The 57,671-nt window shown below is 37.5% G+C and carries 52 protein-coding genes (2 of these 52 cut by a window edge); 24 read left to right on the forward strand and 28 right to left on the reverse strand.

Going from position 1 to position 57,671, the window contains the following annotated elements:
- Positions 1–392 carry the 3' portion of a LytR/AlgR family response regulator transcription factor gene (locus QM524_RS16650; RefSeq protein WP_095160675.1) on the forward strand. It extends 346 nt beyond the left edge of the window, so only the last 392 of its 738 coding nucleotides appear in the window; its start codon lies beyond the left edge, outside the window; its stop codon occupies positions 390–392.
- A 79-nt stretch (positions 393–471) separates the two neighbouring features.
- Here QM524_RS16650 and QM524_RS16655 read toward each other — a convergent pair whose 3' ends face one another.
- Positions 472–1,557, reverse strand: coding sequence for an AI-2E family transporter (locus QM524_RS16655; protein ID WP_283345433.1), 1,086 nt, complete (start codon positions 1,555–1,557; stop codon positions 472–474).
- 128 nt (positions 1,558–1,685) lie between these two features.
- Between QM524_RS16655 and QM524_RS16660 the strand changes: the two genes are divergently transcribed.
- The 3 genes from QM524_RS16660 to QM524_RS16670 all read left to right on the forward strand — a co-directional run bounded on the left by QM524_RS16660 (position 1,686) and on the right by QM524_RS16670 (position 5,241).
- Positions 1,686–2,507 carry a hypothetical protein gene (locus tag QM524_RS16660; RefSeq protein ID WP_283345434.1) on the forward strand — a complete coding sequence of 274 codons (822 nt, stop codon included), beginning with the start codon at positions 1,686–1,688 and terminating at the stop codon, positions 2,505–2,507.
- Between the two features lie 182 nt (positions 2,508–2,689).
- Positions 2,690–3,385: a response regulator transcription factor gene (locus QM524_RS16665; protein WP_095160672.1), complete on the forward strand. Its 696-nt coding sequence runs from the start codon at positions 2,690–2,692 to the stop codon at positions 3,383–3,385.
- Positions 3,386–3,711: 326 nt separating this feature from the next.
- Positions 3,712–5,241: a glycoside hydrolase family 10 protein gene (locus tag QM524_RS16670; protein WP_283345435.1), complete on the forward strand. Its 1,530-nt coding sequence runs from the start codon at positions 3,712–3,714 to the stop codon at positions 5,239–5,241.
- A gap of 258 nt (positions 5,242–5,499) precedes the next feature.
- On the opposite strand, the gene QM524_RS16675 is transcribed toward QM524_RS16670, so the two are convergent.
- On the reverse strand, positions 5,500–7,242 hold the full coding sequence (locus QM524_RS16675; protein WP_283345436.1) for a hypothetical protein: 1,743 nt from the start codon (positions 7,240–7,242) through the stop codon (positions 5,500–5,502).
- Between the two features lie 93 nt (positions 7,243–7,335).
- Here QM524_RS16675 and QM524_RS16680 point away from each other — a divergent pair, with 93 nt between their 5' ends.
- Positions 7,336–7,785, forward strand: coding sequence for a hypothetical protein (locus tag QM524_RS16680; RefSeq protein WP_095160669.1), 450 nt, complete (start codon positions 7,336–7,338; stop codon positions 7,783–7,785).
- A 39-nt stretch (positions 7,786–7,824) separates the two neighbouring features.
- Here the strand turns inward: QM524_RS16680 and QM524_RS16685 are convergent, their stop codons facing one another.
- The 18 genes from QM524_RS16685 to QM524_RS16770 all read right to left on the reverse strand — a co-directional run bounded on the left by QM524_RS16685 (position 7,825) and on the right by QM524_RS16770 (position 28,251).
- Positions 7,825–8,562: a glycosyltransferase family 2 protein gene (locus QM524_RS16685; RefSeq protein WP_095160668.1), complete on the reverse strand. Its 738-nt coding sequence runs from the start codon at positions 8,560–8,562 to the stop codon at positions 7,825–7,827.
- A 39-nt stretch (positions 8,563–8,601) separates the two neighbouring features.
- On the reverse strand, positions 8,602–9,558 hold the full coding sequence (locus tag QM524_RS16690) for a glycosyltransferase (RefSeq protein ID WP_283345437.1): 957 nt from the start codon (positions 9,556–9,558) through the stop codon (positions 8,602–8,604).
- Between the two features lie 277 nt (positions 9,559–9,835).
- Positions 9,836–10,897, reverse strand: coding sequence for an NAD-dependent epimerase/dehydratase family protein (locus tag QM524_RS16695; RefSeq protein ID WP_095160666.1), 1,062 nt, complete (start codon positions 10,895–10,897; stop codon positions 9,836–9,838).
- A 131-nt stretch (positions 10,898–11,028) separates the two neighbouring features.
- A complete protein-coding gene (locus tag QM524_RS16700; protein WP_095160665.1) occupies positions 11,029–11,280 on the reverse strand; it encodes a hypothetical protein in 252 nt (83 codons plus the stop codon).
- 161 nt (positions 11,281–11,441) lie between these two features.
- Positions 11,442–13,751: a translocation and assembly module lipoprotein TamL gene (tamL, locus tag QM524_RS16705; RefSeq protein WP_283345438.1), complete on the reverse strand. Its 2,310-nt coding sequence runs from the start codon at positions 13,749–13,751 to the stop codon at positions 11,442–11,444.
- A 52-nt stretch (positions 13,752–13,803) separates the two neighbouring features.
- Positions 13,804–18,750 (reverse strand): translocation/assembly module TamB domain-containing protein, encoded by a 4,947-nt coding sequence (locus QM524_RS16710; RefSeq protein ID WP_283345439.1) that lies wholly within the window; start codon positions 18,748–18,750, stop codon positions 13,804–13,806.
- A gap of 108 nt (positions 18,751–18,858) precedes the next feature.
- Entirely contained in the window at positions 18,859–19,584 is a 726-nt protein-coding gene (locus QM524_RS16715) for a hypothetical protein (protein ID WP_283345440.1), read from the reverse strand.
- A 526-nt stretch (positions 19,585–20,110) separates the two neighbouring features.
- A complete protein-coding gene (locus QM524_RS16720) occupies positions 20,111–21,343 on the reverse strand; it encodes a DUF3570 domain-containing protein (RefSeq protein WP_283345441.1) in 1,233 nt (410 codons plus the stop codon).
- Between the two features lie 12 nt (positions 21,344–21,355).
- On the reverse strand, positions 21,356–21,823 hold the full coding sequence (locus tag QM524_RS16725; protein ID WP_283345442.1) for a protein-disulfide reductase DsbD domain-containing protein: 468 nt from the start codon (positions 21,821–21,823) through the stop codon (positions 21,356–21,358).
- 3 nt (positions 21,824–21,826) lie between these two features.
- On the reverse strand, positions 21,827–22,012 hold the full coding sequence (locus QM524_RS16730; RefSeq protein WP_304529114.1) for a DUF4266 domain-containing protein: 186 nt from the start codon (positions 22,010–22,012) through the stop codon (positions 21,827–21,829).
- 170 nt (positions 22,013–22,182) lie between these two features.
- Positions 22,183–23,115, reverse strand: coding sequence for an FAD:protein FMN transferase (locus QM524_RS16735; protein ID WP_283345443.1), 933 nt, complete (start codon positions 23,113–23,115; stop codon positions 22,183–22,185).
- 1 nt (position 23,116) lies between these two features.
- On the reverse strand, positions 23,117–23,554 hold the full coding sequence (locus QM524_RS16740) for a thioredoxin family protein (protein ID WP_283345444.1): 438 nt from the start codon (positions 23,552–23,554) through the stop codon (positions 23,117–23,119).
- Between the two features lie 66 nt (positions 23,555–23,620).
- A complete protein-coding gene (locus QM524_RS16745; RefSeq protein ID WP_283345445.1) occupies positions 23,621–24,034 on the reverse strand; it encodes a Rieske 2Fe-2S domain-containing protein in 414 nt (137 codons plus the stop codon).
- A gap of 305 nt (positions 24,035–24,339) precedes the next feature.
- On the reverse strand, positions 24,340–24,837 hold the full coding sequence (locus QM524_RS16750) for a Rieske (2Fe-2S) protein (protein ID WP_283345446.1): 498 nt from the start codon (positions 24,835–24,837) through the stop codon (positions 24,340–24,342).
- A gap of 138 nt (positions 24,838–24,975) precedes the next feature.
- Entirely contained in the window at positions 24,976–25,227 is a 252-nt protein-coding gene (locus QM524_RS16755) for a hypothetical protein (protein WP_283345447.1), read from the reverse strand.
- Positions 25,228–25,229: 2 nt separating this feature from the next.
- The gene (locus tag QM524_RS16760; protein ID WP_283345448.1) at positions 25,230–26,675 is read right to left on the reverse strand and encodes a S41 family peptidase; all 1,446 of its coding nucleotides are present in this window, start codon (positions 26,673–26,675) and stop codon (positions 25,230–25,232) included.
- 51 nt (positions 26,676–26,726) lie between these two features.
- Positions 26,727–27,527: an SGNH/GDSL hydrolase family protein gene (locus QM524_RS16765; RefSeq protein ID WP_283345449.1), complete on the reverse strand. Its 801-nt coding sequence runs from the start codon at positions 27,525–27,527 to the stop codon at positions 26,727–26,729.
- Between the two features lie 40 nt (positions 27,528–27,567).
- A complete protein-coding gene (locus tag QM524_RS16770; RefSeq protein ID WP_283345450.1) occupies positions 27,568–28,251 on the reverse strand; it encodes a hypothetical protein in 684 nt (227 codons plus the stop codon).
- Positions 28,252–28,552: 301 nt separating this feature from the next.
- Here QM524_RS16770 and QM524_RS16775 point away from each other — a divergent pair, with 301 nt between their 5' ends.
- Together QM524_RS16775 and QM524_RS16780 are read left to right on the forward strand one after the other, a co-directional pair.
- A complete protein-coding gene (locus QM524_RS16775; protein ID WP_166549796.1) occupies positions 28,553–29,158 on the forward strand; it encodes an RNA polymerase sigma factor in 606 nt (201 codons plus the stop codon).
- A complete protein-coding gene (locus QM524_RS16780) occupies positions 29,148–30,446 on the forward strand; it encodes a hypothetical protein (RefSeq protein WP_283345451.1) in 1,299 nt (432 codons plus the stop codon). Before QM524_RS16775 ends, QM524_RS16780 begins: the two co-directional genes overlap by 11 nt.
- A gap of 533 nt (positions 30,447–30,979) precedes the next feature.
- Here QM524_RS16780 and rho read toward each other — a convergent pair.
- From rho to QM524_RS16810, 6 genes are all read right to left on the reverse strand, one after another.
- Positions 30,980–32,734, reverse strand: a complete 1,755-nt coding sequence (gene rho / locus QM524_RS16785) for a transcription termination factor Rho (protein ID WP_095160649.1) — start codon at positions 32,732–32,734, stop codon at positions 30,980–30,982.
- A 509-nt stretch (positions 32,735–33,243) separates the two neighbouring features.
- Complete coding sequence (locus tag QM524_RS16790; protein WP_095160648.1) at positions 33,244–33,873, reverse strand: Crp/Fnr family transcriptional regulator; 630 nt, start codon at positions 33,871–33,873, stop codon at positions 33,244–33,246.
- 164 nt (positions 33,874–34,037) lie between these two features.
- On the reverse strand, positions 34,038–35,243 hold the full coding sequence (locus tag QM524_RS16795) for an NAD(P)/FAD-dependent oxidoreductase (RefSeq protein ID WP_283345452.1): 1,206 nt from the start codon (positions 35,241–35,243) through the stop codon (positions 34,038–34,040).
- 164 nt (positions 35,244–35,407) lie between these two features.
- A complete protein-coding gene (locus tag QM524_RS16800; RefSeq protein WP_283345453.1) occupies positions 35,408–35,905 on the reverse strand; it encodes a DUF6691 family protein in 498 nt (165 codons plus the stop codon).
- 94 nt (positions 35,906–35,999) lie between these two features.
- Positions 36,000–36,572 (reverse strand): YeeE/YedE family protein, encoded by a 573-nt coding sequence (locus QM524_RS16805; RefSeq protein ID WP_283345454.1) that lies wholly within the window; start codon positions 36,570–36,572, stop codon positions 36,000–36,002.
- A gap of 623 nt (positions 36,573–37,195) precedes the next feature.
- The gene (locus QM524_RS16810; protein WP_166578370.1) at positions 37,196–37,684 is read right to left on the reverse strand and encodes a hypothetical protein; all 489 of its coding nucleotides are present in this window, start codon (positions 37,682–37,684) and stop codon (positions 37,196–37,198) included.
- Positions 37,685–38,032: 348 nt separating this feature from the next.
- On the opposite strand from QM524_RS16810, the gene QM524_RS16815 reads away from it, so the two are divergent.
- The 10 genes from QM524_RS16815 (at position 38,033) to QM524_RS16860 (ending at position 52,141) form a co-directional block, all read left to right on the forward strand.
- On the forward strand, positions 38,033–38,542 hold the full coding sequence (locus tag QM524_RS16815; RefSeq protein ID WP_283345455.1) for a gluconate 2-dehydrogenase subunit 3 family protein: 510 nt from the start codon (positions 38,033–38,035) through the stop codon (positions 38,540–38,542).
- Between the two features lie 128 nt (positions 38,543–38,670).
- Positions 38,671–40,383, forward strand: a complete 1,713-nt coding sequence (locus QM524_RS16820) for a GMC oxidoreductase (RefSeq protein ID WP_283345456.1) — start codon at positions 38,671–38,673, stop codon at positions 40,381–40,383.
- Between the two features lie 152 nt (positions 40,384–40,535).
- Positions 40,536–41,663 (forward strand): AAA family ATPase, encoded by a 1,128-nt coding sequence (locus tag QM524_RS16825; protein WP_283345457.1) that lies wholly within the window; start codon positions 40,536–40,538, stop codon positions 41,661–41,663.
- Between the two features lie 2 nt (positions 41,664–41,665).
- Positions 41,666–42,586 carry an HNH endonuclease family protein gene (locus QM524_RS16830; RefSeq protein WP_283345458.1) on the forward strand — a complete coding sequence of 307 codons (921 nt, stop codon included), beginning with the start codon at positions 41,666–41,668 and terminating at the stop codon, positions 42,584–42,586.
- A 135-nt stretch (positions 42,587–42,721) separates the two neighbouring features.
- Positions 42,722–45,061: a M1 family metallopeptidase gene (locus QM524_RS16835; protein ID WP_166578366.1), complete on the forward strand. Its 2,340-nt coding sequence runs from the start codon at positions 42,722–42,724 to the stop codon at positions 45,059–45,061.
- Between the two features lie 425 nt (positions 45,062–45,486).
- The gene (locus QM524_RS16840; protein ID WP_283345459.1) at positions 45,487–46,560 is read left to right on the forward strand and encodes an acyltransferase family protein; all 1,074 of its coding nucleotides are present in this window, start codon (positions 45,487–45,489) and stop codon (positions 46,558–46,560) included.
- Positions 46,561–47,127: 567 nt separating this feature from the next.
- Positions 47,128–48,543, forward strand: a complete 1,416-nt coding sequence (locus QM524_RS16845; protein ID WP_283345460.1) for an MBL fold metallo-hydrolase — start codon at positions 47,128–47,130, stop codon at positions 48,541–48,543.
- A 303-nt stretch (positions 48,544–48,846) separates the two neighbouring features.
- A complete protein-coding gene (locus QM524_RS16850; RefSeq protein WP_283345461.1) occupies positions 48,847–50,232 on the forward strand; it encodes a cytochrome ubiquinol oxidase subunit I in 1,386 nt (461 codons plus the stop codon).
- Positions 50,233–50,262: 30 nt separating this feature from the next.
- On the forward strand, positions 50,263–51,297 hold the full coding sequence (gene cydB / locus QM524_RS16855) for a cytochrome d ubiquinol oxidase subunit II (protein ID WP_283345462.1): 1,035 nt from the start codon (positions 50,263–50,265) through the stop codon (positions 51,295–51,297).
- A 523-nt stretch (positions 51,298–51,820) separates the two neighbouring features.
- Entirely contained in the window at positions 51,821–52,141 is a 321-nt protein-coding gene (locus tag QM524_RS16860; RefSeq protein ID WP_283345463.1) for a rhodanese-like domain-containing protein, read from the forward strand.
- A gap of 232 nt (positions 52,142–52,373) precedes the next feature.
- Here QM524_RS16860 and QM524_RS16865 read toward each other — a convergent pair whose 3' ends face one another.
- Positions 52,374–52,742: a winged helix-turn-helix transcriptional regulator gene (locus QM524_RS16865; protein ID WP_166549839.1), complete on the reverse strand. Its 369-nt coding sequence runs from the start codon at positions 52,740–52,742 to the stop codon at positions 52,374–52,376.
- A gap of 124 nt (positions 52,743–52,866) precedes the next feature.
- Here QM524_RS16865 and QM524_RS16870 point away from each other — a divergent pair, with 124 nt between their 5' ends.
- Complete coding sequence (locus QM524_RS16870) at positions 52,867–53,661, forward strand: SDR family oxidoreductase (RefSeq protein WP_283345464.1); 795 nt, start codon at positions 52,867–52,869, stop codon at positions 53,659–53,661.
- A gap of 19 nt (positions 53,662–53,680) precedes the next feature.
- Entirely contained in the window at positions 53,681–53,998 is a 318-nt protein-coding gene (locus tag QM524_RS16875) for a nuclear transport factor 2 family protein (protein WP_166578360.1), read from the forward strand.
- Positions 53,999–54,086: 88 nt separating this feature from the next.
- On the opposite strand, the gene QM524_RS16880 is transcribed toward QM524_RS16875, so the two are convergent.
- A complete protein-coding gene (locus QM524_RS16880; protein ID WP_283345465.1) occupies positions 54,087–54,449 on the reverse strand; it encodes a winged helix-turn-helix transcriptional regulator in 363 nt (120 codons plus the stop codon).
- Between the two features lie 111 nt (positions 54,450–54,560).
- On the opposite strand from QM524_RS16880, the gene QM524_RS16885 reads away from it, so the two are divergent.
- From QM524_RS16885 to QM524_RS16905, 5 genes are all read left to right on the forward strand, one after another.
- A complete protein-coding gene (locus QM524_RS16885) occupies positions 54,561–55,175 on the forward strand; it encodes an FMN-dependent NADH-azoreductase (protein WP_283345466.1) in 615 nt (204 codons plus the stop codon).
- A gap of 50 nt (positions 55,176–55,225) precedes the next feature.
- On the forward strand, positions 55,226–56,056 hold the full coding sequence (locus QM524_RS16890; protein ID WP_283345467.1) for a helix-turn-helix domain-containing protein: 831 nt from the start codon (positions 55,226–55,228) through the stop codon (positions 56,054–56,056).
- 170 nt (positions 56,057–56,226) lie between these two features.
- Positions 56,227–56,694, forward strand: coding sequence for a Dps family protein (locus QM524_RS16895; protein ID WP_283345468.1), 468 nt, complete (start codon positions 56,227–56,229; stop codon positions 56,692–56,694).
- Between the two features lie 113 nt (positions 56,695–56,807).
- Entirely contained in the window at positions 56,808–57,629 is an 822-nt protein-coding gene (locus tag QM524_RS16900) for an alpha/beta fold hydrolase (RefSeq protein ID WP_283345469.1), read from the forward strand.
- Between the two features lie 40 nt (positions 57,630–57,669).
- Positions 57,670–57,671 carry a 2-nt sliver of an alpha/beta fold hydrolase gene (locus QM524_RS16905; RefSeq protein ID WP_283345470.1) on the forward strand. 904 nt of this gene lie beyond the right edge of the window, so a 2-nt sliver of its 906-nt coding sequence is all that appears in the window; the start codon is cut by the window's right edge — 2 of its three bases fall inside, at positions 57,670–57,671; the stop codon falls past the right edge of the window.

The following is a 57,671-nucleotide window of genomic DNA, read 5'->3' on the forward strand; positions in this document are numbered from 1 at the left end:
AGTTTGAACGCCAAAAGCAAATTTCGGATACAGCGAAAGAAGGTGCATCAGTTTTGAGCGAAAACGATCAAGTTTTTGTCAAGGATGGCGAAAAGTGCTGGTTTGTTCGCTTAGGAAATGTTCGTTTGTTCGAATCAATGGGTAATTACGTTCGTTTGTATTTTGATGACCAAAAACCATTAGTTCTTAAGTCGTTGAATGCTCTTGAAGAACGTCTTGATCCTAAAGTATTTTTCCGTGCCAATCGTAAGCATATCATTAACTTGAAATATATTCAAAAAATCGAGCCTTGGTTTTCTGGAGGTTTGCAAGTAACCCTTCGTGAGAGTGGCGACAAAATCGAAATTTCTCGCCGTCAAGCTATTAGATTTAAGGAGTTGTTGAGTTTGTAGAATAGTTATCAGGCATCAGGCAAAAAGGCACCAGTTTTTTAACTAGTGCCTTTTTGCCTGATGCCTAGTGCCTTAAATTTTAGCCCAAAATCCTTCCCCCGCCTTTATGATGAATTTCGGCTTCGCCTAAGAGATAGCCGTAATGCTTCAAAGAGTCAATATTGTCAAAAACTACCTTGAGTATTGCAATGAATGGCAAAGCCAGCACCAAACCCGAAATTCCCCAAAGTTGACCACCCAAAATCAAAGCAATCATAGCTGCTAGTGGGTTGATACTTACTTTTGAGCCTACTATATGAGGAGTAATGAAGTTCCCTTCCAAAAACTGTACAAACAAAAATACTCCTGCCACACCCACAGCATACATGGGCGAATCTTTGGTAATAAGCGCCATCAACATAGGCAAAATTGAGCCTATCATGATACCGATGTAGGGAATCAATAATAAGAACGCCGCAAGTGTTCCGAAGAAAATAGCATATTCGATATCAAGTAGCCAAAGTCCCAAGGTGTTGAGTGCCGCCACGATCAAGATTACGGTAAATAACCCAAGCAAATAGCTCTGAACCACCGTATAAATTCTGCTACAAACGAGGTCTATCTTTTTTCGATTTCCTCTACCAAAAGCTAGATAAAAGAAACGGCGGAAAAAATCACGATAGAGTAAAAAGAAAAATACAAAAATAGGAATCAACATCGCTGATGATAGCGAGTTGAGCGTTGTGCCCAAAGCGTTAGTAATGATATTGCCACTATTTTTGAGCAAAGTCAACGACTGATTACGAAGCTCTGTTACTTGCTTTTTACGGCTAATATGTAAGTTATGTGACGCCCAAGATTGCAGTTCATTAATGAATGTTTCGCCTTTTTTCAGAAAAGTAGGAAAGGTATCTGAAAAATCGGCAATTTGCAGGGCAATTAGGCTAACGCCCCCAGCCATGATGGCAAGTGTAACCAATAGACAAACAAAGATGGCCAAGGTTCGAGGAAAATGCCATTTTTCAAGTCGATGACACAAAGGATATAACAACATCGAAAATAGCACCGAAAACGAAATCAAAATAAGGATTTCTTGTAAAAGATACATCCACCAAACGATAATCGATACCGTTAGGAGACCAACGAGCAATTTGATAGATTGAGGAAGTTTGAAGTCTGATAACATAGCAATGGGTTATAGTCTTGTCGATGCCTGAGAATAAAAAGAGATAAACCTTATCTTCAAAAATACTTAAAAAACTGAAAATAGCTAGTTTTATTATTGAGAACCTAAAAATTACACACAATCCATTTATGCTCAAATACAAAATTCTATGGTTCTTATTTAACCTCAAAGCATCCTTAGCAAGTTACCATTATGATGTTCATGAACTAGGGTTTCAGAAGGGAAAGAAACACTTGAAAGTTGAGAGAATAAGGCATCTTCCTAAGCAAGTCAATGAGAGTTCAGGATTGGTGTATCGAAAACAAGATTCAACCTTACTGACTCATAATGATAGTGGTGGTTCGCCCCACATTTATCAAATAGATTTGTCTGGAAAGTTACTGAATACCTATCCTATTTCTCAGGCTAAAAATATAGATTGGGAAGATATGTCAGCCGATGAGCAAGGGGATATTTATGTAGGTGACATAGGTAATAATTCGCATCAGCGTCGGGATTTATGTATTTATCAAATAAACAAAAAGATAGATGCTGTTTTGCAAAGAATTCCGATATATTATCCTGAAAAACAATATGTTCCAGATGCGGAGGCTATGTTTGTGGTACAGGACTCTATTTATATTTTTACCAAAAACTGGGATAAATCAGGAACAGATTTATTTGTGAGAAAAATAGGTATTAATGCTGATACTTTACAGCTCAAAGCGCATATCAATTTGAGGACGCCAATTACGGGAGCTGCTATTAATCAACAGAAAAATAAATTTGTGTTAATAAGTTATGGAAAGATTTATTATTTTAGAATTATAGAACACCAAATTGACTTTTCGAACCCGCTTTACTGTATAAAATTCCCACATAAACAGACCGAATCTATAGCATTTTTAGATGAAAATGTAGTAATTATCACCAACGAACAGGGTGAAATATATAGGGTCCGTGAGAATTAACAATTCCTTAATATTGAGATAACTAATTTTGTATTGGCTTTTGAGTGCAAGTAGTTATTAGCCGCGTTACTTAATGACACTTAATGCTGGGGTAATATTGGATTAATTTTTAATTAATTGCATCCAGTGTGTTGATTTTGTTGAGTAATGATACTTTCGCTCAACGACTAATTATCAAATATATGAGCAATACGCTACCAACTCCCAAAATCCTTTTGGTCGACGACGACCCAGATATTATTGAGCTATTAGAGTACAACCTTACCAAAGAAGGATTTGACACAGCTTCGGCAACAGACGGACTTCAAGCCTTGGAGGTGGCAAAAAAATTTAAACCAGATTTGATTTTGCTCGATGTGATGATGCCAAAAATGGATGGAATCGAAACGGCTCGTCAATTGAGATTGCTGTCGGAGTTTAAAGATACCTACATCCTGTTTTTGACCGCTCGTGCTGAGGAATACACTGAAGTAGCGGCTTTTGATGTCGGTGCAGATGATTATGTTGTAAAACCCATCAAACCTCGTGCTTTGCTAAGTCGTTTGAAAGCACTTTTGAGAAGAGATTCGCAGCAGTCAGAAGCTGAAGATAAATTAGAGATAGGCTCACTTTTTATCAACCGAGTAAATTACACAGTACTCAACGACGGTAAGTCTTTGGTAATGCCTAAAAAAGAATTTGAATTATTGTCGTTTCTTGCTCATCATCCCAACAAAGTATTTAGTCGTGATGAACTGTTGGAAAAAGTTTGGGGTAGCGATGTTTACGTAGTAGAAAGAACTGTCGATGTTCATATCAGAAAGCTACGTGAAAAAATCCCTGAATATTACATCAAAACACTTAAAGGTGTTGGCTATATGTTTTCGGTAGATTCTTAAAGGTAATGGCGTAAGATATTTTCCTTAAAAAAATATAACAAAAGTCCTCTCATTGTGAGAGGACTTTTTTATTGCCATTTACTCATTTTAATCCTATTGAGGATGATAAATTCTGCCATTGAATCAAGAAAGGATAAGATTCTGATATTTTATGAATAACTTGCAAAATAATGCTGTTGAGGATTTTTTCTAACTAAGCCACCAACTCCCAACTAGCATTCCTGCCACAATTCTTTGACTGAAATTGAATAGTATATCCTTATTTTTGACTTAAAATACTAAAAAGAGTTGCTTACGTGGCACCGAGTAAGAGTTTTGGAATGTGTATGTATAAGATTATTTTCCATGTATGTCTATTTTGTGTTTTAGTATGTTCTAGCTGCCATTCTCAACAAAATGGAACCGCAGAGTTGACTTCTAAATATGAGTTCAGAGCTGTTTGGATAGCTACTGTCGACAACATAGACTGGCCCCGAAAAGGGCAATATAATTCAGAGGAACAAAAAAGAGATTTCATTAGAATTCTGGATGAGCACAAACGCTCAAACATGAATGCTGTGATGGTTCAAGTTCGTGATGCCTGCGATGCCTATTATGCCAAAGGTTTAGAGCCTTGGTCTGAGTTTTTGACGGGTACTCAAGGTAAATTTCCTTCCCCATTTTACGATCCCTTAGATTTTATGATTCAAGAGGCGCATGCTCGAAACTTGGAGTTTCATGCGTGGCTAAACCTCAATCGTGCTACCTTCAAAAGGGCTGGCTCTATTATGCCTGAGCATATTAGTATGACCAAACCCGAATGGATGATTCAGTATGATGGTCAAAAAGTATTAAATTTTGGTATCCCCGAAGTACGTGATTATATTGTGCAAGTGGTGGTTGAAATTGTAAAAAACTACGATGTCGATGGAATTCACTTTGACGACTATTTCTATCCATATCCTGTACCTGGCCAACAATTAAATGACTTCGATACTTTTCGGAAATATGGTGCAGGCTATAGAAATATCGAAGATTGGAGAAGAAGTAATACCGATATTTTGATTCAACAGATAGGAGAGGCGATTAAACGCGTAAAGCCTTATGTAAAATATGGTGTCAGCCCATTTGGTGTTTGGCAAAACTATAGCCCTATCGTGAAAGTAGGCTCCAAAACCCAAGCTGGGACGACCTCGTATCAAACACTTTATGCAGATACTCGTAAATGGATTGAAAAAGGTTGGGTAGACTATATTGTGCCACAGGTATATTTTGAGCGCAGCCATCCTAAAGTTCCTTACAAAGTACTCATTGACTGGTGGAGCCAACATACCTATGGGCGTCATTTGTATATCGGACATGGTATCTATAAAATCAAGTCAGGCTGGAACAACGCCGAGGCTACAAGTCAACTTCGTTTGGACAGAAATAATGCAAATATTCAAGGAGGTATGTTTTTTAGTTCGAAGTGCCTAACTGAAAATTATGGTGGCATTCAAGATTCCCTCCGAGCATCGCTATATCACTATCCTGCTATTATTCCTCCTATGAGATGGAAAGATAGTATTGCTCCTAAACCACCGCAAAGAGTCATTGCTTTGAAAGATAATGGAATGAACAAATTGGTGTGGCAACCAGGGGAAAAGGCCTCAGATGGTAATGAGAATGTGTATTTTGCCGTTTATAGATTTGAAAAAGCAGAAAAGATTAATCTTTACCGAGTTGATAAAATTCTTTATGTCGGAAGAGATGTTTCGTTTTTAGATTATACCTCAGAAAGAGCCAGAGGCTATGTATATGCCGTCACTTCCTTCGATCGCTTACACAATGAATCAACACCCACAATGGTTGTTGTAAATTATGGAGAGACGCGATAATTTAATAACGATTGGCTTGTTTCCTTGAATAATATGTAGGTCATTTAATTTCAAATCCCCTATAGCGCCGTGCCTAAGATGCTATAGGGAATTACTGATTTCGGAAGTATGGAAAAATACCTTCATTTTTTATAAAATAGGATAAAAAAGTATATTTCACTTCCGCAATCCAACATCCGATATTAGAAATAGATGATTCTTAAAACCCTTCATACACTACTAACTCTTAATTCACCACTCACAATTCAGCACTCATACTTAATAATACTGTCCTCTATCGGCAGTATTCCAACGAAGACCAATCGAGAGCAGATTGGTGACATTATTAAGATTACTTTGTTGACTTTTAAAATCCCTATGTAAATAATGCAAATCAACAAAGAAGTTGTGTTTGAACTGATACGAAGCTCTTATATCAAAAGTCAAATGCTGTGAAGCAACTCCTTGCCCCAAGGTGTTGCCTTCATCATCTTTGTATAAAACCCATCTACTTCTAGAATTGTAATCCAATAGAATATTTCTTCCCCAGTTGGTACCATTGCTATCGTCGCCATAGCTGGCAAAAATCAACCTACTTACTAACTGTAATTTGGGCACAGGTTGAGCTCGTAAGGTGTGAGTCCATTCATAAAAATTGGCACCTAATGGGTGTGCAAGTGCTTGATTATAATGTGAATAACTGAGACCTGTGTAACTATGGCTATAAGTGTAAGGTCTTGCTACGTTATACTCACCAAAATAATCCAAATGTTTGATTCCTAATACATCTATATACTTGAGTCCCAACTGTGCTCCGTACTTGTTCGTCCATGACCCAGTATTTGAAAAAATCTCCTTTATGATAAATTCATCTAACATAAATTGTCCATATAAAGAGAATTTTTTGGCAAAATTGTATTTAAAATCAAGTCCTACCAATGCGTTATCGCCACTTCCTTGAAAACTTTCTACAAATCGATAAAAAATAACAGGGTTGAGATAATTCAGTTCAAAGCCTCCCACGCCATTTGTGCTATCTCTTTTAAAAATGACACTTTCTGTCAATCCAATATTTAGTTTTGGCGTCACATTAATACTAAGGTGGTGCATCGCCATGTATTTTTTAGGAAAGGTTTGGTCTGGAGAAATACGGCCAGGGTTGATCAGTTCGGCAAATAGGTTCTGATATTGAAATGCCCCAATTTGAGTGGTAAGTTTTAAAAACAGGTAAGGTGCCGCATTATCTGAAAGAATCATCGAACGAAACCCATTACCAATAATATTTTTATCATGCCCAAATTGGATACCTATGTTTTTGGTAGCCTGAAAAGTTAAATAAGCACGAGCAGAAAAGAAATCTGTAGTGAGAGGGTCTTTTTTAAAGTATTTTGTCAAACCTTCCCCAGGCATTCCTGCAATTTGAGTAGCTGTTGTTGGCGTATTTTGGTTAAAATAATCTGCATAACCTTTGATATAATCTGGTACTCTGGAGATATTATCGGTCATGTAAGTATAAAAACCAATTTTACTGTTAATCATCCCACGGATTTCGATGCCGCGTGTATTGAGTGAATAGAAAGATTGATTACCACCCGATATCGAGCCAATCTGGACATTCATAACAGGGTTGATGTGGAGATCTATATCGTCATTGTGGACAGAATATGCGTCAGAAGGTTTTTTATAAAAATATTTCCACAAGGATTTTTTACTACTATCTGTTTCTTCTGAAACCCACTCCCAATTATCATTTTTGAAATAATTAAAATTAAATTGGTCAATCGCATCGGCATGAAGACTTGTGTCTTGGGCAATGGTTTCGATAAATTGTGCGATATCTCTACGGGTATAAGGTTTTATACCTGTGTGAAAGGTTTTTGAGAGTCGACCATATTTAATCTCATAGCGATCGAGTAAGTCATAATAGTCGGCATTGAGGGGTACAAAAACACTTTGAGCTTGGGAGCTAGTGATTACCGCAAACATGAAGAATATTAAACCAAGAAGGCGTTGAGAGAACATAAGCAAGGCTTGTATAAAACAAGATTAAGGTTTATATATAACAAATGACGAGAGAGTTGTAACTTTGTAACGAATCAAAATTGCTACTTTGCTATGGCCATAGGGAAATATTTTACGGTAATGGTGGCTACTTCAATCAAATTTTTTAACGGTCCAATTGCGGGACTATTATTGGAATTGACGTGGTGGGAGACCGCTGTTTGTACCATTTTGGGAATGATGCTTACCGTAATCAGTGTCTTGGTAATAGGAACAAGTGTTCGTAGCTTGATACAAAAATATAGAAAAACTCCTGCAAAGCTATTTTCTCGTCGTACAAGATTTGCGGTAAAATTGTGGAAGAGGGTCGGTATTTGGGGAATATCATGCTTTACGCCCTTGTTTTTTACACCTATTGGAGGCACATTATTGGCACTATCTTTTCGGGTATCTGTGCTTAGAATCCTAGTTACAATGAGCATTTTTGCTGTATTTTGGGGCATTACACTTACGTATGCACTTTTTCAGCTAAGTACTTTACAAGCATTACTTTTGCACAAATAAAAAAGGATGAGGTAATAAGCCTCATCCTTTTTATTTGTATTAATTCTTCTTCATATAATCTCCTCTAGAGAAAAACTTCTCGATCATACAGTAAAGTAAAATAAAGAAATAACGACTACCCATTTCCTTAATTTTAAGCTTTGATTCACCGTACTTACGATTGGTCCAACTGTTTGGTACAACCGCATAAGAGTAACCTCGAACGTATGCCTTTAGCGGTAGTTCAACCGTTAAATTGAAGTGTGGAGATAAGAATGGTTTAATACCTTCGATAGTTTCACGCTTGTACAATTTAAAGGCGTTTGTCGTATCGTTGGTTTTGATACCTGTAGCAAGCTTAACGATGAAGTTAGCGATGCGGTTGATGAATAATTTCAAACGAGGATAGTCATATACTTTTCCCCCTTTGATAAAACGACTACCAAAAACAGCATCTACGTTTTTCTCAAGCATGGTATTATAATATTTTACCAAGTCTTCTGGGTCATCAGACATATCGGCCATCATGACAGCCACACAGTCGCCCGAAAAGCGTTCTAAGCCATATCGTACGGCATACCCAAAACCATTAGGTCCTTTGTTGGTAAAATATACCAAGGTTGGAATTTCGGTTTGTAAGGATTTCAATACCTCTTCTGTACGGTCTTTAGAGTTATCGTTGGTTACACAAATTTCGTGGTCAATATTGTATTTTTTTAGTGTTGCATACAGGGTTCGTAGTGTTTCAGGAATAGATTCCTCTTCGTTGTATGCAGGGATAACTACACTTAATTTCATTTTTATGAGGTTGATTTATTTGGCAAATGATCTATAATATTAGCTAATCTTAGAAAGCTCTGTCGAGTCTACTTGTTGTATTAATTCATGATATTCCAATGCTGGAATAAAATGCTTTTGAGTACGATAGTTTAATACGGTAAAAACCAAAAAAAGTGAACTCAAAAAGGCTTGGAGTATCACAATTACTGCTGTTGAAACAAGCGTTGTTGCCCAGCCAGGTGAGGCATAAGGAGTTGTAAGACGAATAATGGATACAACCAATGCTACTAAGATAGACAAAACAACCAATACCAGAGAACTAATAACGATTCGAACAGCCACAGTATCTAAATATACAGAAATAGCACTTAAGCCATGAAGAATCAAAGACACAAAATTCATCTTAGATTTACCTGCCAAACGAGTACCTCTGATAATCGGGATAGAACTATATGATAATTTGGATCGAATAACTCCGCCAGGGAAGTGATTCCAGATCTCGGAAACGTAAGCTAATTTCTTGGCTTGTTCAAATGGTAGCATGCTAAAATTACCAAATTCTATTACTTTTCCTGTTAATAGACCAAAAAGTGCTTTATACACCAAGTAGCCCATTCGGAAGATTGGGCCTTCGCTACGTTTGGCACGTTTAGCAAATACAATTTGATTTGTTTTTACGCAAGTATCATATAAGCGCTCCATGTCTTCAGGACGATCTTCACCGTCTGAGTCCATGATTAGCAGATAATCAAAAGTACGTTCTTTGGTTAAATAGGAGAGACCCAGTGCAATGGCTTTTTGATGACTTACATTGCGCCAAAGTCTGATAATCTCAAGGTTGTATGCCGAAAAACGATTTACATCACACGGAATGGAAGAACAATCATCCACAATCACAAAAGATAGCTGCTCAAAGAAGCTTGCTTCAACTGTATGTTTGATACGTTCAAGTAAAAGCTCTAAAGCATCCCAATCGTTGTAAAGTGGAATGAGGATTTTTATGGAATTGGGCATGATGTTTTTAATTGTAATACCAATATGCTGATTGGAGTATTCAAAATTAATGCAAATTTACCCCAAACCTATGTAATTTTCCTACTTAAATACCTTGAGACGATATTAATTAGCCTAATTATTAACGAAGCTTTCAATAATTTTTTTGGTTTAGGAGGGGATCTAGGAGTTTCAATGATCGATAGGCATAGATAAAATGTATTTTGTTAAGTGTAAACCCTAATTATCAAGAGCATAAAAAAGGACTTAAGAGTTTGTCTTAAGTCCTTTAAAAATATTACAATCGGCTAGTGATACCGTCGTGAATTTGTTGGAGTGTTTCGTTCAAACCATATTTCCAGTTCCAAGTTGGATAATGCTCTTTGAACTTCGAAAGGTCTGAAATATACCAAATGTGGTCACCAATACGGTTTGTTTCAGAGTAACTATAACTCATTTTCTTACCTGTAATTTCTTCACAAATTGTGATACCTTCTAGCATTGAACAGTTAGCAAAACGACCACCACCTGCGTTGTATACTTCACCTACACGTGGGTTTTGGTAGAAATGCCAGAACATATTTACCAAGTCGTAAGAGTGAATATTGTCACGAACTTGTTTTCCTTTGTAACCAAAAATAGTGTAATGGTTACCAGTAATAGCACATTTCATCAAATATGCCAAGAAACCGTGCAATTGCGTACCAGAGTGGTTTGGACCAGTCAAACATCCACCACGGAAGATACCCGTTTTCATGCCGAAGTAACGACCGTATTCTTGTACTAAGATATCTGCTGCTACTTTCGATGCACCAAACAAAGAGTGTTTAGTATGGTCGATACTCAAGTTTTCATCGATACCATTTTCGAAATACTGGTGGTTTGTATCAATTTCCCAACGAGTTTCAGTTTCGATTAATGGCAAGAAGTTTGGATTATCTCCATAAACTTTGTTTGTCGACGTAAAAATAAATACAGCCTCAGGACAGTGCAAACGAGTCATTTCAAGCATATTGAGTGTACCATTTGCGTTTACTGAAAAGTCTGTAAATGGTTCTCTTGCTGCCCAGTCGTGAGAAGGTTGTGCTGCGGTATGTAAGATTAATTTGATGTCTGCACCAAATTCTTTAAAAATTACTTCTAATTGAGAAACTTCTCTAATATCAGCTTGATAGTGTTTATAATTAGCAAATTGTTCTTCTAGACGATTGCGATTCCAAGCAGTTGAAGCCTCTTGACCGAAGAAATATTGACGCATATTATTATCGATACCAATGACAAGGTCGAATTTTTCAGAAAAGAATGATACTGCTTCACTACCAATAAGGCCAGCTGAGCCTGTTACTAATGCAATGTTCATAATTATAAAAAAGAGGGGTTTAAATAGAGAAAGAATAGGCTTTTGTCTTATGTCTTTCTAACTAAAAAGCGTTACAAACAGAGTCGCAACGCTTTTTATAATCTATAAAAAAAGATTAAAATCTTAGAATATTAATTTCCTTGAGTAATTTCAGCAGCAGGACCGTACAATTTTTCACGGATTTTAGCAGCTCTTACTTCGTTTTCTGGCTTAGCTGTGTATTTGTTTTTTGTTTGACGTGCAGCACTGTCTGGGTGAACGCCGTACACATACTCATCTCCTGCGCGTAGGTCTTTTTGCTTGATAGTATTGTTTTTTTGGTAGTCACAAGCTACTGCTAACATGGCTACTGCTGCGATGGCTAAGATATTTTTGCGATTCATTGCTATGTATTTATTTGACTCGTTATCAGAAACTAGGTTACAAAAATAGTCCCAGTTTTTTAATTAAAAAAGTTTCTTGCAAAGTTAAACTACCTTTTTTCGCAAATATGATATATCAGTTCTTCTACAAGCATTTAGATTTTAGCAAGCTTGTACTTTTCTTAGAATGGCAAACCTATCGCAATGTTTAGAATTAGGTTCTCTTTGCGCCAGTCAGAGCTTGAAAAGTCGATATCTTTGATGACCCATCTTTCTGCCTCTGGTAAATAGGGCTTGCGAAGTGGCGTCGCTAAATCAAAGCGAAGTAAGAGATACGTAAAGTCGAAACGCAAACCAACACCAGCACCTATTGCAAGTTGTTTGTAAAAATCTTTTCCAAATACACCATCAGCACCGTATAAAACTTCATCCTTGTACATCCAAACATTCCCTGCATCTACAAATAATGCTCCTTGTATAAAGTCGTTTACCTTGGCTCTAAGCTCGGTATTCATTTCTAGCTTCATATCACCCGCTTGTGCTCCTAAGAACGTTGTGGCGTTATCGCCTGAGGCATAATAGGCTCCAGGTCCAATACCACGTGCCACAAATGCCCTGATACTATTGCTACCGCCTACAATGTACTGCTTCGGAAAGGGTAGTGAATTTGAGTTGCCATAAGGCAAGCCAAAGCCAAGCATGACACGATTCGCCCATTTGATTTTACTGTTGATCGTTTTGCTATATCGCATATCCAAATCACTTCGAATATAACGTGCATAACCTACACCAAATAAGGTTTGTGCTTCGGTTGTTGAATTGGCAGATTTGGCAAGTGCGCTGGCCAAGTTTCCAGCAATTTCAAAACTTCCAGAAAGAGCAAAACTTGAACTTTTGGTAGGTCTGGGATTATAAAAAAACTGATAAATAGAACTTGGTATAATGGTGTTTTGATCTAGAATAGTACCTAATTGTTGCGGTGCAAACATGATCATGTAATTGATATAATCAAATGAAAAATCAAATGTTCGAACGTAACTGATAGATAGTGGCGTAAAGGTATGTCTAAGTGTTGAGTTCTGACTCCAATCATAAGCCAACGAACCACTCAAGGAGGTAGTGCGATACATATTACCTCGATTGATGTATTCATAATTGACATTGAATGTCGTTGAAGGCAAGGACTGATTTCGAGTGGGATTGAACTTAATAAATGGGACTGCAAAACGTGGAAGTGTAAGCGAGGTTGCCACTTTATAAGTCGAGTTGTTGATAGCATTGGCTCCACCACCTACTTGGAATTGAAGACCCGTTGAGGCTGAAATGGTAAAAATTTCGGCACCTCTAAACAAGTTAAGGTTACGCCAGTTGACTGCAATGTCAGTACCATTAAAGTTGTTTGACTTCGACGATCCGCTCAGTTCAGCCTGCAAAGATTTGTGTTTTTGCGGGGTCAGATAATAGTATACATCCAATAATGCAGAGTCTGAACGAGTGACTAATTCAAACTTATTTTTGACAAACTTGAAGTTTTTGAGATTAATCAAACGAGACAATGAAACGTCTTGAAAACGGCTAGAATAATTACGTCCATGGCGGAATCCAATCGCATCTGCAAACACCTTTGGACGGTATCTGTTGAGGGGATCTTGAATATCAATTCCTTGATAGTTCGTTTGTTTAATATTGGTTGTATCTACTCTCAAATCACCATAATCAGCAATGACATGAATGTCGTTGATATAGTAAATCTTTTTGGCTACCTGTGCAACATTGGGTTTAATTTCAACCGAAACATCCACCTTCGTTTTTTTACTCATCGAATCCGCTTTGAAGATTACATAGTCGGGACGGAAATAGTAAAAGCCTCGTTGCTTCAACTCTCGTTCAATACGATTGCGTTCTGCCACTAATGTTTCATAATTATACGGATTACCCTTTACCAAAAGTGTTCTTTTTTGAGTATTGAGTAAAGCTTTTCCAAAAACACTGGTATCACCATCTGTCTCAAAATGAATCGAATCGAGCAAATATTGTGGTTTTAAATTAATAGTATAAACTGCCTTTGCTAAGCGATTTTTATCGATAATATCACCTGATGCTGTAGTACGAAAAAAGCCTTGATTGTTCAGCAAGACATTAATTTGTTTGGTATTGGCATTAATGACTCCACGACTTGCAAGAACGGGAGGTTCACCAAATTTGCGACGAAACCATGTTCTAAAACCCTTTGGTTTGCGAGGCTCACCCATGACATAGTATAACCATACTCGGTACGGAAATCCCATGATGGCTGTATTGGGCTTGGGTCTTACAAATTCTGCTAGCTCAGCATTAACACGTTCTATTTCTGATTTTTTGATGCTCGAATCGGCTTTGATTTTAATGTCTGCACCCGTGTATAAGCTTTCGCCAGCAGGGAGCTTCTTCGTTACCGAGCAGCTGGCTAGTAGAAGTATGAGACCAATATATAGTGTACTCTTTTGAATCATGTTTGTAATGGCTATGTTAGGCTTTGAGCATACTGCTATCAGCCATTAATAATTACTTATTATTTTTTTGGAAAAACTCTTTCACAGACTGATATTCCAAGGTAATGACAAAACTCACGCCTGTTTCTACCACAAAACCTTCGAGAACTGTTTGGAATTGATTTTTACGGAATGCTCTAAAACGATACCTTCCGTCTTCTGTAAGACTATAGTTTACAGCGACATTGTCAAAGACTTCAGTTGGATTTCGCTGCACACCGTTGGTGTTTTCAAGCTCAAAGTTTTTCCCAACCTCAACTTTTAATCTATCATTGAAAAAGGCTTTTGATAGTCCAAGATTCAAATCTGTTCTGGCAGATGACTGCCCTGCAATATTACTTTGGCTAGAATTGAGATTCACACTCAAGTTTACCCCTTTAATCACGTCGGCAGCCAATCTTTCGAGCTGGTCAGAAAGAAGTTTACTCACACTTTGGCGAGCAATGGCTTCGGGGTTGATTGTAGAGAAAAAGTCGGATGATTTTTCTGAGAAAAATCTATTTAAAATCAATAAAGCAAAAACCTGTTTGTTGTTTTCCGCAATATCTGTTTGTGCCAGATACTTTAATCTATCATTTATCTTCGTTTTGACGTCGTTGTCTATGGCCAATTGTGTTTTGTCATTTAAGGTAATACTAAAAGACGTTTCCAATTTCTTCATTGGACCGTTTAGGTTTAGGTTTACATCAAAAGGCATTTTTTGACGATATTGCGATTCGGTAGAACTCAACAGGTCGGACGGAGAGGCCATGGTCTGGTAAATCGCCGTAATGTCGATATTACCACTCAAAGGGTCGCCCATCCAAACGATATTACTGCCTGGTTTAATTTTAAACTGTTTTTTGAGAAGTTCAAATGATAAATCGTAGCTACCTTCTGTAAGTGAGTAAATCCCTAAAATGTAAGGCTGACCATTGGAGCTTATCCCAGCATTAAGTTGAGCTTTGCCTCGTACTTTGAGGTTATCGCCATTTAATTCATCTACCACAATGGTCATTTCTGACTTTTCGTCGGCTTCCAATAACAAACTTACTTCTGAGATAAAACTAGTATTGTATTTGGTCTGAGTGTTATTGGTAGAGTCTTTGGTCAATGCTTTTTTATTTTTATCGACAAAAACTACTACATCGTTGATGGCCTCTTCGCTTACGCTATTATCGGGCATCAATACAAAAATGCTACTTTTCTCAATCAACTTTACATTGCCATCCACAACTGCTGTATTTGTTGAGCCACTGATATTTATGTTGGCATCGACAAAGGCCTTGCCATAAAAGAAATCATTGTCTTTGCGCGTTGAATTGAGCACCATGAAGTTTTTAGTAGATATCGCCAGTTTGTATTCCACTTCAGGAAGTTTTTGGAAAATGACTTTACCGTTGACTCTCAAAGGTTGGTTGAGCGTATCGCTGAGGGTAAAGTTTTTGAATTCCATTTCATGGTTTTGGAAATAGATTTTTTGTTTATCAATCAAGAGTTTTGTACCTAATTGAGAAACATCAAATGCCACTTTTTCAAAACCAATGAAACCTGCAATATCTGGTTGCTCATTTGCGCCTTTAATCGTGATACTTCCGTTGAGACTACCATTGGCACGTCGCATTTGTCCAAAACTAAATGCCTGAATAGTTTTTGTGCTCAACTTGTTGATATTCAGTGAGAAATTTAATGGCTTTTTGTCGCCCAAGATATAATTTCCGATTAAGGCTATATCATTTTGGTCGTTTTTCAAAGTGGTATTTACCGAAATCTTCTCAGGCGTTTCATTATATACATGTGCTACCAAATCCCCAATTGGTGTATTTTGGAAGGTAAACCCTTGTACGGTTACATCGCCTGTAAACGAGGGAGATTTCATATAGTTGGCCAAAATGATTTTTCCGTCAATCGTTCCGTCTGCAATAGTGGAATCAGGATAGACGAGTTTAATCATTTTGTGTAAATCCAGCTTTTGGACAAGAATCTCTAAAGGAGCATTCGGTGCCATTTCTGGGGTATGAATCTGAAGTAATTGTTCTTGGTTTTGTAAAGAAAAATTACTCACAATCAATCCCGCCTCACCATATTGTAAGAACCCATTTTCTGCAACTTTCCATGGCTCATAATTGAGTTTTAACCCATCAGGCAAAAGATTGATTCTGAATTGGTCTGAAAAGTTGGCGACTTGACCTGCTACTCTGTGATGCTCTTTCTGAAGAGAATCTAATAAAACAAGGTTGAATTTTGCTATGTCGTCGTTTACTTCTCCATCAAGTTTGGTTTTAAGCATTTGGAAAGCATTAAAACTCAATTTTTCTAGACTCGTTTGGTAAGTAATTTTACTTGAATCAGAGCGCATTCCAAACGCTATTTGTTGCACACGAATGGTATCGTATTCAACAAAAGGTATTTTCAAATCCATTTGCATGGTATGACCAGCCTCGTTGCTTAGTGTTGCATTGAAAGTGGTGGAGTCTAATCTTGTCAAAGCTGGTACAAATGCTTTAATGGCAGGGTGCCCAATCGCTTTGGCTTTGATGGTAATATCGTAAGGCTCTGTGATGAGCTTCGGATTTTGATTCGGGATTCTGAAATGACGATTAATATCCGAAATGATAATGTCGGCTAACTGTACATAATTAAATTGACCAAACATTTGGGCTTGCAGGAATGGCGCTTGAATACTGAAAGCATTAAGCTCGTTATTATTTTGTGCCAAAATCTTAATATCATCCAAAGGAATAGGCTTACCATCTTGCGTTACCACGGCTTCATCAATCGCGATGCTTCCATTGAGCTTGGCAGGATTCGTATTGGTCAAATTCATTTTTACCTGTCCTTTGATAGCGATGTCATCGGGGTAAAGATGAAGGTTTTTGAGCTTGAGCTGTTTAATAGCTAAAGTACCCTGAATAGCAGGATATTCGTTTGCTAGATTGGCTTTTGCTTGTAAATTAAAATTTGCATTTGGGTCTTCAAAAAGAGCATTAATCTGCGCTTCTTGATTACGAATTGTAGTGGCAAACTGCAAATCTTTATAGTCATAGCCCTTGATAACTGCTTGTTCTATTTTGCCTTTTATTTCGGCATCCATAGTTTTTGGATTTGTCCCTTTACCATGAAAATCTGTTACTAAAGTCATTTTACCATATTGCTCAGGTTGTTTGAGCAACTTGCCCAAATCAAACTCGTTGAGCGATAACTGACCGTCGTATTGCTGTTTGTTTGGAACAGTAATATTGACAAGTGTACCTTTAAATTGTGCTTTGCCCAGATCAGAAATCAATTGTGTATTTACATTCAGATTGTTGATTTTACCTCCGATTGTACCTTTCAACACAATCGTTTCGGGCAGTTCAATAGTCGCAGGAAGCATTTCTTTTGGTACGATTTTCTGAATATCGCTTTTAGTCACGGATACTTCATCGATACCAACTTTTACACTTGTTTTTTCAACAGAAGGTAAGCCAACGATATTGCCATGCAACTGAATTTTGCTATGGTCAAATCCTTGAATGGTCAATCCTGCGATGCTCAAATTATTGACAGTACCTGTAGCTTTGCCTTTAAAACGCAATACTTCCTGACTATTTCCTACGAGAGGAGGCGTTTGAGCCAGTTGTGGCGCAAGTAAGAGTATGTCAGAAAAAGCTAGTTTGCTATCTTTGAGGTTGACTACAACTCTTGTGGCTCCAATATTTTTACTTAGTTGGTCGAGTGAGTTATAACTTAAACTTACCTCATCACTAATAATACTTTTGGGTGTCTGAATAGTAAGTTTTTTAAGGAATGCTTTTTTGTCTGTATAAGCGAAGTCGGTTTGGAGTTTTTGTAAAACAAAACCGCTTTTTTCCTTCATCGAAATGTTTTGAAGCCATCCTGTTACCCCTTTAGGAGAGTATTGAATTCTTTCGGCTTCTATATTCAAGGGCGTAATGCCGATATGTGCAGGGTCTAAACCTTTACTTTGACGAGGTTTTCCAAAATCATCATAAGTGATGGTATTGTTTTTCATCAAAATCTTTTGCACCCCAAATGTCCAGCCTTTTTCTGGTGTTTTAGACTGTGCTACAGTAGGAGCAGGGAGAGGCTTTTGTGAAGATTTTGGCGTTGGTTTGATACCGACTTTAACAGATGAATTGTCGAGGTAAAAGGTTTTGAGATGAATCAGTTGCTCTGACATCGAAAATTGATCCGCTTCGGCACTGGCTTTGGTGATGCGACCTTTACTTGAAAGTCCACCTACTTGGTCGCTAATATCAAAAGCGATATCATCGAGATTAATTTTTTCAAAACCAAAATTTACGGGGCTTGAATTAGTATCTGGAGGTGATACTTTTAATGCTGGATAGGTTTTTAGTTGTAAATTTGCTCCATTGAGCTTCGCATTTGCCAGTTGATAAGTAGATGAGTTAAGGTCAATTTTTTTGAAAGTCGTTTCAAACGATTTGAATGCTACATCGGCATCAGTACCGATGACATTATCCAGATAAGTAACATGAATATCTTTTAGACTTACCTTACCAATGTTCATCAACAAACTACTTGGGGGCGTATCATTTTTGGCAGGGGTCGTATTAGGAGAGGCAAAAGCTTTTACAATATGGTCAAAATTGAAGGTAGTATCAGGTAAAGTCCTTTTGATTTTGGCACGAATACCTTCTAGTTCCACTTTATTGATGGTTACCTTGCTTTTGAGCAAAGCAAACATATCTAAGTCTACATACAGCTTGTGAGCAGCTACGAGTGTATCTTTTTTATGATCAGCAACAAAAACCTCGTCGAGTTCTATCCAATCGGGGATATGATAGGCAATTCGTTTGGCGGATACCTTCGAGCCAAATTTGTTTTCTAAGAATTTCGTCACTTCCGTAGTAACTAGTGCTTGGCCACTTGGTGTTTGCAAATAGACAAAAGCCCCTATAATGAATAGGAAGATGATAGCAATTGAAAATAGTATGATGCGGATATATGACTTCATAAGTAGGGTAAAAAACATTATGAGTAGTGTTTTATGACTCAAAATCATAAAAGAACTACTCATAATGTTATCTATCAAAAAGCACTTTGGGTTGTAAGGTTATTACAACTATTTTTTGAATACGCTGGCTTCAATTTTATCATTGAATGTCACCGTGGTTGTTACTTTAGTATTACGTTTTTCAACGCTGCTGTAGTAAGTTGAGGCACTTGGATAGCTAATGCCATACGGAGCTTTTGTATAAGTAGTAAACTCCTGTGTGATTTCTTCGCCTGACGCCAAGTTAGTTTTCAACTTTGAAAGAAGATAAGTCGTAGCGTCAAAAAACAAATTGTATTTTACATCTTTACCTGATAATTCAATCTGATGAACAGGCTTTCCGTTGTCTGCTTTCAAACCTACATAAGTGGCAATATAGCCTTTTTTAGCATAGTCGATAAATGGCAACAAACCGTCAGTCATTTCACGTTTTAGTCCAGCTTTATCTTTGTCGCTAAGGTCTTTAGTTTCATAAACGACATTTTTGTCAAGGCTACCAGTTGGTACTCTAAAATAAGCTTCAGTCGGGTTAGCTCCGTAAATAAAGTCCCTTTTAAGGATAGTTTTCGTTTTTAGGATACCTTGATTAGCCACCGAAACTTTAGTCTCTTGCGTAAAATCCGTTGGAGCATTTGCTACAAATGCTTGTTTGATGATATAGCTATTTACACCTTTCCACAATTCTGTGCCGCCAGTTGCGTTGTAATATCTGTCAAAAATTTCGTCTGCAGTTTGAGCTTGGACCTGTAGAATAAGTGCAAAAAATAGTCCAAAAATAAAGCTAATCTTTTTCATAAAATTGATTGTTTAATATGTCTGTAAATGCGGTATATATCTTCCTTTATTTTTGAAGTACAGTTTCTTGTATTGCCTACATAAACCTTTCCAAAAATCGAAAATATACCTCTTTATAACAAATTTAACGGCAGATTATTTTAATCGTCACCCTAAAATGTCATTAGTTAGACTGGAAATTGAGTATAAGGTTCAAAATAAAAATTCAGGTTAGAATTTTCTTGAAAAAATCCTAACCTGAATGATAGTGATGCATTAGGAATTTAAAAATCATTCATTTCGGATATCGGATGTTGGATTTCGGAAGTGTAGGCTTCTATATTTTGTAAAAGATAGAGGTATTTTACTTTATTCCCGAAATCAGAAATCCCAAATCCGCAATAGTTGAAAATTCTTCGTAAAACCCTAATGTCGGATATTAGATTTCGGAAGTGTAAGCTTCTATATTTTGTAAAAAATAAAGGTATTTTACTCTACATCCGAAATCAGAAATCCCAAATCTGAAATTGAATAAAATCCTTCGCTGTTACTTGAATTTTGCGTAGAGGGTAATGGTATTTGAGGTCAAGCCATTTGAGCGCATATAGTGTCCGTAGCGAAGCTCAAGCGAAGCCCAGCTTTGGATCCCAAATACACCATGAGGAGGCATAATACGAATACCTGTTCCTACCATATTGCTATTAAGTTTTGACAAATCGTAGTCACTTGTATAATATTTGTCACTCAACTTATGCGCACCATAAGCGGCAAAGTAGTCCGCAGCGGTTTGCGTATAATAACGATAGTATGGACTTAGGGTTAAGAATGGCGTCATTTTGATTGGAGTTTCCAATTCAAATGTATGAGCCTTTACGCCCCAGTCGTCTTGATAATAACGATAGAATGTACGGATTACGACTTTGTTTCCTGCAAAGTAATTCAAACGAGCACCAATAGGTAATTTGACACGGGTATCTGGAAGCTCTTCTGACTTTACGGTTCCGTCAGTAAAATACACACGTTGGTATTTGGTAGCCAACAAACCTGCTTGATACGCTGGGTCGACTGTCAATAAAACCTGCATTCTTTTGTTGACAACTTGTGCCAAAGAAAATGAAGAGCTATAAGAGTTACGAGGCTTGTAATCTACTGGATATGGATCATGCTCACCACCTGAGCCATAGAAATAGTAGGAACCATCTGCTCGGTAAATGGTACGAAGCTCGGATGGTAGAATTACTTTCCATGTATCAAAAAATGCGTTTACTTTGGCGCTAAACTCACGGTTTCCATCTTTGGATGTTTTCGAAAAGTTTAATCCTGTTCCATATGATTGGTAATCGTATTCGGTCGAATAAGAGGCTACTGCTCCGAAGGTTGTTCCTTTTTTGGCATTATTCACACTCCAAGCCAACGACGGATAAATACGCTTGTCAGTCATGGAAGCTGAAGATACTGTATATGGGTCGATTTTGTCTGAAGATGCCGACGAATAAGCATCTACACCTAATTCAAAAGTGAAAAAATGCTGACGAGCTTTGCTATCCCATTTCGAGAAACGAATATCAAAAGTGTTACCAAAGTCGGTTAGTTTTTCGGTACCAATACCGCCCGTTACAGCCGAGTTGTTACCATCTTGATGATAATAACTAGACACAATATTAATTTCTTCTACTTTTAACTTACGGCTTTGGTAATTGCTAGTATCAGCCGTTTTTTGAGCAGATGCACTAAGAAGTACACCCATATATAAACCTATCGCCAGTGTAAGCTTTTTCATATTTCAATGAATTTAGTGTAACTGAACCTGGAAAGAGTCTTGGTATTGGACACAAGAACTATTGTTGGTCGTACACAATTGGTAAATGATTTTGCCTGTGATTTGAGTATTTGATTCGAGAATTTGAATGGCTTGCGTAAATCGTGCTTTTTTCTCAAAATATACTACTTGTCCTTTCCAGTATGGGTCTCTCTCTTTGTGAGGATTAATAGATTTCAACCCTCCAACAAGTTTGAAACTGGCATGAGGCTGAATCACCAAATGAGCAGGTTTCGGCCCTGGGACAACCTGTGGCTCGCTAGCATATAATTTCCAATTCGGGAAAATCTGTGCTTCGAGTACAAGTTGAATTGTCTCGCCTTTTTTCGGGTATTTTTTGGTGGTAGATACCGAAAATTTTGCTCGTTTGTTCTGCGCTTGTAGAGGCGTATGACCTATACAAAAGACAATTAGTAGTATTCTTAAAAAGCAACTCATCATAGACTAGTTACAGCCACAACCGCCGCCTGTTTTACCGCCGTTGGCACCCGAAGCACCTTCACGATACAGTTGGAAGTTTTGTTCAAATTTGACAACCTTACGAGAACTCAATTCCATGTCAGAATCATTGATATAGGCCTTTTGATAAGGCTTTACAGTTTGGCAAGCACTTGTGGCTAAACCTCCCATTAATAGCAATGCTGCTACTTTTATGTTAAAACGTGTTGACTTCATACTGAGAGTTGATTTGTTTTTGAAATATCAACAAAGCTTTAGCAATATGCGAAAAATTGAAAATTGTAAAACGGACAAAATATAATTTTACGATTTGATTATCATCGATTTTCGGATTTACACTATTACTTTATGTTAATATTTCGTGAGGTATAAATTTTGTTTTGGTCATCAATAATAATACAAGCTATTTGTCGCATTTGATTGATTAAATCTAGTCCGACTCTGATACCCATGACCATCACGGGAGTTGCCATGGCATCAGATAGCTCTGCATTGGGACTTATAATAGTTACGCTTTGTATGCCTGATACTGGTAAGCCTGTTTGTGGGTCGATGGTATGTGAATATTTTTTTCCACCAATCATCACATATTTTTCATAATTACCCGATGTAGCCACAGCCACATCGCTAATGGACAAGTATGAAAAAGGACTTTCGCCAGCTTGTGGATTGGCAATGCCAATGGTCCAAGGTTTTCCATTAGGCTGATTGCCCCAAGTAGTAAGGTCACCAGCGGCGTTGACAATACCACTTTGTATACCTAACGATTTTAGCAACTGTTTGGCCTTCTCGGCGGCGTAACCTTTTCCGATACCACCAAACCCAATACGCATACCCTTTTCTTTTAAAAAAACCGTGCGACGTTCTGGATTCAGGATAACATGCTGATAATTTATCAATCGAACAGACTCCAAGGCAATCTCTTTACTTGGCAAAGCGGTCATGTTGGTATCAAAATTCCATAAGCTTTTGTCAATCGATCCATAAGTAATATCAAATGCACCTTGTGTCAGTGCTGATATGCGTTGTGCACGAGCAATCAAATCAAACATTTCGGCGTCCACTTCAACAGGCGCAATTCCTGCCATTGCATTCACTTGATTGGTTTGACTTTGGTCGTTGAAGGTAGTCAAAAGTCGTTCAATACGTTTGATTTCTTCTACGGCCTGATCGATACAACGATTAGCGTAGTCAGCATTATCGCTGACTACGCTAATTTCAAAATAATTACCCATCAATCGATGTCCCTGCTTATGTACCTCGACGTGACTCATGCTATTGGGCATTCGTAATCTTGTTAATTTGAGCGATAAATTCTTCTGGTGGCGTGTTGGTATAGCCATCCCATGTTTTTATGACTTTACCATTGGCATCAATCAATAAGGTATAAGGGAATTTACCTTCAGGATTATATTTGTCTGCTAAAGCCTCATTATGTTCGGTTTGCTTTGGGCTCAATTTGTTTTTTGATAATCGAGGAAAATCAGCACGAACTAATATCAGCTTTTCGGTAGCAAAGTTTTGAAAAGTACCTGTTTCAAAAACATCCTTTTTCAATCTAATACAAGGCACACACCAGTCTGAACCAGAAAAGTTCAACAAAATATACTTGTGTGATTGCGTAGCCTCTTGTTTGGCAGAAGCAAAGTCAGTTTTCCATTCGGGAGCTAAGCTCAAAAGAAAGGAAAGGACAAAAGCACTTAGTATTTTCATCTTTTTGTGAGTTAAAATGACTTTATTCTAAAACGCAGTCATTGACGTTGACATTACTATTTTATTCTAAGAATAAATACGTAACGAATTTCCAGATAGTTCGGTTTTATACACACTTAATCCTGCACTTCCATAACTATTTAGTCCAACTCCTGCTGTAGTGAAGCGAGCGCCATGTTCTGTGCAATAAAATTCATTGTTCAGAAATACCACTTTTGTTCTTGCTTCATGTGTGCAAATATGCGAACCTGCCACATAGGTACCTTGTGAAGTACGTGCTACTACCACATTGCTATTGATGATATATCCGCCACTATTTTTTAGGGCAGCATTTGCAGAAGTTGTCAAATCAAGGGTAAAATCTACACTTTCTGGGGTGGCAACGGGAGATAAATCTGAGCTTTTACTGCATGCTGTAAGAAGAGTCATTAGGGCGGCTCCGCCAAACCCTGCGTTTTTTAAGAATTCGTATCGTGTCATTGTTAAGATGGTTAGTAAATGGACTTATTTGAATTGTGAGTGCTGAATTCGGAGTTTTGTGTTTTAGGCACAAGGCATAAGGCAAAGAGTGAAAATTTGTTTTTTAGCAACGATAAATATGTTCTGCCGAATGCCCAAAGCTGAAATTTAAGATTGTGCTTGCAGGTAAGGGCTCTCGGCGGTGGGCTATGGAAAAAGCATGGCTGTGATTATTAATACATTTTAACACACTTTGCCTAGTGCCTGTTGCCTAAATACATAACTTGAATCTTATTCTGCACGATTAATGATGCTTATGAGTAATCTTATGAAATTTCTAATGTATTACCGTTGACGGTCACTTTATATACTGCTAAACCTTTGGCTCCATAACTATTAAGTCCCACACCTGTGGTACTGTATCTAGCGCCATGTTCTGAACAGAAAAATTCGCCGTTCAGAAAGGTCACTTTTTTCTTTGGTTCGTGGCTACAAGTTTGCGTAGCGGCCACATAAGTATTTTGAGCAGTACGTGCTACAACAATGCTGTTGACAATAATATAGCCCCCACTGTTTTTTAACGCTGCATTTGCTGCGGCTGTTAAATCTACAGATGCCAAGAGAGTTGAACCAGAAGAAGAACCAGACGAAGTGCCTGACCCGGAAGTAGACCCAGAAGTGCTCCCCGAACTACTACTTGATGATGAACTAGAACTCGTGGTAGTAGTAGGTGTTGGGTCATTGTTTGACTGGCAAGAGGCAAGCAATGCCATTAATGCGCCTCCCTGAAAGCCCATTGATTTTAAGAACTCATAACGTGTCATTGGATGAAAGGTTTTGTGGAAATATATGGTTAGTCAAAATGTAAAGATGGCACAGGTAATAAGTTTGTAGCAGAAAGAAGAACGATTGGGTTTAAGATTTCATCCATAAAAAGCTATGGATGAAACCTTATGGCTATATTATGCTAGGGGGTGTTGCTCTACCAAGTCAAAGAAATAAGTCGGAGTTTTTTCTGACGATAAATCTTTTAATTCAAATGTAAGTTCTTGGTTAGCAATCGTAATAGCCATCTGAAAGCCTTTGAAAAGCTGTAAGCCAAGTGTTTGTTTGCACCAATAACAACACTGGGAAAGCTTTTGGACAATTTCATCGTAATGAGGTCTTTGCGTGGTTTTAACCGTGCAAAGTGTCATACTTTCTGATACGTTCATAATTATTTGTTAATTAATTTGGGGAGATAGTTTTTGATCATAAATTTCTCGTTCCTTATCGGATTATCTGCATAATTTTCATGGGTGGTGTAGTTTAATAAAATTCCTGCATTCTGGCGAGCGCCATTGGTATTTGGTACCGACACGCCCATCACAGTTAAGGCTTTGTTAAACAATGGTTCATAATCATTACCTAAAGGCTGTATTGGCAATACATTGTCATCTACAGCATAGGTGGGTGCGATTCCGTTTATATTTCCATAGTCTGATTCTCCATTTGCATTTTGAGTGATACCCAACATCATGTAAATTCCCCATTTCCAACGTTTTTGGTCGTCAGCTACCAGTGTTCCAAACAGGTTTTTGCCGTAGGTATGCTCTCCAATCGTAATGACTTGCATATAGGGCTTTAATCCATTGATCACTAGCTCACTTGAGGATGCCGTTCCGTTAGATGTTAATACGAACACTCGGTTTAGATTATTGCCAATATTATTTTTTTCAATAGAAAAATAGTTGTTAAATATATTGCTTCCATATTGTTTCGCAAAATAAGTTTGATATTTACTATTGTATTGATCTTTAAAGAATACCTTGTTTGTTGTTAAGTTATTGACAACCAGCGACGCCAGAGTTGTGGCACTACTTATATATCCTCCTGGATTAAATCTCAAATCTAATACTAGCTCATTTACGCCAGCCGCTTTGAAGTCAGCAAAAATACTTCGTAACTGATTGTCGTATTTCAGGGTGTCGCCACTGTCAAGCCCGGGTACAAATTGTGTATAAACCAAATACCCAATAGTTTTATTAGCAGATGGCTTTTGAACAATACTAGAAAACGCTATCGGATTTTCAGTAACTTCTGCTTTGGTTACTGATACCGTCTTCGAAGTAGCTGTTATGGTACCATTGCTTATACTTCCTAAAGTAAAAGTAACGGTTTCGTTACCCATCAATGAAGAAAAATTACTGCTAGTAATATTCTGTCCATTGATTTTTACAATAATATCACCTCTATTAAGCCCTACAACCGCAGCAGGACTTCCTCCTATTACCTGAGTTAAAACAATGCCAACGTTAGTTTGGGTATTGTCCAAATAACCAAGCATGTAACGAATACCAAAAACTTTAGAAACACCATTAAACTCTTTTGCGAGTTCATCAACATCATCTGTTACCATCGAAAATCTATCGACAGAACTACGTTGATATACCAACTTTTCAAAGAAACTATCAGAAGCATCCGTCAAAGTTAGCGTACTAATGGCTGGCAATTGATCGAACCAATAATATGCATCTGACATCGTATCATAAATCCACTGATTAATCTGCTGGGTATTGTCTGAAGGAGTAACAGTTGTGTCATCCTTTTTTGAACAAGCCGTAAATACCAACAGACTAATACTGAATACGGTTATAAATTTGATGTTGTTGAAACGTAGCATACTATTTATAAAATTTAGTGAGTTTTATAATGCTTGACTTCTTAGCTAAGACTAATTGTCACATAGCTGGAAATAATATTGATGTTTACGAACTTCAAAACGATAGTGTCTTAGTATCTGACTTGCCAACACTCGATGTCCAAGCGCATTGAGATGCTTGCCATCGTTCAAGAAAAAATAGGGATGAGGTTCAATCACCTCCATTGTTTTGAACCAATTAAAATCCTGTGCTTTACAAACGTCTTTGAGGATATTTTCTCCTAGATTTCGTAGTAATTGTGTACATGGATTCAAACTAGGTTGTGGACCAAGTAAGATTACCTTTTCTTTAAAGTTTTGAAGCAGATTTACCATTACCTTGAGCTGTCGCTCAAAGTGTTTGATAACACCAAGCTTCCCTGTACTCGCTATTTTATTTAATAGCATCCTTTTGATATAAGGAAGACAAGGGAAACTTAAAGATGGTTGCTTTAAATTAGGATCTGGTCGATATAATTCCCGCATTAGACCCAAATTTGATGGTACAATTATCGCTTTGCGGTACACTTCGTCTGTTTCTACCTGATGATTAAATGAATCAGAAGAGTCATTTAATAATTGCGTCCAAGGTCGCTCTCCATCAAGTTCATCCAATCCACTTTGAATGATTATTAACTGATAATTGGAAATATAATTGCCAAGTCCCATAAGCGCCTCGATGGTTTTTTCCATAGAAAAATGCACCAAGGTATCTACAACTACCTGCTCGTGGTCGAGTGTACTTACGCTTTCGGTAAGTACATCGACAAATCCTTTAGATGTAGCGACACCATATCCAAAAACCTGATGCCCACCAATTACCAAGATTCTCATGTTGTATTAGTGCTAATTTTTGAACCTTTTCCAGTATACGTTATTTACTTTTCTTTTGAAGAGAATGGTCAAATAAACCAAACTTCAAACCTAAATTTACCGACGGACCACTCACTTGATTATAATCTAATGTACTGGTTGAGCGACGATTGTCGATGCCTGCAAAACGGTAACTCGCTCCAACAAAAACTTTAGCGTATTTAAACAAATTACCTTCCAGATTTATGCCTCCTTGTGCTACAAAAAAGCGATTTCCAAAGCCATTTCTCGATGGACCGCCCCAAGGCTGTGGATTTCTATTATCGTTGTCCATTCCTAGTCTATCATTGGCTGAGCCCATTCCTAACAATACTGGGACACTAAAGTGAAAGCGTTTGCTGGGTCTAAAAGTATATTCAACTTTTACACCACCATATCTAAAATCAACTCCATCGCCACTGCGAAAACCACGCCCTGTACTATAACCACTCAGCCCTATACCTAATTTTTGATTTAATAAAATCATTGCCGAGCCTCCAAACAAGGGCTTTACATGACCATCCAAATAACTGATTTGAGTTTCGGGAGCCATATATACTCCTATCTGCTTTATTTTTACGGGTTTAAGCCCTTTTAAAATGTATTCTGTTTTACTAGAATCTTTTACAACAGCGCTTTGCTGAGCCATAGCGCCAATAGTCATGGTAGTTAGGCTGATTAATACAAGTGTTCTTAATTTTTTCATAAAATGTATATAATAAATGGTTCTTGCTATACAGTTACATACTAAGATTTGAGGTTACTCATTCTCAATATGTTATTGGTTTGAATTCAATAAACATGACCTCAATCGTGTGATAAAACGTTGCCTAATTTTTTTTTTTTTTTCAGGCAACGAAAAACACTTAATCGCAGTCAAGCTATTTAGAAAGATTTCAGATAAGGAAAAATACAAGATTTGGATGGGTATAATTGAATATCAGCCCATTACCATAGTAGATAGTCTGTTCAAATGTTTAACTTAGCTTTATAAAACACTTAAGCCTTTGTTTTTCAGAAAAAAAAATACCGACTTTGACAAGGATGACCTTGAAAGTGTCTTAAGAGCTTGCCGTGAACAAAATCCCGACGCTCAGAAGGTACTCTTCAAGAGTTACTTCAGTTATGCCAAAAATATCTGTCAAAGGTATGCCTCCAATCAGGAAGATGCGGAGGAAATACTTAATGATGGTTTTATGAAGGTATTTCAAAATATCCATCGTTATGAAAATATTCAATCGTTTAAGGCGTGGTTTAGAACGATTCTCGTAAATACGTGCATTAATTACTATCACAAACGAGAAAAGAACTTATACAGCTTAGAGGTTGAGCATGCCACCATGCCCGTATATGACGAAAATGTGATTGATAAAATGGCGGCAGAAGATATTTTGGCCTTGGTGCAAAAGCTACCTACCTCATACCGAACGGTTTTTATGATGCACGTAGTAGATGGATACAATCACCGTGAGATTGCAGAGATGTTGGGTATCAATGAAGGAACTTCACGTTCTAATTTTATGAAAGCCCGTTTGAAACTTCAAGAGATGATAAAGACATATTATCCGCACTTATTCTCAGTCGGATTAACAAACAATTTTTATGAAAACTGATCAATTTGATGATTCTATCAAGAAAAAACTTGATGGAATTCAACCCACTTTTCGGGAGGAAGATTGGGACAAATTCCAAGCTTTCGCTCAAGCCCACCAAGTACCATACTGGAAAGTACTTGTGAGCAAACAAGCAATGTACATTGCTGCTAGCATCACGATTGTGAGTCTACTTTTTACCACCTTAACCCAATACTATGCAAAAAAAGATTTACAGCAACAATTAATTTCAGTTACAGAAACAAAAGACAGCCTTTTGGTAGAAAAGGAAATGCTAGCTCAGCAGATAGAACAACAAGAACAAAAAAATGCTGAATTGGCTCTTGCTTTGGGTGCTAGTCAAAACCAAGAGAAACACTTGAAAGCTTCCGTTCAACGATTGAATGCTGAGAAACATCAAGCAACTGAGGCTGACTTTAGCTCAGGTGACTGGCAGGTGGCTCATCAGGGTACTTTACACAAAGGGCAAACTGCGATTGGAAATACTGAAAGAGATAGCCAAGGAAACTTGATTATCAATAAAGCTGATGAATCTGAAGAATCAATCGTGAAAAATTTGGCTATTCCAGATTGGCGTAGGCTAAAATCCAAAACATGGAAATTGGACTCAGCCGATACCAAAGCGCAAATTTCGAAGACTGATTTTAGTTATTACGAGCCTGAAGATACCACGCAAGGCCCACAACGAATGCGTTTTTCGCTAGCTGATGCCTATGTACGTGCTGGTGTTGGAGGAGTTGTTTCTAGTGCACAATTGGGCGTTGGTGCCCACGTGGAATTGTTTTTGGATAAACGCTTGAGTATCACTGCGGGTATTCAGTATTCGCAATTGGCTGTGCAGCGCTATCCAAATGACGATCATTTCAAAATGCGTAACGATTTTGATTTTAGAGTAAAGTTCGCGCCTAAAATACCATTTGGTGCACCAATCAAAAATATTGAAGAACAAAGTACACTAGTACAGGTTCCAATTCGAATTGGCTATTATTTGCCATTAAAGAGCGATTTTTATGTGCTGGGTAAGGTGGGTACAGACTTGGATATTTCAGGTACAAGAAGAGTAGATTTTGACTTTAGAGATAAGAATATTGAACAAACCATCAATAATGTCAATTCATCAATAGAGACCAAATTGTTTAATAATTACTTGGTTTCGTTGGGTATTGAGAAACGTTTTAATAATTTCTCTGTACAGCTAACACCAACCTATACTTTTGAACAAAAAAGTGTGAATTACCGCAAAGAATACGGACTAGGAGGGGAGTTGAAGTTGAATTACACTTTTTAAGGAAGAATCATTTTGAATTTTAGATAGAGGCTAAAGCCTGTCGTCCTTTTAGAGATGGCAGGCTTTTTTGTTGCTTTAAAGTAAGGATCATAAAAAAAAGCTAATCAAAAATTAGAAACTCCTGTGCACTGGATGTCCTAATTTGTGATTAGCTTTTTGGAAGCACTCAAGCATATTAGCTCAAAGACTAATTTATGGACTGTTTGAGTGACTCGACATTAACACTATGCTCATGAGGCTTCTTTAATCCCCGCCATTGAATTAAAGAGCTATGACGTGCTTGTGATTATTGATTCAAAGGTACTTAGTTTATGCTTTGAAAAATTAGCTTAAATATGAACAGCACGATAAATGCAATGAACAGTCGTTTTTAAATAACAAACTGTTTTTGAAGGGGTGTTTGTTACTAACAATAAGAGTGGAATATGCTCAGAGAAGAATATAAGGGAAGAGAAACAAAAAGCATTTGCTCAAAAATAATGCTATACATTTTTCATGAGCAAATGCTTTGATATATATCTGGAGATAAAATATTAGCGATTCATCGAAGCTAAAAACTCTTCGTTGCTGCGTGTATTTCTCATTTGTTGTAGTAGGAAGTCCATCGCCTCTACTGAATTCATGTCGCTCATATGCTTGCGCAAAATCCAAACACGTTGTAGTGTTTCTTTGTCCATGAGTAAATCTTCACGACGAGTACCAGAAGCAGGAACGTCGATAGCAGGGAACATACGACGGTTAGATAACTTACGGTCGAGTTGTAGTTCCATGTTACCCGTACCTTTAAATTCTTCGAAAATAACTTCATCCATTTTCGAACCTGTATCGATAAGGGCTGTTGCAATGATTGTTAATGAACCACCATTTTCAACATTACGAGCAGCACCAAAGAAACGTTTTGGTTTGTGAAGCGCATTGGCATCGACACCACCTGATAAAATTTTACCTGATGACGGAACGACAGTATTATACGCACGAGCCAAACGAGTGATAGAGTCAAGAAGAATTACTACATCATGACCACATTCAACCATACGTTTTGCTTTCTCTAAAACGATACTTGCAACTTTTACGTGGCGTTCAGCTTGTTCGTCGAACGTAGATGAAATTACTTCTGCACGAACACTACGTTGCATATCTGTAACCTCTTCAGGACGTTCATCTATAAGCAAAATTAGCAAATATACTTCAGGGTGGTTTTTGGCAATAGCATTAGCAATTTCTTTCAACAAGACTGTTTTACCAGTTTTGGGCTGAGCTACAATCATACCACGCTGACCTTTACCAATTGGTGCAAATAAGTCAAGAATACGAGTTGAGTATTGGTCTCCTCTTGATGAAAGATTTAATTTTTCATCAGGAAACAACGGCGTTAGGTATTCGAATGGAATACGATCACGAATTTCTTCGGTCGTTTTACCGTTGACAGACTCTACTCTCAAAAGGGCAAAGTATTTTTCACCTTCTTTTGGAGGACGAATCGCTCCACGCACAGTATCACCTGTTTTCAGACCAAAAAGCTTGATTTGAGAAGGCGAAACATAGATATCATCTGGAGAAGCCAAATAATTATAATCCGCCGATCTTAAGAAGCCATATCCACCATCTTGCATGATTTCGAGTACACCTTCGTTTTCGATGATACCGTCAAATTCACGGATAGCTTGGTTATAGATAGGTTTACGAACAGTTGCAGCGGTATTTGGTGCATTATTCGGTTTGTTGCCTTCTGGACGAATATCGGTTGGTGGATCTTGTTTGAAACCTAAATCAAAATCTTCACCTCCTGTTGTGATAAAAGAAGTATCGATGTCAGCAAATTCGTTTTCTACGTCTTCTGGCAAATCGATAACAATTGGGTCTTCATCAAAATCAAAGATAATATCTTCTACCGCTTCATTTTTAGCTTTGGGCTCTTTAGCGGTTCTTGTTCTGACGGTAGTTTCCTTTAACGCAGGTTCCGATTTAGTAATTGGTTCTGCTTTTGCGATCGTGTTGGCTTCTGCTACAGGATTATCAACTTTTTGAATTCGTTGTCTTTTTGGGCGTGGGCTGTCTGAAGCAGGGGCTGTGTCTTTCCTCACTTTTCTCTCTGGTTTTTGTTCATTTTCCATAGCATCGCTAATTGCAGGAGTCGATAACGGGGTGTTACCTTTTACCTGCTGGTCAAATATTTTATAGATGAGTTCTTTTTTTGGTAGGTCAATTGTATTGTTGATATTTAATTTTTGAGCAAGTTCACGAAGCTCCGATACGAGCTTAAACTCTAATTCTTCAATAGTATACATACGAGTAAAAAATAAGGCTGATAGTAATGAAAAGAGCCTTACAGGAAAATGGTGGTTAAGTCGTCTTTACAGTCGTACAACAAGATGATAAATGTTACAATTAAAATTCGGAAATCTGGTACGAGGTGGAAGATAATTGTTAAGCAATTATTAGTAAGGAGCTTAACTGAAGAATATCACTGAACAGTTATTCGTGATGCAATGATAATACCAATCTTTTAATTTGTCAAGGAGTTTGGTTATTTTTTTAAGTCTATTCCCTGTATCCTAGGCTTTTATCATCTAGTTATTTTTCAGACAATTCTTTGTTAAAATGGTTTAACGCATTTATGGGAAAATAATTGAAGCTTGTTCGAAGTAAAATAGTGCTATCTGTGTGAGTATGCCGATATTTCTCCAAGTATTTTTAATTGAGTCACTTAAAGCAGCATACTCTTCCAAATGTGAGGGGTGAAGGTAAAGGTAAATCTACGGTTTATGAAGACGGCTAATGATCATCAGTGTTTCATTTAACAGAGTTCTATTTTATTTCTGGAGAGTTTTACTTTTCCTATTTTTTCTAATTGTTTCAACAAACGAGATACCACCTCTCGTGATGTAGCGAGCTCGCCCGCCAATACTTCATGCGTGATATTGATGGTAGAGCTTTTACTTTGTTTGCTTTTGCGTTGTAACAAGTTGAGTAAACGTTCGTCGAGTTTATGAAAGGCAATCTCATCAATGGCATTCAGTAAATCTTCAAAGCGGCGCTGGTAAGTCAGGAAAACAAACTGCTTCCATGTGCTGTATTTACACATCCATTCTTCTACTTTTTCGACTGGAATAGTAATTAGGGTGGTCTTTTCTTCTGTAATAGCCAATATCTCACTTTGCTTGCGATCAAGACAACAGCTCAATGACATGGCGCATGAATCCATTCCTCCCAAATAATAAAGCAATGCTTCTCGTCCTTCATCGTCAGGGCGGAGGATTTTGATTGAACCACTCAGCACAATTGGTACGGTACGGATATATCCTCCTGGGCGCATAATTACATGACCTTCTTCGAGCTCCATGTAATTGCCAATTTTCTCTAATTCGTCAAGCAATCCTTTTTCAAAAATGCCTACAAACTTTTCTTTTACAAAAGATAAATTCATGCTAAGGGTGTCTATTTAAGTTGGGGATAATATCTTACAAGATACGACAATATATTAATATATGAATTACTATTAATATACTTTGTCAAGGTTAGATATGAAATAAGCCAAAGAAGGATAGTTGTGAACTATCTTCTTTGGCTTGAAAATAAAGGGTTAGGTTATTAAGCTTTTCCTGTCAAAATTCTATTCCAATACAACCACGGTAATATATATTTTTTGAGCAACCACATCGTCCATCGTGGTTTGGCTTGGTCAAATGGGAAAGTCATTTTGGGAGTATTACTATAATCAAACTCTGCAAGCATCAGTTTGCCATATTTCGTTGGGATTGGGCAAGCGCTGTAGCCCGTATATTCAGCAGTAGGAGTTTGTTGTGCTAAGACTTTCAACACATTTTCGACAACCACAGGAGCTTGCTTACGAATAGCAGCACCCGTTTTGCTACAAGGTGCATTGGTACAGTCACCAAGGGCAAACACGTTCGAATAGCGACTATGTTGCATAGTATTTTTGTTGATTTCAACATATCCTAAGGCATTGTTTGGGTCGGCTAAAGGGCTTTTTTTGATAAAATCAGGCGCACTTTGTGGAGGTACTGTATGGCATATATCGAAGTTTAAGCTTTTCTGAACAATATCCCCATCGGCATTTTTTTGCTCGTAGAGTATAGTTTTACTTTTTCCGTCAATTGCTACGGTATTAGCACCAAAATGTGTGTGTATGTGATTGTCTGCTACAACTTTTTCCAAGGTTTGAGCATATTCCTTTACGCCAAAGATAACACCAGCGCCAGACACATAATGTACTTCACATTGGTCTAAAATGCCTTTTTTACGCCAATAATCGCATGCCAAATACATGATTTTGTGTGGAGCTCCACCACATTTAATGGCAGTACTTGGATTGGTAAAAACAGCAACGCCTCCATTGAAATTCTTGATAAGTTCCCAAGTGTAAGGCGCAATATCAAAAGAGTAATTGCTTGATACTTCGTTTTTGCCTAATGTGTCGGATAAACCTTTAATTTTTTGCCAGTCAATCTGAATGCCCGGTGCTACAATCAAAATCTTGTAGGTATATTTTGCTCCGCTTTTACAAGTAACCTGATTCTGCTCTGGCTCAAAGGTTGCTACCGCATCTTTAATCCACGTACTTCCTGCTGGAATATAATCCTTCTCGTTCTTTTCAGTTTCGGCAATATCAAACTCGCCAGCACCTACCAAAGTCCAAGCTGGTTGATAATAATGTTTGTCTGATGGCTCAACGATACCAATAGATAATCCAGATTTGTTTTGTAACAATTGTGCCGCAACAGACAAACCTGCGTTGCCGCCACCGACTATAAGAACTTCGAATTGATTGTTCATGGCTCAGAATTTGGTTTTTTCTGCAAATTCTATAAATAATCTAAGAGGTTCTGTGATATTTGTTACATAGTAAATGTTATTTGAAAATAGATAAAATGCAAAAAGCACCCTTGTGAGGTGCTTTTTCTTAACTGATAATGCTTTAATATTTAGCCTTGTCGCCTTTAGTTTGGTAACTTTTCTTTGAAGTACCCATACGTCCAAGTACCTGCAATAGCACTCAAAAGTGTAACAATGACTGCTACAAAACCGCTACCAATTTGAGCAAATAATGGTCCGGGACATGCGCCTGTGATAGCCCAGCCCAATCCAAAAAGTAAACCACCGTAGATTTGTCCTTGTTGGAATTTTTTGGGATGAAACTCTACCGTTTCCCCTGATAGCGTTTTGATATTGAATTTTTTGATGAGAAATACCGAAATCATACCTACCACCACAGCGCTACCAATAACGCCATACATGTGAAAGCTTTGCAAACGGAACATTTCCTGAATTCTGAACCAAGAAATAATCTCTGCTTTTACGAAAACGATACCAAACATAATTCCTACGATGAGGTATTTGAGATTGGATAAACCGCTTTCTGAAGTTTTCATATCGTTTGGCGCTTCGCAAACGAATTCTTCTTTTTCTACTATTGGAGTTTCAAATGTCGATTTCATGATAATATTTTTATGAAAAATATGTGCGAGAAAAGTGAGAGTTGTGTGCTCTATTGAACACTTTGTGCCTTTGTCCCTTGTGCCTGTTCCCTTTTTAAAATAACTTAAATATCAATGGCAACAACAAGTGCGTTGAAGCAAAACCGCCAACCATAAAGCAACACGTAGCAATCACCGACGGGACTTGTAAGTTAGAGATACCCATAATGGCATGTCCTGAAGTACAGCCTCCCGCCCAACGTGTGCCAAATCCAACCATAAAGCCACCGATGACAAAGAATATCAACCCTTTTAAGCTAAAAATATTTTCAGTTGCAAAAATATCTGAAGGCATCAAGCCATTAAAGTCCTTAATTCCTAAGGTGCTTAAATCTTTGATAGTTTGAGGATTAATAACAATGGCATTAGGATTCGCTAAGAAATTAGTAGCAATAAATCCACCGATTAAAACGCCAAGAACAAAAATTAAATTCCAGATTTCTTTGCGCCAATTGTATTTGAAAAATGGTATATCTGCTGGCATACAAGCCGCACAGATATGTCGTAATGACGATGATATACCAAAAGATTTATTTCCGATTAATAACAAAGTAGGGACTGTAAGTCCGATTAAAGGACCTGCCACATACCAAGGCCACGGTTGTTTAATGAATTCAAGTAGTTCCATAATTATGTTTAAATTGTTTTAAAATAATGTCTATAGATTAAGTATTTTATTTTCTGATTTCTTAAAAAATTACAGGATTTCTATAACGTTGAGTAATTTATTGGTAAAAAATGCTTGAGAATCAAAAGATGTCTATCCGAAGAAGTAGAAAGCATAAGTATCATTTAAACAAATAGTTAGCGATATTTAGTTTCAAAAAGAATAAAGATAAGTAGTCATTCATTGTATGATTATTTCTTTTTGATGATACAAAGTTATTTTAATGATAGGGCATTAAATGTAACTTTTATCACATAGCGCAAATTTTCTATAGCCCAAATCTGGAAATGAATAGAATTACCTTCCTCTGTGAAGTAGACAAAATAAAAAATGCCGAAGATGGTTTGATATCATCTTCGGCATTTAAGTACTCAGACGTAAGAAGCTTGCTTACAAAATTTGTTGATTAGTCCTTTGTTAACATTCAAGTTGATTATAAATAAGCTTTAAAGCGCTGATACATGAGGTGCTAATGCCTGGTATTCGGCTGTCAGCTATGGGCATTTGGCAAAAGTATTTCCCATGAATCCGTAGAAGTTTTTCTGCCTAATGCCTACGGCTTATTGACTAAAGCATATTGATACTTAAATGGTCACCAAATTTGCTTCAACTTTTTCTTCGTTCATGAACGACAAGTCTAACTTGATATTAGGTAACAATTCTTCTTCTAATTGATTCGCCCACTCGTTGAGATAAAGGACTACATCGTCACGGTAATTGTGGCGCATTTTGTCACGACGCTCTAATGGAATTCTAGCTAAAACTTTTTTATCACTCAAACGTTCTAAGTTCTGTAAGTCGGAAGTTGTTAGACCATGATTGAGCATATCCGAAATAAGTAAGTCCATCGGAAGCCCACTAGTTGGGCAAAACTCTTCTACTTGCTCGCGCCAATCGCCACGACCTTGCATGGCAAATTCATGAATTTGTGCTTTGGTGAGTTGGGTTAATTCTTGTGCCAAGTTGCCACAGTTACAACTTCCCATGTGCCCCCATTGGTAAGGATTTCCGATAGACAATTTTTGGGCAGTACGACGCAAGGCTTGGATGAGTTCTGGATTTGCATGTGCCATAAAATACAATAGGATATAATGAAACAATCTTTTGAATGAAGGCTAAACTCGCTGTTTGTATATTTTGTTTAAGTAAATTTTTTTCTTAAAAATATTATATTTTTTACTTCATTAGCCTAATTGATAAGGATAAGCATTTATGAAAATATGTGTATATTGGGAGTTATTGCTTATAAAAATCTGTCCTAATATTTTTTTGCAAAGTTTTAGGATAAAAAAGTACTAGTCATGCCATTAAAGGGCTTAATTAGTAATTACCCATTATGATTTTTAAAGCTATAATAAAGATAAGAAATATCCCCAAAGACTAAAAATAATCCCATTTTCTTACTACTAAAAGACAAACTTATGGAAAGACGTAATGCCTTAAAAAGTATGGCGATGCTCATTGGAGGAGCGGTAGCTTTACCCGAGTGGGCAAATGCTTGGTCGACCAACTCGATAACCGCAAAAAATTGGTTGCGTCCTAATTTGGCGAGTGTACTAAGCGAAGCTGTTGAGACAATTATTCCCAAGACAAACACACCAGGAGCAAAAGACCTTGGATTGGACACTTTTATTCAAAAAATGGTAGCAGATTGTTACTCTAAGGAAGTACAGTCAGCTTTTGCCAAAGGTATTGGCCAGATAGACTCTGTTGCTCAGCAAAAATACAGCAAACCATTTACTCAGCTTGATACACCACAGCGCATCGAATTGTTGAAAGGCTTTGAAAGTGGAGCCGAAACCAAAGATTTTTATGGCTTGCTTAAAGGTTTAACGGTACGTGGATACCTCAATTCTGAATACGTAATGACCAATATTACGCATTATGAAATGGTGCCAGGCAGATACCACGGATGTGTAAAAGTAAAATAAGTAATTAGGCTTTCGGTAATGAGCTATGAGCGTTCGGCAAAAATGTCTCGATGATTTAATCAGCAGTGCTTTTTAGCAACAACGCTGTAAACCGAACTTCGACAGCTCTTCAAATAATCATTGATTTCATGAGTAATTTTAATATAGATAGCACAAAAAATAGAACCTATGATGCCATTGTGATTGGCTCAGGTATTAGCGGTGGCTGGGCAGCCAAAGAACTTACAGGAAAAGGCTTACGTACCTTGGTGCTCGAACGCGGGCGTGATGTACGTCATGTGGTAGATTATCCGACCACGATGTTACAGCCTTGGGAATTTGAACACAGAGGGCAATTACCTTATGAGGTCAAACAAGAAAATCCTATTGTAAGTAAATGTTATGCTTTTTACGAAGGTACAACGCAGTTTTTTGCCAAAGATAAAGAACATCCTTACGTACAAGAAAAGCCTTTTGATTGGATTAGAGGCTATCAAGTAGGTGGAAAATCGTTACTATGGGCACGCCAAACGCAACGCTGGAGTAATTTTGACTTTGAAGGGCCTGCACGTGATGGCTTTGCGGTAGATTGGCCAATTCGTTATAATGACTTGGCTCCTTGGTATAGTTATGTCGAAAAATTTGCAGGTATTACAGGTAACAAAGATGGTTTGGATACACTTCCAGATGGTGAGTTTTTGCCCCCTCACGATTTGAATTGTGTTGAAAAGTATTTCAAGGAACAAGTTTCCAAAAACTACAAAGACCGTCATATCATTATTGGTCGTGCGGCGCATATTACCAAAGCACAACCAATTCACTTACAACAAGGTCGTGCGCAGTGTCAGCATCGTACGATTTGTGAAAGAGGTTGTCCATTTGGAGGATATTTTAGTAGTAATGCTTCAACAATTCCTTGGGCAATGAAAACAGGGAAAATGACTCTTCGCCCTGACTCGGTAGTTCACTCGATTATTTATGATGAGAAAAAGGGAAAAGCAACAGGCGTAAGAGTTATAGATGCCAATACCAAAGAAATGATTGAGTTTTATGCTAAAATCATTTTTGTCAACGCAGCGGCTTTGAATACCAATTTGATTTTGTTGAATTCTACTTCAAATCGTTTCCAAAATGGTTTGGGTAACGACAGTGGAGTATTGGGTAAATACGTGGCTTTCCACAACTACCGTGCACGTGTGTCAGGCGAGTATGATGGGTTATTGGATTCAACAACCGATGGTCGTCGCCCGAACAGTGGTTATATACCTCGTTTCCGTAATGTGTATAAGCAAGAAACAGACTTCTTACGTGGATATGCCGCAGGGTTTGATGGTCGTCGTATCGAGTATAACAGTAGCGAAGGTATCGGAGAAGATTTGAAAGTAAATCTTGGAAAGGTAACACGTGGGGCGTGGAGTGTAGGTTCGCACATGATGGGCGAGACTATCCCGAAAGAATCCAACTATGTAGCTCTCGACAAAGCTTTGAAAGACCCTTATGGCATTCCGCAATTGCGTATTGCTGTAGGTTATGATGATAATGACGAAAAGATGGTCAAAGATTACTTGCAACAAATGACAGATATGTTTGAGAAAGCAGGTTTTAAAAATATCAAGACCTACGATTCAAAACAGGCTGCTGGTTTGGATATTCACGAAATGGGTGGAGCTCGAATGGGCAAAGACCCCAAAACATCGATACTCAACAAATGGAACCAAATGCACGCGTGTAAAAACGTATTTGTAACCGATGGCGCGTCGATGACATCAACCTCAACACAAAACCCATCTTTGACTTATATGGCAATGACAGCTCGTGCAGCCGACTACGCCGTGAAGCAAATGAGAATGGGTAATTTATAAGCTTATCCAAAAACAAAAAAGCTCAATACCACCAGTGTATTGGGCTTTTTTGTTTTGTATAGACTTATGGCGATTAGCGGTTTTTATGATTACATTTGTGTATAGTAAAAAGATAAATTTTGTCGTTTATAACAGATAAACAACTGACTGATATGCCTCCAATAGCACTAAAATCCTTTCATATAAAAAATTACAAAGGTATCATAGACACCAAAGTTGAAAATATCCCATCGGATACACAATGGATTTTTTTGACAGGTGAAAATGGTATTGGTAAAACTTCTATTTTGCAGGCGTTTGTAGAATACACGAACACTTTTATGTCAACTAAGGATTCATATTTACACTTTTTACATCACAAAGATGAAATCTATATTACCCCTCCAAGAAGACTTAAAGAATATCTTATTGATAGATACGAATATGAACCTCTTATTTATTCAATGATAGGTTATGGTTCATCAAGATTGAGAGTGTCTGATAAAATGCCAATACATTTAAGAGATGTTTTTGGATTTTCAAATAAAAATCATTCTTTATTTTCTAATGATGTATTATTAATAAATATAGAAGAACGTCTTAAAGATTGGTATCTAAACTATAAAAAAGGGTTTCAAAAACTTGAAGAGCTATTCAAATGTTTATTGCCAAATCTGGATAAAATAATAGTTGAGTTTGATGAAATAATTAAAGCCTCTACGGTAAAATACTTTGAAAAAGATGTTGAAAATAGCATATATGACGGTGTAACATTTGAAGAACTTGCAGCAGGATATAAAAATATTATTGCTGTGGTTGGAGATATGGTTTACAGATTCTCTTTAAAGCAAGATGTTGAAGACAACAAAGATTTAGAAGGCATAGTAATGATCGATGAATTTGAATTACATCTTCATCCAAAATATCAAAAATTGTTTGTAGAAAAACTAACAGAATTATTTCCCAAAATTCAATTTATTGTTTCTACACATAGTCCTATTCCTTTGTTGGGTGCACCTGCCAATTCGGTTATCATCAATGTCACCCGTACTAAGGAAGAAGGTATTCAAGCCAAATTATTGGATATAGATTTTAGTGTACTTACTCCAAATACTATTTTAAGTTCACCAATTTTTGGTTTTCAAGACTTAATACCTGACAGTAAAAGCAATGAAAAAATGGTAAGGACGGAGGAGACCTACAAAGAAGTTTTGTTTCATGACCAGTTAGATAAGCAAATAGATGAATTTTTGACAGATGATAAAAAGCAAGAGTTGTTAGACCTATTAAAAGAAAAATAATTATGCGGAAAGTAGTTAAAGACTTAAAGAATATACCTGCATCATTAGTTAGTCAAGAGGCTATAGACAGTTTACAAAATATTATTGATACAAGAAATAACGACTTGATAAAATCTGATATTTATAGAGGGAAATATCTTAAAGCAAATGGAAGCAAAGGAGATGAAGTTGTAGAAAAGTTAGCTAAAATATATCATGGGAAATGTGCTTATTGTGAAGAACGAACTTTAATATACATAGAACATTACCGCCCGAAGGGTAGAGTACAAAAGGCAAAACACAGCGGGTATTTTTGGCTATGCTATGAATGGACCAACTTACTGCCCACTTGCCATGAATGTAATAAAATTGGAGGAGGTAAAGCTGACCAATTTCCTGTAAGTAACAAACACCTGACTTATGATGATTGTCTTACTAACCAGCAGATTGACTCTGTAAAAATAAAAGCTACCTATCTCAACTCAAAAGAAGCCCCTTTTTTACTTCATCCAGAAATAGATGAGCCGAAAGATTTTTTGGCATTTGAGATTGATGCTAATAAGAATGGCGTTTCCATGATAGGGATTGATGGAATAGGAGGTAGAGGGGATAAGACTATTAGTATTTGTAATCTTAATCGACAACCTCTTTTGTTAAATAGGTTAAACTACATAAATGATTATGTGAATACTAAAATCAAAAAGCTATTTGCAAAGCTTTCAAAGGGGAGCATACCCAAAGAAACGTTTAGAGAAGAAATGAAAGAATTATTTCAAGAATTGGATAGTCATAAAACAGACGAGAAAAGGACGTTTACCTTACTAAGATGGTTCGTCATGGAGAGTGCAGACAATTTTCATAAGCTTGCCATTTCAAGTCTACCAAAAAATGAACAAGAAGTTGCCCTTGCTTTTTTCAAAGCCTACAAAAACGGCACGTTATAGTTTAGAAGCGTACCAGAAATCTACTCAATTCGCTCAACTCCTTACTTTACCTGCCAAATAGCATACAAAAACCAACTGCTTAAAACTGTTTTTTTCTTAATTTCGTCAAAAACATTTTTCACCAACAAATCGACCATGAAAAAAATACTGTTGATTTTTTCTGGCTTGGTTGCTTTCTCTAATTTAGGGGCTTTGGCACAGCAAACTGCCAACCCTTATAACGGCAACAAGCGTTTTGAACAACTAGGCACCGACTTGCCTACGCCAAACTCGTATCGTACTGCATCGGGTGCGCCTGGCAAGGACTATTTCCAACAACGTGCTGATTATGACATCAAAGTAGAACTAGATGATATTCAACGTAAAATCACTGGTTCTGAAACTATCACGTATTTCAATAACTCTCCTGACGAGCTTCGTTACCTTTGGTTGCAATTAGATCAAAACCTTTTTAAGGAAGATGCCATCGGTAATACTACCAAAACGGGTGGCTTGGGTCCGCAAGCTAGTACAGCTCAATTCAAAAATTTGACTGATCCTAAAAAGTACGGTTATAACATTACATCAGTGCGTGATGCTAAAGGTGGTAATTTACCTTATACCATCAACAACACGATGATGCGTATTGATTTGCCTACCCCATTAAAATCAGGTGCAAGTGTTTCTTTCTCAATCGACTGGAACTACTTGATTACTGAGTACTATGGTCGTTCGGGTTATGAATATTTTGCAAAAGATGGTAACTGTAACTATTTCATTGCTCACTGGTTCCCTCGTATGGCTGTGTACAATGACGTATATGGTTGGCAACACAAGCAATTCTTAGGTCAAGGAGAATTTACCTTGAACTTTGGTAACTACAAAGTAGCCATTACCGCGCCAAACGACCATGTGGTTGGTGCTTCTGGTGAATTGCAAAACCCAACTCAAGTATTGTCAGCTGAACAATTGAAGCGTATGGAGAAAGCAAAAACTGCTACTCGTCCAGTATTAATCGTTTCTCAAGAGGAGGCAGAAGCTGCTGAAAAGGGTAAACCAACTGGTAAGAAAACATGGGTTTACAAGGCTGATAACGTTCGTGACTTTGCTTTTGCTAGTTCACGTAAATTTATCTGGGATGCTATGCAAGTAGACGTAGAAGGTAAAAAAGTTTGGGCTATGTCCTTGTATCCAAAAGAAGGTAATCCACTTTGGGGACAATACTCAACAATGGTAGTAGCACATACATTGCGTTCATACTCGAAACATTCGGTGGCTTATCCTTATCCTGTAGCATATTCTTGTCATGCTACTTCGGGTGGTGGTATGGAATATCCAATGATTTCATTCAATGGTGGTCGTCCTGAGCCAGATGGTACTTATTCTGAAGCTACGAAGGCTGGTATGATTGGTGTAATTATTCACGAAGTAGGTCATAACTTCTTCCCAATGATTATCAACTCTGACGAACGTCAGTGGTCTTGGATGGACGAAGGTTTGAATACTTTCTGTCAGTATTTGGCTGAGCAAGAGTGGGATAGAGATTTCCCTTCTCGTCGTGGCGAGCCTCAGTATATTGTACCTTACATGAAAACTGACCCTACTCAACAAGTACCTATCATGAGTGGTTCTGATAATATCATGGCATTTGGTCCAAACGCGTATGCAAAACCTGCAACAGCTTTGAATATCTTGCGCGAAACGGTTATGGGTCGTGAATTGTTCGATGCGGCATTCAAAGAATACGCTCGTCGTTGGGCTTTCAAACAACCATATCCTGCTGATTTCTTCCGTACCATGGAAGATGCTTCAGGTGTTGATTTGGACTGGTTCTGGCGTGGATGGTTCTACGGTGTTGAGCCAGTAGACCAATCTATCGAAACAGTTGAATGGTTTGGTATCGACAACCAATCTCCTGAACAAAAGAATGCGAAAGCAAAAACAGAAGCTGAAGCAAAACGTCAGACAATGAGTAATATCCGTAACAAAAAAGATATTTCTCAAACAGTAGTAGAGGCAAATCCAGATATGCGTGATTTCTATAACAGCTATGATCGTTATGCAACTTCTGAAGCAGATAAAAAACGTTTTGAGCAAGCAACAGCAGGTCTTTCTGACGAAGAGAAACAATTGATGAACGGCAACAAAAACTTCTATGTAGTTAACTTGAAAAACAAAGGAGGTTTGCCAATGCCAGTGATTATCAAAATGGTATTCGAAGATGGTACTGACGAAGTGGTTCGTATTCCAGCAGAAATTTGGCGTTTGAACGACAAAGATGTGAAGAAAGTAATCCCTACTGATAAAAAGGTAGCAAAATGGGTACTTGACCCATTCTATGAGATTGCCGATATCAACACAGAAGACAACGCATTCCCTCGTGAACCAGAGCAACCAACTCGTTTCCAAGTGTTCAAAGGACAGCGTCCTTCTATGCCAAACCCAATGCAACAGCAAAAACAAGCAGCAGGTGCGGTACAAGGTGCTAAGAAATAAGAATTCTTTCTAGCATAAAAAGGAGGTAATCCCGAATGTTGACATTTGGGATTACTTCCAACTTTTATCAAAAAAGGCGGTTGAAATTAGTTTTTCAACCGCCTTTTTTGATACTACCATGCTAGATTTTACTCAGCTCAAGACGCAATCATTGCGTCTCTACTAATAGAATACAAATTTTAACATAATCACTCATCCGCTCAATCACTAAATCGTTAAATAAAACTCAGGAATGGTTTTCTAGGGAATTTTAAAACATTCTTCACTAAAGTTCTGACAATTTTGTTATCTTCGAAACTTCAACTTCAAGAATTGCTTCTTGAAATAAATAGATCATAATCTTTATTTTACCCTTTTAAATATCCTAGTAAATCGCTGATAACCTGTTTGTTATTGTCTTTGCTAAAGATGGGTCGTTTATCTGTATGTCTTCAAAACCTCAACACAACTATCTTCCACAGCTAGACGGTATTCGTACCATCGCTATTGGTTTAGTGTTAATATTTCATTGGTTGCCAACCAACCATTGGGTCAATACCCTTCCTAATGGTACGATAGGGGTAACGCTCTTTTTTGTCTTGAGTGGTTTTTTAATTACGGATATTCTTATCAAAAACAAAACAGAGTCTTTGGGTGATGCTGTGCAGGTCTATAAAAATTTTATGATAAGAAGAGCCCTGCGCATTTTCCCGATTTATTATCTGACGTTAGCGGTTGGTTTTGCATTGCCTAAACTACATATTCCTTTTACGACTGATTTGTATCAGCACCCTTGGTACTATATTCTTTATACATACAATCATTTGCTGGAAAAAACAGGTTTTTGGGCAGATGCCTTTTCGCCCTATTGGTCGTTGGCGGTGGAGGAACAATTTTATTTGGTATGGGCATTTGTTGTGCTCTTAATACCTAAAAAACATACGATTACCTTGCTTTGGGCAACCGTAATTTTGGGCATTATTTTCAGATTTTACTTTATCTATATCCAACAAGGACAAGGTTTGATTACTCTTACTTGTATTGATTGTTTTGCGTGGGGAGGATTGCTCTCTTGGTATCGAATCAATCAGGTACAGAATCAATTACATCGCCTATTGCAATACACGATATTACCTTCACTAGCCATACTTTTGTACGTATCATTTGTGAAAGATAACACTGCAACTTTGGTGAAAATTTTATTTTTACGCACAGCAATTTCTTGTATTAGTGCATATATTTTATCGCTGATTTGTAGTCCGAAACCCCATTGGCTTAATACCGCACTATCGAGTGCACCAATGGTTTTTGTTGGTAAAATCAGTTATGGTGTGTATGTGTATCACATGACTGTACCTTTATTGTTTTGGTTTGTTTGGCAAAAATTTCATCTACCAGCCATCGGTAATCACTTTACGAGCTTAATTGTTTTATTGGTAGCTAGTTATCTTTCTTGGATTCTTTTCGAAAAACCAATCAATAACTTGAAAAAGTATTTTCCATACCAGACAAAAAAATAGGAAATACAATCATCAAAATCAAAGCTGGAACTCATGTTTAAACCATGTTTTCCAGCTTTGATAATTTTAGACCATTCTTTTTTACTTTTATCAGTAATAAGAAATATAAAATTGAAGCTGTTTAAACATTTCAAAAGACATATTTTATTGATTAATTCTTCGTCTTACTTTTTAACTAGGCGTTCCCGCCTTGATACAAAAAGTAACCGCAGCGGCGGCCGCAAAAAATTCAAGAATTTATAATCGGAGTGGCGTTCCACCTCGCTTCGCTCAAACAGTATAAATTCATTGCTGACGCAAGCAAGTTTACGAAAGTTTAAACAGCTTCATTGTAATATGTCTGATTGTGATAACGGATATACTATTAACGAATAACATCATCTCATAATCACGATGCTCTGGCAAATTGTCCAATATTACCTTCGGATATTAGTATTTATCATTTTTTTCAAAAAAACTTTTGATATAAGTAACATATATCACAGAATTCTGTGTTATAAGCTTATAATTTTGAAGCATAAATCGATTAAATAGACTTTTAAAAATATTCATAACTATCTTAAAGCCATGAAAATAGAACAAATTTATACAGGTTGTTTAGCGCAAGGAGCATATTACATTGAGTCGGAAGGTGAAGCTGCCGTAATAGATCCACTTCGCGAAGTACAGCCTTATATCAACAAAGCTCAGCGTAATAATGCCACTATCAAATATGTTTTCGAAACCCACTTTCATGCGGATTTTGTTTCGGGACATATCGACCTTTCTCAAAAGACAGGTGCACCTATCGTGTATGGACCAAATGCGGTGACGGGCTTTGATGCACATGTGGCAAAAGATGGCGAAGAGTTCCAATTAGGAAAGGTTAAAATCAAAGTATTGCATACACCAGGGCATACGATGGAATCCACTTGTTATTTGTTGATTGATGAAAACGGACAAGAAAAAGCGCTTTTTAGTGGTGATACTTTGTTTATCGGAGATGTTGGTCGTCCTGATTTAGCACAAAAATCTGATTTGACTATCAATGACCTTGCTGGATTTTTGTTTGATTCATTGCGTAATAAAGTGATGACTTTGCCCGACGACGTGATTGTATATCCTGCACACGGAGCTGGTTCGGCTTGTGGTAAAAACATGAGTAAAGAAACAACCGACACTTTAGGCAATCAAAAACAAACCAACTACGCCCTTCGTGCTGATATGTCGAAAGAGCAGTTTATCAAAGAAGTAACCGATGGTTTGAGTAAGCCGCCACAATACTTCCCTCAAAACGTGATGATGAACAAACAGGGTTACGAAAGTATCGATGTAGTCATGAATCGTGCGGCACAAGCTTTGTCTCCAGAGGCATTCGAAGCGGCAGCTAACGAAACAGGTGCCGTATTGTTAGATACTCGTAATGCACAAGTTTTCAACAAAGGATTTGTACCAAACTCAACCAATATTGGCTTGAATGGACAGTTTGCACCATGGGTTGGCGCATTGATTCCAGACTTGAAACAAGAAATTTTATTGATTACCGAAAAAGGACAAGAAGAAGAAACCATCACTCGTTTGGCTCGTGTAGGATATGACTTTGTGATTGGCTATTTGGATGGCGGTTTTGAGTCTTGGGAAGCTTCAGGTAAAGAAATAGACACGGTAGAGTCGATTGATGCAACCGAATTTGCGACAAGACTAGCTTCAGAGGAGGCTCCTTTGGTAATCGATGTGCGTCGTCCTGGCGAGTTTTCAGCAGAACACGTAGATGGAGCTATCAATTTGCCATTAGATTATATCGACGAAAATTTGTCGGAGTTTCCTAAAGATAAACCATTTTATATTCACTGTGCGGGGGGCTATCGCTCGATGATTGCTTCTTCGATTTTGAAAGCACGTGGTATCGAAAACTTCATTGATATTAACGGAGGCTTCGGTGCTATCCAGAAAGCAGGTATCAAAACAACCGATTTTGTATGCCCATCGACGTTGAAAAAATAGGGACTTAAAGTGTAAAAGGGATAAGGCACAGAGGCACAAAGTGGATATGTTATCAGATAAAGTAGAACCCTTTGTCTCTTTGTGCCTCTGTCACTGTTCCCTAATTAACAACCTTTTTTTAGTATGATTTTAGGTAAAAATTGTAAAAGATACAGTTGCTTTAACTGTATCTTTTTTTTTATCATTTTCTGCCCCAACTTTAGGGGGAATTGATTTCAGGGAAATAGTTTTGAGTAATAATTTTCTTGAAAAACGCTAGCCACTATTCCCTCAATACAATCTCAATCTAAACTCCACAATGTTATGGATACAGCGTTTCTATCCCGCATTCAGTTCGCCTTTACGGTGGCGTTTCACTACATTTATCCCCCTCTTAGTATTGGTCTTGGTATCGTGATGGTTATCATGGAAGCCCAGTATCTGCGCACAGGCAAAGAAGCCTATGCTCAGATGACTCGCTTTTGGATTAAAATCTTTGCCTTGATTTTTGGTATTGGCGTAGCCACAGGTATTGTTATGGAATTTGAATTCGGTACCAACTGGGCTGTTTACTCTCGTTATGTTGGCGATATTTTTGGAAGTGCCTTGGCAGCAGAAGGAATTTTTGCGTTTGCCCTCGAATCGGGCTTTTTGGGAATATTACTTTTTGGATGGAACCGAGTTAGCCGACGAGTACATTTCTTCTCAACCGTTATGGTGGCAATGGGTTCGATGTTTTCAGCGATTTGGATTGTAGTCGCCAACTCATGGCAACAAACCCCTGCGGGTTTTCGAATCGAAGGTAAGGGACTTTATGCCCGTGCAGTGATAACCGATTTTTGGGCAATGGTTTTCAATCCATCTTCTGTCGAGCGTCTTTCTCATGTGTTGTTGGGTTCGTTTTTGGCAGGTTCATTTTTGGTGCTGAGCGTAAATGCCTATTATTTACTTCGTAATCGTCATGTCGAAATTGCTCGTAAAGGATTTAAGATAGCGCTGGTTGTGGCTACAATTGCTTCGCTTTTACAACTATTTTCTGGGCATAAATCGGCCGACGGTGTGGCGCATAATCAGCCAGCCAAACTAGCAGCATTCGAAGGGCATTATGAAGCTTCTGCCGTAGCGGATATGTATTTGCTGGGCTGGGTAGATACCAAAAAGCAGGAAGTGTCAGGACTTAAAATTCCGAAAGGGCTAAGTTTTTTACTGTATCAAGATTTTAACAAACCTGTTATAGGCTTAAATGCCTTCAAGAAGGAAGATCAACCGAAGGCGGTCAATTTTGTATTTCAGACATATCACTTGATGGTTGCCATTGGAATGACATTGATTGCATTGACTTTGCTAGCGTCGTTTTTATGGTGGAAAGGTACTTTGTTTGAACAACGTTGGTTACTACAAATTTTTGCTTGGTCGGTATTATTGCCACAATTGGCCAATCAGCTAGGCTGGTACTCAGCCGAAGTGGGTCGTCAGCCCTGGGTGGTATATGGTTTGTTGAGAACATCCGACGCTTTGTCTCAATCTTTAAAAGCTTCGCAGGTAGTATTTTCACTGGTATTGTTCACCTTGGTATATATGCTTTTGTTTGGCTTGTTTGTGTATTTGCTTAATAAAAAAATCAAACATGGTCCGACCGACGATTATTCAGGAGATTATTCGGACGATATTCCTGATTATTCAAAACGTGACAATCCAATTTTGCAATAAAAAGAACCTCTAATACAAATAGATAAAATCATGGAAATAATCTTTGGACTCGATTTACCTACGTGGTGGTTTTTGGTCGTGGGTGGTGTATTTACAGGATATGCCATTTTGGATGGATTTGATTTGGGAGCAGGAGCTCTGCATTTATTTTTCAAAAAAGAAGAAAGTCGTCGTATTGCACTCAATGCCATCGGACCTGTGTGGGACGGAAACGAAGTGTGGCTAGTAATAGGAGGAGGGGCGCTGTTTGCGGGTTTTCCAGTAGTATATGCAACGGTATTTTCAGCTTTTTATGAGTTGTTTATGCTGTTTTTGGTATTATTAATTTTTCGTGCAATCTCCATTGAATTTCGCTCCAAAGAACCAATGGCTTGGTGGCGTCAGCTATGGGATGTGAGCTACAGCGTTTCGAGTATTATGTTGGCGTTATCTTTGGGGTTAGTACTTGGAAATATCATTCAAGGTTTGCCAATCGACGACCAATTTATTTATAGAGGAACAGTTGGAGATTTCTTTAATCCATTTTCTATTTTGATGGCGATTACTACATTATCGTTATTTATGATGCACGGGGCTATTTATTTGGTGATGAAAACAGAGAATCGTCTTTATGCTAAATTGACAGTTTTGGTAAAAAATACCACTATCTTTTTTGTGTTGATGTTTGCTTTAAGTACAGTTTACACGCTGTTATATTTGCCACACATGGTCGAAAGATTTAAGGAAGTACCGATGATGTTTTTCTTCCCTGTACTGACGATTTTGGCTGTAGCTAACATTACACGACAAATTACGAAGCGTAAGTATCGTTTTGCCTTTTTCTCTTCGGCTTTTGTAACGGCTATGTTGATGGCATTGGTGGCTGTAGGTTTATTTCCCAATATTGTGTTATCCACAATCGACCCACAGTTTCACATAGATATCCACAATGGAGCGTCAACCGATAAATCTCTCAAAATTATGCTAACGTTTGCCGCCATCGGCGTGCCTTTGGTGGGACTATACACAGGTTTTGTATTTTGGACTTTTAGAGGAAAAGTAAAATTAGACGAAACAAGTTACTAACCGAGATATGTTTAATTTTAGATTGATATGTCATTTCTAATTGGGTGAATGAGTGATTTTGATGTTATCAAGCATGTTGATATCATTTTTTCGAATTAGAATTATTCTTCAAATTTTCATCAAAAAAGCGGTCGGTAAATTATTGCCGACCGCTTTTTTGATGCTACTATGCTAGATATGAATTGGCTTGAGACGCAATCATTGCGTCTCTACTGCGAGAATACAGATTTTAAAATAATCACTCATTCACTCAATCGCTCAATCACAAAGATGCTACTATGCTAGATATGAATTGGCTTAAGACGCAATCATTGCGTCTCTACTGCGAGAATACAAACTTTAAAATAATCACTCATTCTTAATTCAATTAATTAAATGAAGGATGTAGGAATATTTTTTTCGTATAAAAAAGTCTTATGTAACATATATCACTGTAAAGCAGTGACTTTATACCGAATTTTGGTCTATAGTTAAAGATGCCAAGAGGTATCATTTAACCATTAATATTTAAACGTCTAAGATCATGTTCGATTTTTTTAAAACTAAGAAAAACTACGAAAATATTTCATCATCAGCATTCAAGGCTATGATTTCTGAAAATCCTAATGCTGTAATTATTGACGTACGTACTGCTTTAGAATTTAAACAAGGTTCGATTCCAAAAGCAATTAATATAGATTTGATGGATGTGAATTTTTCACAAAAAATAACACAGTTAGCTAAAGACAAAACATACTTGGTATACTGTCGCAGTGGTAATCGTAGTGGGTCTGCGTGTAAGTATATGGGCGATAATGGCTTCGAACACGTGTATAATTTGTCTGGTGGAATTATGAGCTACTAATGAGGCTATGTTTTTCAATACCTTAACCACTTATAGATTTTTAAAAAGTAGATTATAGAAAGGGCAACTTAAAACTCGATGGAATATTTCTGTCGAGTTTTTTTATGTCAGTAACTCGCCAATTGACCATCCTCAAAATAATGAGTTAAGAAACCAGATTCAACAATATTTCGATGCTTGTCTCGTTGGAGATAACTTCAACAAGGACAAAATGTATTGTGTTGTTGGTTATTTATTCGTTTTCTGCATTTAATCGTTTCATAATAACCGATCGCAGTTTTTCTTCGTTATCATCGCCCCATTGCCCTAAAACCGAGAGCACAGGAATTAAAGACTTACCAAATTCAGTCAGACTGTACTCTACTTTTGGTGGCACAACAGGGTAAATTTTCTTCGTCACTAAATCGTGGGCTTCTAACTCATTCAACTGAATATTCAACACCCTTCGGGTTGCATCGGGTATCTTGCGTTGTAGTTCGCTTGGGCGTTTATGACCTTCATTGATAAACCACAACAAGCGGATTTTCCACTTGCCATAAAGCACCTCTCCAATCAAGTCGAGACCACAATTTAAGTTTGGCAAAATTTTTCTCTCATACATAAAACAAAAGTAGTTTATAGTTCCAAAAGGAACAATAGGGGAATAATTTAACCCTATACGAATCGTATTTCCGTAATTGTTTCATGTATATGTATGTCAGAAATTTGTACAAAAAACAACAAAAATGGAACAACACTTTAATTTCAATAATGAATTATCGGGGAAGATTGCCTTGGTAACAGGAGGTACAAAAGGGGCAGGGAAAGCCATTGCAGAAAGGCTTTTACAAGCTGGTGCAACTGTCATTGTCACAGCCAGAAATGCTCCCGAAGAAGAAAACAGCAATTTGCATTTTATTCCTGCTGATTTAAGCAAGACTGAAGGTACACAAAAAGTAGTCAGCGAGGTGTTGGCGACTTATGGAACACTAGATATTCTAGTGAACAACCTTGGTTCGTCAGTCACTCCCGCTGGTGGTTTTGCTGTATTAACTGATGACGATTGGGTGTCAACCCTACAAGCTAATTTGCTTGCTCCTGTTCGATTAGATAGAGGATTTTTACCACAGATGTTAGCTAAAAAAAGTGGTGTTATTATTCATATAGCTTCTATTCAGGGTAAACTACCATTATATGATTCAACCTTGCCTTATGCAGCTGCAAAAGCAGGATTAATCAATTATAGCAAAAGTTTATCAAATGAAGTTACCCCAAAAGGGATTCGTGTACTAACTGTTTCGCCTGGCTGGATTAATACAACAGCATCGAAAGCTTGGTTGGGCGAGATTGCAAGAAATGCTAATAGTACCCTAGAAGAAGCTCAGCAAAGCGTCATGGATGCTTTGGGCGGAATTCCTTATGGTCGCCCTGCACAACCCGAAGAAGTTGCCGAATTAGTAGGCTTTTTGGTTTCGCCAAGAGCCAATTATCTCACAGGAACAGAATTTGTCATCGACGGTGGCACAGTACCAACCATTTAATCATCTAAAAATCAAGAATATGAACTTACCAAATGTAATTGTAGCTTTGACAAAGGCACAAAATAATTTCGATAGTGTGGCTTACGCCAATTGTTTTTCGGAAAATGCCACTGTCTTTGACGAAGGAAAAAACCATAATGGGAAAACAGAAATCCAACAATGGATTAAAAAAGCTAATGAAGAGTACCAAGCCGTGATGAAACCTGTGGAATATTCTGCAAAAGAAGAAGTCCTAAAAGCAGAAGTCTCAGGTAATTTTCCGGGAAGTCCAATTATATTGTCGTATCATTTTACATTCCAAAACGGACTAATTGAGTCGTTGAAAATTACGGGATAAGACCTTGAGTAATTTCGAGGTTTGGCAAAAAGTAAAAAGAACATACAACGTGGTTATATGTTCTTTTTATTTTATCAATGTAAGGTTTTTAGACCAATTCTTCCTGCTTTCTAATTACTTTTTCACGGTGCATTTCGCCCCATGATACCAATGCTGAGAGTACTTCTTGTAATGTTTCAGCATAGGATAGCAGTTCATATTCTACTACCACAGGCACACCAATATCCACTTTTCTTTTGACAAAACCATTTTCTTCTAGGTCTTTCAATACGCCCGAAAGCACCTTTGCTGAGATACCATCAATAGTTCTTTGAATGTCATTAAAGCGTGTATGCCCATCTTTTAGAGCAATTATTACTCGTAATGTCCATTTCCCACCAATGACATACATGGCATCTTCCAAAGCTTTGATGGAGTTTCTGCACTTTTCGGTACTAATTACATTTTCCATAATTATATCATTTACTAACCTAAAGGTTACTACTTACCTTATGTATAGTAGTAACTTTTTGAAAGCAAATGTACATAGCTTTGTGGCATCATTAAAATAAATTTTAAAGAAATGTCAAAAAAGAACGTACTTCATATTAAGGCAAGCATCAACGGCGATGCTTCTAAAAGTAATCAGCTATCAAATTCAATCATAGAAAGGTTAAAAGACACTTATTCTGACTATACTGTTGAAACACTTGATTTATCGGAAACCCCGCTTCCTTTTCTTACTGCTGAAATGTACCAAGCATTTTCCACACCAAAGGATACACGTAGTCAAAAGCAACTGGAAGTTATTCAACCTTCTGAAAACGCAATTAAGCAGATTAAAGAGGCAGACATTGTGGTTATTGCGGTTCCATTATATAATTTTAGTATTCCCGCCAGTCTAAAAGCATGGCTAGACCAAATTGCTCGTGCCAATGAAACATTTAGTTATGCCACAGGTACGCCTCAAGGTTTATTAACGGACAAAAAAGTCTATTTGGCCATAGCGTCGGGGGGTATTTATTCAGAAGGTATGATGAAAGCGTATGATTTCACGGAGAATTATTTGCGTACGGTTCTTGGATTTTTGGGTTTAACGGATGTTAGTACTTTCCGTTTAGAGGGTATTTTTGTGCCAAATGTTGGTGAAAATGCTGTCACAAAAGCCTTAGAAACTGTGGAAGAATATAGTTTTTAAATCTTTCAGTGTCAATTTTTTGATACCTTTATCGCTTACTTGTATAAAACATGACTAAGCAATTTAACTACAAACAATTTGGTAACATCGACTTGGCCGTGTACAACACCACCACCAAGTCGGTGTATCGTATCGAAGACCACATAAAAGTCATCTTTATTCCGCAGAACTACGGTATTAAAATTGATTTTCAAGAATTTATCTTACCACACGATGCACTACTCTTTGTAAATCCCAAAGTGGTAGTCCAGCCATTGAATATTGATACATCTGGTGCTGAGCTAATTCATTTCAACCGAGACTTTTATTGTATCGAAATTCATGACCAAGAAGTGGCTTGCGATGGTATTTTGTATAATAATGTTTTTGAAGTGCCTTTTATCGAATTGGATGAAAATCAATCGGTGGATATTCGGAATATCATTGCCAACATAAAATCTGAAATGGAGTCGCATGATGCCAGCACCGAAGAAATGCTCAGAATTTTATTGAAACTGATTATTATAAAATCGACACGCATTTGGAAGCAGCAACATCAATTGGCTGAAAACGAACAGTATTCGGATGTTCAGTTTTTACGAAAGTTTAGCAAATTGGTTGAAGAAAATTACAAAACCCACCATACAGTAGCTGACTATGCCGATATGCTGGCTATTACTCCCAAAAGTTTGAGTAAAAAAATAAGTCTACTCAGTAAAGATACCCCAAATGACATCATCAAAAATCGTATAATCTTAGAAAGTAAACGTTTGTTGGCCCATACTGCCCTTTCGGTAAAGGAAATTGCCTATAGTTTAAATTACGAAGATGACGCTTATTTTGTAAGATTCTTCACTAAAAACACAGGAATATCACCTACTTCATTTCGGAAACTTTTCTAATTTCTTGAATCTATAATATACCAAGCATGAACCTTAGTTCATGCTTTTTTTGTGTCTAAATTTTCAATTTCGATGATTTAGGAAAAAAGTGCAATTCATGGCGAAATACGTCCATTGAGTGGCTTGGCTATTTGGCGGAACTTTGCATTATCAAAATAACCAAGACGAAAATGAATATTGGAATAGCAGAAAATAATCGTAAAAAGGTAGCCGATGAGCTATCAAAATTATTGGCCAATGAGTATGTACTTTTTACCAAAACAAAAAATGCTCATTGGAATGTAGAAGGACTTGACTTTTACGATAAACATCAATTATTCGACAATCAAGCCAATCAATTAGCTTCCACAATTGACTCTGTTGCCGAAAGAATCAGAACCTTGGGCTTTGCTGCACCAGCCAGCTTAAAAGCATTTCTTGAATTGACAAGTTTGCAAGAAACAAATTTGACTATCAACAACAGCACCGAATTTATCAAGGATTTACTATCAGCCCACGAAACAATTATCCTTCAATTAAGAAGTAATATCAGCCTTTTTGCCGATTCCTACAAAGACTTTGGCAGTAGCGATTTTATCACGGGCCTTTTGCAAGAACATGAAAAAATGGCTTGGATTTTAAGAACGCTTTTGAAATAAATCACTCGGGGAAAAAGTGCAATTCAAAGCGAAATGCGTCCATTGATACCCCCAAAAAATAGCTCCAATTTTGTATCATCAAATTAATCATAAACAATTTAATTATAAAAAAAATGAACAAGTTAACAGTTAAAGACGGAACAGAAATTTACTACAAAGATTTAGGCCAAGGCCAACCCATTTTCTTCCACCACGGATGGCCGTTATCATCAGACGATTGGGATGCTCAAATGATGTTTTTCCTAGAAAAAGGATTTAGAGTAATTGCACACGACCGCCGTGGACATGGTCGCTCTACTCAAACTTACCAAGGCAACGACATGGATACGTATGCAGCCGATGTAGCCGAACTTACCGCCCATCTCGATCTCAAAAATGCCATACACGTTGGGCACTCAACAGGCGGTGGTGAAGCCATCAGATATGCCGCAAAATACGGCAAAGACAGGGTAGCCAAAGTGGTTTTAATTAGTGCCATCACGCCATATATGATTGCTGATGAAAGAAATCCAGATGGAGTGCCATTAGCAGTTTTTGACGACATCCGTTACAATACACAGCACAACAGAGCTCAGTTTTACCAAGATATTACCATTCCGTTTTTTGGATATAACCGAGAAGGTGCCAATGTAAAAAAAGGGATACAAGATAACTGGTGGAGACAAGGCATGATGGGTGGCATTAAGGCTCAGTATGATTGTGTGAAAGTATTTTCTGAAACCGATTTTACCGAAGATTTAAAAAGCGTAAGCATTCCAGTGTTGGTATTGCACGGTGAAGACGACCAGATTGTCCCTTATGCTACCACGGCGGTAAAAGCACACGAATTGCTACAAAATGGTACACTTATTTTATATCCAGGTTTCTCTCACGGTATGCCAACAACCGAGGCCGAAACCATTAATAACGATATTTTAACATTCATTAATCAATAATTATCCAATCAATACCTCAAACTCTTAAATACCACATACAAT

It is taken from the genome of Flectobacillus roseus (assembly GCF_030056595.1).
GTDB lineage: Bacteria > Bacteroidota > Bacteroidia > Cytophagales > Spirosomataceae > Flectobacillus > Flectobacillus roseus.

What these genes read in the sequence shown, in the direction of transcription:
- QM524_RS16725 (WP_283345442.1), bottom strand. Translation starts at nt 21,823, where the DNA reads ATGATGAGTTGCTTTTTAAGAATACTACTAATTGTCTTTTGTATAGGT.
- QM524_RS16820 (WP_283345456.1), top strand. Translation starts at nt 38,671, where the DNA reads ATGAGTAATTTTAATATAGATAGCACAAAAAATAGAACCTATGATGCC.
- QM524_RS16770 (WP_283345450.1), bottom strand. Translation starts at nt 28,251, where the DNA reads ATGAAAAAATTAAGAACACTTGTATTAATCAGCCTAACTACCATGACT.
- QM524_RS16730 (WP_304529114.1), bottom strand. Translation starts at nt 22,012, where the DNA reads ATGGGAGGTTTAGCCACAAGTGCTTGCCAAACTGTAAAGCCTTATCAA.
- QM524_RS16735 (WP_283345443.1), bottom strand. Translation starts at nt 23,115, where the DNA reads ATGAGTCACGTCGAGGTACATAAGCAGGGACATCGATTGATGGGTAAT.
- QM524_RS16755 (WP_283345447.1), bottom strand. Translation starts at nt 25,227, where the DNA reads ATGAACGTATCAGAAAGTATGACACTTTGCACGGTTAAAACCACGCAA.
- QM524_RS16880 (WP_283345465.1), bottom strand. Translation starts at nt 54,449, where the DNA reads ATGGAAAATGTAATTAGTACCGAAAAGTGCAGAAACTCCATCAAAGCT.
- QM524_RS16760 (WP_283345448.1), bottom strand. Translation starts at nt 26,675, where the DNA reads ATGCTACGTTTCAACAACATCAAATTTATAACCGTATTCAGTATTAGT.
- QM524_RS16900 (WP_283345469.1), top strand. Translation starts at nt 56,808, where the DNA reads ATGAACAAGTTAACAGTTAAAGACGGAACAGAAATTTACTACAAAGAT.
- QM524_RS16890 (WP_283345467.1), top strand. Translation starts at nt 55,226, where the DNA reads ATGACTAAGCAATTTAACTACAAACAATTTGGTAACATCGACTTGGCC.
- QM524_RS16675 (WP_283345436.1), bottom strand. Translation starts at nt 7,242, where the DNA reads ATGTTCTCTCAACGCCTTCTTGGTTTAATATTCTTCATGTTTGCGGTA.
- QM524_RS16750 (WP_283345446.1), bottom strand. Translation starts at nt 24,837, where the DNA reads ATGACACGTTATGAGTTCTTAAAATCAATGGGCTTTCAGGGAGGCGCA.
- QM524_RS16895 (WP_283345468.1), top strand. Translation starts at nt 56,227, where the DNA reads ATGAATATTGGAATAGCAGAAAATAATCGTAAAAAGGTAGCCGATGAG.
- rho (WP_095160649.1), bottom strand. Translation starts at nt 32,734, where the DNA reads ATGTATACTATTGAAGAATTAGAGTTTAAGCTCGTATCGGAGCTTCGT.
- QM524_RS16865 (WP_166549839.1), bottom strand. Translation starts at nt 52,742, where the DNA reads ATGTATGAGAGAAAAATTTTGCCAAACTTAAATTGTGGTCTCGACTTG.
- QM524_RS16810 (WP_166578370.1), bottom strand. Translation starts at nt 37,684, where the DNA reads ATGGCACATGCAAATCCAGAACTCATCCAAGCCTTGCGTCGTACTGCC.
- QM524_RS16840 (WP_283345459.1), top strand. Translation starts at nt 45,487, where the DNA reads ATGTCTTCAAAACCTCAACACAACTATCTTCCACAGCTAGACGGTATT.
- QM524_RS16710 (WP_283345439.1), bottom strand. Translation starts at nt 18,750, where the DNA reads ATGAAGTCATATATCCGCATCATACTATTTTCAATTGCTATCATCTTC.
- QM524_RS16765 (WP_283345449.1), bottom strand. Translation starts at nt 27,527, where the DNA reads ATGAGAATCTTGGTAATTGGTGGGCATCAGGTTTTTGGATATGGTGTC.
- QM524_RS16665 (WP_095160672.1), top strand. Translation starts at nt 2,690, where the DNA reads ATGAGCAATACGCTACCAACTCCCAAAATCCTTTTGGTCGACGACGAC.
- QM524_RS16660 (WP_283345434.1), top strand. Translation starts at nt 1,686, where the DNA reads ATGCTCAAATACAAAATTCTATGGTTCTTATTTAACCTCAAAGCATCC.
- QM524_RS16715 (WP_283345440.1), bottom strand. Translation starts at nt 19,584, where the DNA reads ATGAAAAAGATTAGCTTTATTTTTGGACTATTTTTTGCACTTATTCTA.
- QM524_RS16685 (WP_095160668.1), bottom strand. Translation starts at nt 8,562, where the DNA reads ATGAAATTAAGTGTAGTTATCCCTGCATACAACGAAGAGGAATCTATT.
- QM524_RS16875 (WP_166578360.1), top strand. Translation starts at nt 53,681, where the DNA reads ATGAACTTACCAAATGTAATTGTAGCTTTGACAAAGGCACAAAATAAT.
- QM524_RS16830 (WP_283345458.1), top strand. Translation starts at nt 41,666, where the DNA reads ATGCGGAAAGTAGTTAAAGACTTAAAGAATATACCTGCATCATTAGTT.
- QM524_RS16780 (WP_283345451.1), top strand. Translation starts at nt 29,148, where the DNA reads ATGAAAACTGATCAATTTGATGATTCTATCAAGAAAAAACTTGATGGA.
- QM524_RS16835 (WP_166578366.1), top strand. Translation starts at nt 42,722, where the DNA reads ATGAAAAAAATACTGTTGATTTTTTCTGGCTTGGTTGCTTTCTCTAAT.
- QM524_RS16720 (WP_283345441.1), bottom strand. Translation starts at nt 21,343, where the DNA reads ATGAAAAAGCTTACACTGGCGATAGGTTTATATATGGGTGTACTTCTT.
- QM524_RS16825 (WP_283345457.1), top strand. Translation starts at nt 40,536, where the DNA reads ATGCCTCCAATAGCACTAAAATCCTTTCATATAAAAAATTACAAAGGT.
- QM524_RS16695 (WP_095160666.1), bottom strand. Translation starts at nt 10,897, where the DNA reads ATGAACATTGCATTAGTAACAGGCTCAGCTGGCCTTATTGGTAGTGAA.
- cydB (WP_283345462.1), top strand. Translation starts at nt 50,263, where the DNA reads ATGGAAATAATCTTTGGACTCGATTTACCTACGTGGTGGTTTTTGGTC.
- QM524_RS16700 (WP_095160665.1), bottom strand. Translation starts at nt 11,280, where the DNA reads ATGAATCGCAAAAATATCTTAGCCATCGCAGCAGTAGCCATGTTAGCA.
- QM524_RS16745 (WP_283345445.1), bottom strand. Translation starts at nt 24,034, where the DNA reads ATGACACGATACGAATTCTTAAAAAACGCAGGGTTTGGCGGAGCCGCC.
- QM524_RS16860 (WP_283345463.1), top strand. Translation starts at nt 51,821, where the DNA reads ATGTTCGATTTTTTTAAAACTAAGAAAAACTACGAAAATATTTCATCA.
- QM524_RS16815 (WP_283345455.1), top strand. Translation starts at nt 38,033, where the DNA reads ATGGAAAGACGTAATGCCTTAAAAAGTATGGCGATGCTCATTGGAGGA.
- QM524_RS16795 (WP_283345452.1), bottom strand. Translation starts at nt 35,243, where the DNA reads ATGAACAATCAATTCGAAGTTCTTATAGTCGGTGGCGGCAACGCAGGT.
- QM524_RS16680 (WP_095160669.1), top strand. Translation starts at nt 7,336, where the DNA reads ATGGCCATAGGGAAATATTTTACGGTAATGGTGGCTACTTCAATCAAA.
- QM524_RS16790 (WP_095160648.1), bottom strand. Translation starts at nt 33,873, where the DNA reads ATGAATTTATCTTTTGTAAAAGAAAAGTTTGTAGGCATTTTTGAAAAA.
- QM524_RS16805 (WP_283345454.1), bottom strand. Translation starts at nt 36,572, where the DNA reads ATGGAACTACTTGAATTCATTAAACAACCGTGGCCTTGGTATGTGGCA.
- QM524_RS16850 (WP_283345461.1), top strand. Translation starts at nt 48,847, where the DNA reads ATGGATACAGCGTTTCTATCCCGCATTCAGTTCGCCTTTACGGTGGCG.
- QM524_RS16870 (WP_283345464.1), top strand. Translation starts at nt 52,867, where the DNA reads ATGGAACAACACTTTAATTTCAATAATGAATTATCGGGGAAGATTGCC.
- QM524_RS16845 (WP_283345460.1), top strand. Translation starts at nt 47,128, where the DNA reads ATGAAAATAGAACAAATTTATACAGGTTGTTTAGCGCAAGGAGCATAT.
- QM524_RS16690 (WP_283345437.1), bottom strand. Translation starts at nt 9,558, where the DNA reads ATGCCCAATTCCATAAAAATCCTCATTCCACTTTACAACGATTGGGAT.
- QM524_RS16655 (WP_283345433.1), bottom strand. Translation starts at nt 1,557, where the DNA reads ATGTTATCAGACTTCAAACTTCCTCAATCTATCAAATTGCTCGTTGGT.
- tamL (WP_283345438.1), bottom strand. Translation starts at nt 13,751, where the DNA reads ATGATTCAAAAGAGTACACTATATATTGGTCTCATACTTCTACTAGCC.
- QM524_RS16740 (WP_283345444.1), bottom strand. Translation starts at nt 23,554, where the DNA reads ATGAAAATACTAAGTGCTTTTGTCCTTTCCTTTCTTTTGAGCTTAGCT.
- QM524_RS16885 (WP_283345466.1), top strand. Translation starts at nt 54,561, where the DNA reads ATGTCAAAAAAGAACGTACTTCATATTAAGGCAAGCATCAACGGCGAT.
- QM524_RS16670 (WP_283345435.1), top strand. Translation starts at nt 3,712, where the DNA reads ATGTATAAGATTATTTTCCATGTATGTCTATTTTGTGTTTTAGTATGT.
- QM524_RS16800 (WP_283345453.1), bottom strand. Translation starts at nt 35,905, where the DNA reads ATGAAATCGACATTTGAAACTCCAATAGTAGAAAAAGAAGAATTCGTT.